Here is a 57,671-nt window from a genome sequence, read left to right on the forward strand (position 1 = left end):
CCGACGGATCTTGCCCGGCCGACCGAAGGCAAGCCGCGTATTAACCCGCTCCGCCCGGATATAATCAGGGAATCTGGTTCCAATAGGTCTCCTTGGAACATTTGAGAAACGAAACGTCCAACAAGCCGTCCGAAAGGGCGAAGATTCGTTGAATCGACGAACAAACAAAGGGCATTGATGAAAAAATTCCTCCTGACCGCATTCCTGGCCGTTTCTGCAATGGCCGCTTTTGCCGAAACCTACTCGCTGAACATCGGCATCAACGACTACCCAACCGTCAAGATGGATGACGGCACCGAAGTGGACAACGACCTCAACGGCTGCGTCAACGACGCGAAGGCGATGCAAGAAGTTTGCGTCGGCAAGTACGGGGTCAAGGCGTCCAACACGCGGCTCTTGCTGGACAAACAAGCCTCGGGCGACAACTTCCTCGGCGGAATCAAGTGGCTCTTTTCCAGCGCCAAAGCCGGTGACCAAGTCGTGATCACCTTCTCCGGACACGGGGCCCAACTCGAAGACCCCAAAGCAGCCGACGGATCCGGTTTCACAGAAGTCATCGTCTTGGCCGACGATACGCTGGTTCAAGACACCTTCTTTTCTGAAGTCGCCAACCTCCTCCGGGTCAACGGAATCAACGCCACATTCATCTTCGACAGCTGCTTCAGCGGCGGGATGAACCGGGCCCCGGGCAAATTTATGGTCAAAACCAAGGGGATCGGAAAAATCAAAGCCAAAGGGAAAATGAAGGCCAACACCGACGCTTTGGCGAAAAACCTCATGACCTTGAAGCCGCGCCAAGCCGCAGGTGGCACCAAACTCGGCGACACCGTGTTCCTGTTTGCCAGCGACAAGGACAAAACAAGCACTGACATCTCAGGGTTGGAAGGCATCCCCGCCCACGGAATCTTCACGCTCTTGTTGCTGGACGCCCTGAACATGGACAAGAACTCCAGCATCATCGACATCTTCTCCGGGATCGACGCATCCTTGAAAGAAATCAATGAAGCCCTGATGAAGCAAGGCAAAGAAGCGGACATGAAAGAATCCGACATCCCGCAGTTCAACCAGCACCCCAACTTCGTCGGGACGGCTGCCCGGGCAGGCAAACCGATTCTTCTGCCGTAACCGGTTCGATAGGGATTCAGATGGGCCGCCTCCTCGCGTTCGCCGCTATGGGGGCGGCCCTTGTTTTTTCAAGTCCAGCCCCACCCCCCGACAAAGCCCAGACCGGTCGACTCCGACTGATCCCAATCGTCAGCGACCAAAGGCTGGAAGACATTCAAGAATCGCCGGACGGCACCCGGCTCCTCACCCACGACCGCGGATTTGCCCCCCGGCTGTGGGATCCGCGGACCATGCGGCTCCTCGCCGTCCTCCCCAACCGGCTCCAAAGCGTGGGGCAAGCCGTGATGTCCGATTCCGGCACTCTCATTGCTACCAACAGCCGCGACGAAATCCGGCTTTGGGAGACGGCAACCGCCCATGTCGTCGCTACGTTCGACGCGGCCAAGGCCGGTTCGCCGTTTATCCGGGTTGCAATCTCGCCCGATGGGAAGCGGGTGGCCATCGCCGGACCCAGCGACGGGTTTTGGCTTGCCGAAGCCCCGGATTTCGAACTCAAGCCGGTCTCAACCGGGATTTCGAGCGCCGACGCCCTAGACCTAGAATTCTCAGCTGACGGCAACCTCCTAGCCCTCAGCACCAAGCAGGATTTTGTCGCCGTCTACGATTTTAAGAGCCGGGGCACGGTCCGGCTCAAAACATCAGCCGAAGGCAATCCCTGGGCCGAGATCTCCGCCGACGGGTCACAGGTTTTGGTCACCTGCGCCGACAACAACGCCTATTTGTTCGAATACCCTTCGGGCCGCAAACTTGGGAGCTTTCCCCACATCATTGGCGAAAAAGGATCCGTGCCCAACACTTTGATGGCGGCTCTCTTTGTCGGCCCGGGGCAATCCGAATTCCTGGTGTGTGGGCCGACGGGGACACTCACCGTTTACGACCGCAAAACCCTTGAAAAAAAGCGGGAGCTCACCGGGTACACGAGACCGGTCCGCGAAATCCGCAAAAGCCGCGACGGGCTTAGGGTCGCCACGTACGAAGACAACGAATTTGCCGATTACGACCCACTGAAGTTGTGGGATGTCGAATCTGGCAAAGAATTCCCGTTCAACCGTGCGGGAGGGCCGACGGCAGGAGCCTTCAGCCCGGACGGATCGGTCTTTTGGGTCGGTTACGAAAATGGAAGCATCGTCCAACACCGCCTTGCTGATGGTGAGTGGAAGGCCACTACTATATCTACCGTTCGGACATTGGACAGTTTGCGGGTCGTGCCCCAAACGGGGAGGGTCCTCGTTTCGCCAACCGACGGGCCGGGAAACAAATTCAGCTTTGATGCCCGTAAGGTCCACCTCGACCAGATTTATTCGACCGGCGCGGCCAAAGCTGACATCTCCCAAAATGGCGCGTTCGCCATCTCCCCGGCTTACGTCAAGAACGAAGACGAATCGCAGTCCGAATACCAGGCCTGCTGGAACCTGGCTACCGACAAGCCAGCCGTCGTGATCTTCAACGACAGCTACAAGGGATCCAGTTGGGGGCCGGACAACAAAATGCTGTCCTTCTCGGATAAGCGGGTTGATCTTTTCGACCCGTACGTTGAGGAGATTCCCGACAATGGAAAAGTCGATTCCTATGTCAAGAACTTCATAGAACTTAATGAGGGGTTCACAATCGCCTGGGCGCGGATGTCCGACGACTTCTCAACCGTCATCGTCGGCATCAAAAACAACGACGGAAACGACATCAACGACTATGTCCAGCTGATCGATGCGGATTCGGGCGAATATTACGACACCATTGCCACAAAGGATTTTGTCGAACCTGGGGCGATCACTTTTGTCAAAGGGCAGCCGTTGGTTTTCTATTCCAGTGCAAACGTCCATGGCATTGACGTCAAAGCCCATAAAGAGATTTGGACGCATACGTTGGACAGCGACACTGTTCAGAAATTCTGCTACTCCCCAGACGGCTCATCTCTCTACCGCCTCTCGCCGACCAAGGTCGAGCGGATCGACCCCGCGAATGGCGACGCCGAAGCAGGATTGGAGATCCCCGGTGGAGGGAACGAATACTTCCCCACCTACTATTTGGATACTGACGGGAAGCTGGCCGCCATCGCGCAGGCCCGCCAGGTCAGTTTCATCGACTTGCGCGGCCTCAAATTAGTCCGGACCGTCACCCGGCCTGACCAAGTGAGCGACCTCCAGTTCTTGACCCCTCAAAACCGGTTGATCATTACCGATGCCACCGAACAGGCCACCATTTGGGAGTTGGATAAGGTTCTGGATCCGGCCGAGCCAGAAAGCCTCGGCCCAATCGGTTCGTTTGTGCTGATGCACAGGACACCGGATCGACCCGACCTGCCCGACAACGCCTGGCTCGTCATGGACAGCGAGGGCCGCTTTGATGCTCCCGACCCCAACAAAGTCGCCGGCGCGGCCTATGTCCTCGAATGGTCTGGCGGGCTTGAACCCATCGATGTCGGCCAGCTCAAGTCGCTCTATTACGAGCCCGGGCTCTTTGGCAAACTTTTGGGTTTTGACAATGAAGCAAGGCGGCCGGTGCCCGACCGGGAAACAATCCGATTGTTCCCAGAAATCACCGTCACCCCAAATAAATCGAACCCGAGCCGGCTGACCGTGACTTTGACCGACCGGGACAACGGGGGGATTGGCCAGGCCGACATCTATCTCAACGGCAAACTCGTGGCGACAAAATCCGGATCCGGCTTCTTCACACTAGACACCACCGAATACAAGCCGTTCTTCTTGCCCAAATCGCAGTTGGGCGAAGGCAAAGGAAACCTGCTCACCATCGTCGCCGCAAACGCCCGCGGCGACCTCAAGAGCCCGCCCACCGTCATCGACCTCGGCATTCCAGAAGACCTGGCCGTCCCACCGACAAACATTTATGGGCTGTTCGTCGGCGTCGGGAATTATGTCGGCACGTCGCGCGATTTGACCGCGCCACCCTACGATGCACGGGTTTTGGGCCAGGCCGTCAAGTCGGTTGCCGAGCGGCTTCTTCCGGGGAAAGTCCACATCACGGTAATGACGACTGACGACTCCGCCAACCAGCCCGACCGAAAACCGATCCTCGATTGGTTTGCCGACGTCGCGCAAAAGGCAACGTCTTCAGACATTGTCGTCGTCTTTTTTGCCGGGCACGGGACCAGCTCGGTCGCCGGCAAGTCCGGCTATTTCTTCCTAACCGCCGGAGCCGACCCGTCTGATATTTCCGCCGCGGTTTTGGGAGTCCACACAATCAGTGGCGACGACCTGCAGCAAGCGCTTGGGCAAATCCCTGCCGGCAAGCAGGTCATTGTCCTGGATACCTGCCATAGCGGCGCCGCCGCCGGAAACTTGATCCAAGACCGGAGCTCGGGCAGCGACTACGTCCGCGCTTATGAAGCCATCCGCGACGCCACCGGCACCTGGCTCCTTGCCGGAGCCGCCGCCGACCAGATGAGCTACGAGAGCCGCTCGGTCGACCACGGGCTGCTCACCTACGCCTTGCTTGAAGCCTTAGACAGGGTTTCCCCGGCTGGGCTGAGGGCAACCAACAGCGGGGATATGTTTGTGGATGTCGGAAAATGGCTCGGATATGCCGCCGACCGGGTGGAATCTTTGCGGGCCGAAGTCGGAATCGACGGCGTTCAAAAACCCGAACTGAAGCGGTCCAAAAACGACGCCTCATTCGATATCGGCGTGACGGGTGAGAGGTTCCGGGGCGAAATCGGGCTCAAACCACCAATGCCCATCGTGCTTATGGGCACGTTCGACCAAGATGAGGAAGACCCGCTCGGGCTAGAGCCCTTGATTGCCGATGCCATCAAAGACCAGCCGAATTACAAACTGTGGCTGAATGTGGCCAAACACCCCAATGCATTCCGGGTGGCAGGTCAATACACTGTCGCCGGCGACAAAGTCGCCTTGCGCCTCTTTATTCAAAGGTTCGACGGCAAACTCACGCGGACGAACATCAAAGTCGTGGAAATCGCAGGGGTCAAACAAGACATTCCGGGTCTTGTCCAAAAAATCAAAGAAACCGTCGCCCGCGAGGTGCCGAGCCTTGCGGTTCAAGGCGGGTAACGGGCCGATTGACCCGTCTGGGACCGCCCCGGGTCCACCGTCCCAACAAAGCTGGAATTAGCAGTCTCGCTGGTACACTGCCAAAACACTTCCCGTCTTGGGAATCACAGCACGAGGAGAACCACCAGAACCCATGAACCTCAAACCGTTGCACGACAGAATCATCGTGGAACCGGCTAAAGCCGAAGAAACCACCGCCGGCGGCATCATCTTGCCCGACAGCGCCAAAGAAAAACCCCAGCGTGGCACCGTCCTCGCGGTCGGCCCCGGCAAAACGCTGGACAGCGGCGAAAAAGCCCCGGTCGACATCAAAACCGGCGAAGTCGTTCTTTACGGCAAGTACAGTGGCACCGAAGTCACTGTGGCCGGCAAAGACTTCGTCATCCTCCGCGCCGACGACGTACTGGGAGTCGTCACCGAAACCAAAGTCAAGGCAGGTAAGAAGTAATGGCAGCCAAGGAACTCAAATTCAGCAACGATGCCCGCAAACTCATCGAAAACGGCGTTGACAAGCTCGCCAACGCCGTCAAGGTGACCCTCGGCCCGCGCGGGCGCAATGTCGTCCTCGAAAAGAAATTCGGTTCGCCAACCGTCATCAACGACGGCGTCACCATTGCGAAGGAAATCGAAGTCGAAAACCGCTTCGAAAACATGGGCGCGCAACTCATCCGCGAAGTCAGCAGCAAAACCAACGACCTCGCCGGGGATGGCACCACCACCGCAACCGTGCTTGCCCAAGCCATCTTCAAAGAAGGCGTTAGGAACGTGGCCGCCGGCAGCAACCCCATGCAAATCAAAAAGGGGATCGAAGCCGCCACCGACGCCATCGTGGCGGAACTCGGCAAACTCAGCAAGCCGGTCAAGGGCCGCGCTGGGATGAACGAAGTCGCCACCATCAGCGCCAACGACCCGGAAATCGGGGCGATGGTCGCCGAAGTCATCGACACCGTCGGTAAGGATGGCGTCGTCACCGTCGAAGAATCCAAAGGCACCGACACCAACTTTGAAATCGTCGATGGCCTTCAATTCGACAAGGGCTATCTCAGCCCCTACTTCATCACCGATCCCCAACGGATGGAAACCGTTTTCGAAGACCCCATGATCCTCTTCTATGAAAAGAAGATCAGCACGGTCCAAGACCTCGTGCCCATCCTGGAAAAAGTCCTCAAATCCGGCAAAGCTCTGGTCATCGTCGCCGAAGACGTCGAAAACGAGTGCCTGGCCACTTTGGTGCTGAACCGGCTCCGCAGCAACCTGCCGGTCGCTGCCGTCAAAGCACCGGGATTCGGCGAGCGGCGCAAGGCGATGATGGAAGACATGGCCATCGTCACCGGAGGCCAATTCGTCACCGAAGACCTTGGGCTCAAGCTTGAAAATGTCGATCTCGGCATGCTCGGTTCGGCTGCAAAGGTCGTCATCACCAAAGATGAAACCACTTTCGTCGGCGGCAAGGGCAAGAAGGATGCGATCAACGGCCGCATCGCCCAAATCAAACGAACCATCGAAACCACCGAATCCAGCTACGACAAGGAAAAGCTGCAAGAGCGCCTCGCCAAGCTGAGCGGCGGTGTCGCCGTCATCAAAATCGGTGCCGCCACCGAAACCGCGATGAAGGAAAAGAAAGCCCGCATGGAAGACGCCCTCGCCGCAACCCGCGCCGCCCTTGAAGAAGGGATCGTGCCCGGAGGCGGAACCGCGCTCCTCCAAGCCGGCGACAAGGCCCTCAAGGGGCTCAAGCTCGAAGGCGATACCGCCATTGGGGCCGACATCATCCGCCGCGCCATCGAAGCGCCCCTGCGCACCATTGCCCAAAACGCCGGGGTCGAAGGCAGCGTCGTGGTCGACAAAGTCAAAACCGGGAAGGCCGGCATCGGCTTTAACGCCGCCACCCTGGAGTTCGAAGACCTGCTGAAGGCCGGCGTTGTCGACCCGGCAAAAGTGGTTCGGACAACCCTTCAAAACGCCGCTTCCATCAGCGGGCTGCTGCTCACCACTGAGTGCGCGATCGCCGAGCTTCCGGAAGAAGAAGAAGACCACCACCACGACCACTAAGGTCGCGGCTGGTTCCGTATCCAAGCCCCCACCCCGCTCAAGCCGGGATGGGGGCTTGCTTATTGGCAGTGGTTGTGCCGCGTCCCCAGCCGCATCCGAACCCAAACAGTAAACTCCCCACCCTCACCATGAGCGAAGAGCGTACGATCCGCGAAATCCGCCTCGACAAGCTGCAACAGCTGCGCGAACTCGGTTTTGACCCCTATGCAACCGAAAAATTCCAGATCGACCACTCTGCCAAACATCTGCTCGACAATTTCGACAGTCTCGCCGTGCTTGAAGAAGGCGCCGAAAAGCCGACGGTATCTTTTGCCGGCCGCATCGTGGCCCTGCGCGAAATGGGGAAGGCCGCCTTCGCTCACCTCAGCGATGGCGACGACAAGATCCAAATCTACGTCCGCAAAAACGACCTGGACGAATGGAATGGCAACGGGTGGGCTGCGTTCAAGCTGCTCGACATCGGCGACCATGTCGGCATTACGGGTTACCTCTTCAAAACCAAGACCGGTGAAAAATCAATCCACGTCCAGACGGTCACCCCGCTCAGCAAATCCTTGCACGCACTCCCCTTGGGTAAAGAAAAAGATGGAGAGCAATGGTACGGCCTGACCGACGTCGACCAGCGGTACCGGCACCGCCACCTCGACCTCGTCTGCAACCACGAAGCCCGGGAGCAACTGCTCAAGCGCTCGCACATCGTGCGGGAAGTCCGCCACTTCTTTGACAACCGGGGGTACATCGAAGTCGAAACGCCCCTCCTCCAACTCGAAGCCGGCGGTGCCGCCGCCCGGCCGTTCCTCACCCACTACAACGCCTACGACCTGCAGGTCAAGCTGCGGATTTCCCTTGAGCTGTATTTGAAGCGGATCATCTGTGGCGACGTGCCCAAGGTGTACGAAATTGGCCGGGTGTTTCGGAACGAGGGCGTCTCCAACCGCCACAACCCCGAATTCACCCTCCTCGAATGGTACGAAGCCTACGCCAACCTGGAAGACATGATGGCGTGCGTCGAAGACCTTTTCCGACACGTGGCGCTTGCCGTGTTTGGAGAATCAAAGCTCCATGGACTCGATTTCGGCCAGCCGTGGCACCGGGTCGACCTCATGACCGCGATCCACGAACGCTCTGGAATTTCGCCCGAAGAGCTCACTTCCATTGATTCCGCCAAAGCCGCCATGAAGCGCGTCGGACTGCCCACGGAAAAGGAAAACAACCTCGGCGGAATCATCGAAAAACTCCTTGAACATTTTGTGGAGCCGCACCTGCAGGAACCGACTTTCGTCGTCGGCTACCCCATCGAAACTTCCCCGCTCGCCAAAAAAGACCCCAACCGCCCCGGTTTCACCCGCCGGTTTGAAGGGTATGTGCTGGGCCGGGAGATCTGCAATGCCTTTAGCGAGATTAACGACCCGATCGACCAGCGTGAACGGTTTGAGCAGCAATTGGGCGAGCGCGACAAAGGCGATGACGAAGCCCACCCCATGGATGAACAGTTCCTTTACGCATTGGAAAGCGGCATGCCCCCCACCGGAGGCTGCGGTATCGGCATCGATCGGCTCGTCATGCTCCTCACTGGGGCTGAGCATTTGCGGGAAATCTTGCTGTTCCCCATGATGCGGCCCGAGATCCGGCACGACAACCCAGATCTTTCAGAAGAAGAGTGAAAGCCGCAACGGGCAAGTTGCGGCGAGAGCCTTAATACTTGCGGATGTCTTTCTTGATCCACTTCGCGTGCATGTCGAAGTAGATTTCGTTGCGGCCCCCGTTATGGGCAGACCACCCTTCTTGCGGCGGTTCGCTGCCGCCGACATTCCACAGGGAGTGGGAATAGTTCCACCATCCGGCCTCGTAAAAGGGCGTCATCAACCATTCTTGAGAACTCACCGTCGTACCTTTGGCATCACAGACCGCGGCCGGGTTCCGGCCCCGGGTGAACCTGGTCGAAGCCTGGTTGGTTTCCGCCAGAAGGTCACTGACATAGTGGGTTCTTCCCTTAGCATCGTCGTCTATGCCGTTCAACCGCCACGGTTTGTCGAAGTGGCTCATCCAACCCGTAAGTTTCTGGGTGCCCAAGGCAGGCGAAAAATAGAGTTGGGTGTTTTTGATATAGGGGTGCCAAAGCGGCATAAAGCTTCCGACGACCGCATATTTCCTGTGATCCGCGCGAACTTCCAGAGTCAACTGCAAGTCGCTATCGGGAATCCAGGGCATCAAGTCGTCGAAATCGCTGATGTACAGCTCGTTGCCCAACCCGATCTGACGCAGGTTGCTGAGGCAAAACGTCCGCTTGGCCGCCTGCTTGGCCTGGGCGAAGACGGGAAAAAGGACCGCCGCCAATATTGCAACGATTGCAATGACGACAAGGAGTTCAATCAAGGTGAAGGCGCGTCCCACAGCCCACTCTACCAGTCAAAGTATTAAGAAATTGTCATGTTATGTTATTGCATAACATTCACAAATGGAATGGCCGCCCTAAGGCGGCCGCTCCATCAGGATGAAAATCTTAGGCTTAGCGCTTCATGTTGATCAAATCTTGCAGCATTTCGTCGACCGTGGTCACAACCCGCGTGTTGGCTTGGAAGCCACGTTGAGTGATGATCAAGTCGGTGAACTCGTTCCCGATGTCGATGTTCGACTGCTCCAAGAACCCGGCGTTAATTTGGCCGCGGCCACCGCTGCGCGGGGCGCCGACGACCGGAACCCCGGAGTTGTCCGTGTTGCGCCAAAGGTTCGAACCTTGGCGTTCCAAACCGTTCGGGTTCGGGAAGATTGCGCTGGCGATCTGGCCGAGCGATCGGGTCAGGCCGTTGGTGTAAAGACCGACGATAATGCCATCGGTGTTCACACTGAACGAACTCAACGATCCCGGCTCAAAACCGTTTTGACTGCTGGCCTGCACCTGCATTTCGGTAGCCAGTTGGCTGATGCCGCCAAAATCCAAATCAACCGAAAAAGCAGGGACGCCGCCCGCCGCCGGCGGGGTGACCGTGATCGTTCCCGGGCTACCCGTGAGCATCGCCCCGTTGGCAGGGTCGAAAGTCAACGAACCGGATCCGGTCACCGTTGTGCCGCCCGCACCGGCAACCGTCCAATCCCACTGGTTGGGGGTTGCCGATTCAGTCAGGGTTAGGGTCAGGTCGTGGGAGCCGCCGAGCGAATCGAACACCCTCACGATACTTTGAGTGCTGGCCAAACCGGCATTGCTGAATTCGCGGCTATCCAAGTTGCCGGCGTAAGTCACGTTGGTCGTGACCTGCACAGCCGTGCGGGCGCCGATCGGAACCGTGAGGTTTGAGGCCGGGCTGATTGGAGCGTTCGTATTGATGTTGCCCGTCGCCGGATCCGCCGGCCACCCCATCAAGCGCTCGCCCGTTGCTCGGTGGACAATGTCGCCATTGGCATCAAGGTCAAAGGAGCCGTCGCGGGTGTAGGCCAGGCGCTCGCCGTTGCTCACGAGGAAGAAGCCGTTGCCCTGGATGGCAAAGTCGGTTGGCCGGTTGGTGGCGTTCAGCGAACCCTGCTCGGTGTTGATGTCGGTTCCGGCAACGAGGACGCCGAGACCGAATTGGATCGCGTTCGTCCCCCCAAGGCCGCCGGTCGGGCGGCTTGCCCCCCGAACCGTTTGAGCAAGCATGTCTTGGAACGTCACCCGGCTGCCCTTATAGGCGGTAGTGTTGACGTTGGCCAAGTTGTTCCCAATCACGTTCATGCGCGTTTGTTGCGCTTTGATGCTGGCGACCCCAGCAAGCATGGCTTGTAGCATTTTTTCTTCCTTGTTTCTTGAGTGTTTTCCAGGAAACTTGGGGAAGACTCAGCCATTCATGCTTTCGTCCAAGTTCACAACCCTTGACAGGTTGTGGCCACTCTTCATTACCCAAGTTTCTTAGTGTCATTATCGGTTGGCCTCTTGTGTTTTTGCAGAGTTGCTTACACAATTACGGCTGAATCGATGTTGGTGAATACGTTGTCTTTAAGGTGGTTTTGGTCAACGGCCGTGATGACAGTCCGGTTGCGAACGCTGACCACCAGCGCGATGTCGTCGATCATCACAAGACTTTCCTTCGCTCCCTTTTGAGCCGCCTTTTCCACGCCGTCCAGCACCCGTTGCCACTTGTCGGCATCCAATTGGATCTCCCGGCTTTCCAAGCGCGTTTTGGCGTGGTTGCTCACTTTGAGCCGGTCGGCCAAAACGGCCTGGAAATCGGCTCCAGCCGCCGGGGAGGCGTTAGCCGGCGGGCCCTGGCTGACCCCACGGTTCTGGATTAGGTCCGCGACTTTGTTGTTTTGGATCGGACTGCTCATCTTTGCGTTCCTTAGCGGGCGATTTCCCGGATGTTCCCGATTTCGACCTCGACCAAACCGCCGTTTGCTTCACGCAGTCCAACGATTTGCTTGCCGTCGCGGTTGGTGATCCGCTCAACCATTCCGGTGACGGTGCTGTTTGTGCCCGTCGTGTTCCCGGCATCGGTCATCGGCCGGACTGCCGTGACAGTTCGGCCGATCATGGCCGATCCGTTCAGCGTGTTCAGGCTGGCTTTCAGGTCATCCATGCCCTCCACCTGGCCGAGTTGGGCCATCTGGGCAAAGAAGTCGCGGTCATTCATCGGTTCCAGGGGGTTCTGGTTGGCAAGTTGAACCGTCAGGAGGCGCAAAAACGCATCCATGTTCAATTCGCTCTTGGCTTTGGGCGCCCCGCCTGCGTTTGTGTAGGTGAGGGCGCCGGTTGGATCGATTGAGTTCATGATTTTCTCTCTGTCACGCGGCCAAATCCACCCGGCCCGAGGCGACCGCCTGGTAAGATGGTTGCCGGGCAGGATGAGTCTCGGCAGTTGCGGGAATCTGCGCCAAATTGGCGGCGGTCCGGAAGTCGTCGCGGGTCAGGTTTTGACCTCCCTGACCCTGGGAGTTGTTGGGGTTTTGGCTTTGAGAGCCTACGTTCATCGAACCAACGGACGTGCCCTTGGCTTCGATGGAGCTCACAAGGTCAGCTCGGTGGTTGGCCAGGCTTTGGCGAACCGCATCGTCACTAGCCCGAAGATCAACATCCACACGGCCAGGGGCACCCTTAACGCTGATATCGATCGTCCCCAGGTCTAGCGGGGTGAGCTGGATCTTTACCGACTGGGGCCGGCGGGCGGCGGCCAGGTCGGCGACCGTTTGGGCAATCTCCGCTCTAGCGTCCCGGACAGCGTGGTCGGCGGTTCGGTTATCTGTCACTACCCGGTCCACGGCGGGGTCACCGGAAGTTTGCGGGTTGCGCCCCGTGGCATGGATTGCGGTCGGGGAGTCCGGGAGTTCGAACTTGCCTTTGTCGTCCTTCTCCGGAGCATCGGCGATTCCAATCTCCTCGTTGGTGTCGTGGAGGGAGGCCGACGGTTGCTTGGAGAGTTGAAGTGGGGCAGCCATCGTAAACGATTCCTGCTCCACTCCCATCGCGTCGGATTCAGGTGAAACCGTCGCAGATTCCCCTTGGATCGACGGCTTTGGAATGGCGGTGCCGGCTTCGGCGATCACCTGTGCCGCCGTGAGGGCCGTGGTCGGCGTGCTGACCTCGGCCATAGGCGAGGAGGTTGTGACAGCTTTGACTTCGACATCGCGGACATTGAATCCGGCCAAGCCAAGACCCGTTGCGATTGCCCCGTTCAATTTTTGGCTGGGGTCGGAGCCCAAGCCAGTTTGAATGTTTTGGAAACGCGGATGCCAGTTTGGCTTTCCGAATCCATTTTGGTCATCCGGGCGGCCCTGGCCGGTGCCGCGGTACATGGTGCCCGGCAAAGCGGTTGACCGCCCATCTGCGCCCGGGGTTCCGCCTTCTCGCCCGGCTCTGAGGCCAGATGTTTGGGCGGATGATTGGACAGGGGCCGGTGATCCGACAGTTTCTGACGCATCGCCTAGCCCCGGTTTCGGAATCGGCTTGATCCGCTCGCCTTCATCAAGGCGCAGGGGGATAGTGTGCATTCCGCCGAGCGGGCTGCTTGAATCGGTTGCCTGGGCATTGGCGGGTGGGACGGAATCGGTGGCACCTTTACCCGCCGAAACAAGATCGCCATCTGGGGCAACCGGTTGGCTTTGGATTGCATTCCCAATCGCTTTCCGGATTGATTCTTCCAGGGCGCTCTTCACTTGAGGGGTCAGAGCCACTTCACCCGTCGGTTCAAAAAGCTTTTCAAAGGCGGACTGGACTGCTTGGTCGATATCAGAAGCAGAACCTCCGTTGTCGGCACCGTCTTTCGCCCCGTTGACCTGGGGCCGGGAGCCAGTTGGGTCAACCCACACCGCCGGCCGCTGTCCAAATGGGTCGGAACCGCCTCTAGAGCCGAACGGGTTTGGCCGCGCTCCAGTTGGGTCGGGATAAAGGTCGGGCTGGCTGTTGAACCAGAGCCCCGTCGGCGCCGAAAAGAGGTCGGGCTGACTTTCGATGGAAAGTCCGGCCGGTTGGGGGAAGAGGTCAGGCTGGCTGTCCAGTCTGAGTACGGGTTCGCAGGTGACCCGGAAGACGCAATCAATTGGCCGAGACGATGTCGAATCGACCTGCAGCCCCTTGGTGGGCGATCCGGGGCCCTGGCCCGCGACGTCCGCAACCGGTTGAATCGGTATCCGGCCAAGGTTCAGGTCCAGCGCGACCATCTGGGCAATCAGCCCACTCGGGTCTACTTCCTGATCTTGGCTACCATCGAGCGCGGTTTCCAATTGGGTCGAGAATTCCTTCCCGGCCTCCATCGACACCGTTTCCGATGCCTTTCCAACCGTTGCACCCGAGGGTTCGAACCGATTCCCCGATGGGCTTCCCATCAGTTGAATCAAATCCATTTTCTTGCCTCGTTCTGTGGCTTGTGTTCAATCTTCGGCTCTCCCCCGCAATATTTTCAGGCTTCATGGCAGATAGGCTTCAAAAATGACGCAATGTGGCCCCGGTAGCCAGGGAGCCCAGCCTGTCATACTGCAAAAAGGCCGGACACGATTGAGGCTTAGTACGGTGGTTGTACTGGGAAAACCCACTATCCCGCACCTAACCCCTGCCCACATGTCCGATCAAGCGATTTTTAAAAAACGGCGCTCCAACGATGCCCAAAAAGAAAACAGAGTCCGACCAACAGGCCGATGGCCAAGCCATTGATGCCGCCGCAGCGACAAAGCGGCGACGCAGAACCGCCGACGACATCCTTTCCAAAGTCCCCGACCAGCCGGAACCAGAAAAAGCCAAACCGAAACAACCGGCTGTCCGGCAAAAAACTTTGGCCGAAGAAGTTGTCGAGGACAAGGATAAACCAAAGCCCAAACGGACGGTCAAGCCGAAAGCTGAAGCCCCGGTGGCCGCACCTGAAGCCACCGCAGAGTCGATACCCGCAACTGAAAAGCCCAAGCGGGCAACCCGCCGGACGAAAAAGCCTGCCGGCGGAGACGATCTGATCGACCCCAATGGCGTGTTCACTTTGACGTGGCGGGAGAAATCCACCGCCCCTCGGCCGACTCGGGTCGCGGAAGATAGCGACTTCGAGGATCCGGAAGACCGGATCGCGATCCTTTCTTGGCGTGAACCGGGTCTGGTGCCACGCCCCGCTGAAGTTGAACAAGAAGCTGCCGCTGAAGAAGCGTCCCCGACCCGACGTTCCCGCAAGCGGCGTGGGGATGCCGAACCGACTGCCGCCGACGCTTTTGCCGAAAAGCCGTTGGAAGTGAACTTCCGCCGGAGAGGAGCCGAACGCGCCGCGACCACGGAAACCGATCTCGAACCAGAACCGTTGCCCGTTCAAGAGCCGGAACCCGAACCGGTCGCCGCCGAGCCGGTGAGATTGCCAATCGAGAGAAAAGAAGGAGCGGCCCAGGTTGCCCTGCACCGAGGGCATCCGACAATCATCCGGCAACAGCGCGCTTTTGCCCCCATCATGTTCTATGCCGATGCCCAAAGTTCCGAACAGCGGGGCATCGTCCTCGAAGAACTCAAAGAAGCAGCCGACCAAGGCCTGGAAATTTTTTCGTTCCGCTTGGCCCTCACAGTCGGGGTCGCAAATGCCCCGGCAGCCGTCGATTTCGCCGTCCAACTCGCCCGTGACGCCACTTCGGTTGCCCCAGGGATTCAACTAGTCCCCCGTATCAGCTTTGCCACCCCCGACAACTGGCAGTCCGAATTCCCCGATGCCTTCTACCGCTACTTGAATGGCGATATCGCCGACCCGAGCGTCAGCGACGACGCTTATTGGGATGAGGCCGGAAGGACGCTTGAATCCGTCATTGCCGGCATCCGAGAATCGGATCAGGCGGCGCAGTTCATGGGGGTCCACTTTGACCAACACGAATGGTTCCTCGACGAAGAGGACGGTTACGACATCAGCCAGGCGAGCCGGGCCAAATTCCGGCGGTGGTTGCGCATGCGGTATCGGAACGACATCGTCTCCCTCCGCGCCGCGTGGTTCGATGGCGGGGCAGAATTCGATTCCATCGCCATCCCGGATTACCGGGAAGGGTTGGGCGGTGAAGAATTCGTCCGTACCGACAGACGGGCCCGCCGATGGGTGGACTACCACCTGTTTGTCAGCGACGAGATTGTAGAGCGCATCACCAAGATGTGCTACGCGGCAAAGAAGGCGTCAGACGGCGATTTCCTTGTTGGCGTCAGTTACGGTTACACCTTTGAATGGAGCCATCCGTTCAGCGGGCACCTGAGCCTCGGAAAACTCCTCCGTTGCGACGAACTCGACTATGCCGCAGGGCCAAGCAGCTACCGCGACCGTGAGCCGGGCGGCACCGCCGCCTTCCCCTTCCCCGTGGATAGCTTTGCCATCAACGGCAAACTCTATATGGCGGAAGAAGACTTCCGCACCCCGATCAGCGGACGCGAAGACCGGAACCTCATGCGCAACCCGCTCATGAAGACCCCGCAAGCCCTGGAAAGTGCCCACTGGCGAGGAGTCGGCGGCGCTTTGGCCCATGAAGGGGGGGTGATTTGGATGGATTCGAATGGATCGGGTTGGCTCAACAGCCCGGGGATTTGGGAGCGCGGCAAGGAAGTTCGCGAACTCTTGGCCCGTCGGCTCGCATCCGGAAAACCATCCCCCGATGTCGCCTTCTTCATCGATGAGCGCTCGCTCGCCTATCTCACCGACCCGAGGGCCTTCGAAATCCTCATCCAGCAAGTCCGCGAGGCTCTGCTCCGGTCCGGCTTGAGCGTCGGCTTCTTCCTGTTGAGCGACCTAGCCCACCGCGAAAACTTCCCTGAATGCAAGTTGCATATTTTTGTGAATGCATGGGATATGCGGCCCGAAGTCAGGAGTGCCATCAAACAGCGTCTCCAACGTAATGGCAAGACCTTGTTCTGGCTCTACACCGCCGGATTGTTCGAAGCCGGGCGAGACAGCTTGGAGCGGGTCCGAGAAGTCACGGGGATCGCCTTGCGGCCGCAGCCCTTCAACTGCAAATCGGGCACGACCCTCCTCAACACGCGGGAAGAACTCAGCAGCCAACTCGACCAGTCGGAACTCGCCCAGGGCGGGCAGCTTGAACCGAGCTACTTCGCGATCCCAGAAGATGCCATGGTCCTTGGCGAATACACCGAAACTGGCCTCCCGAGCTTTGTCGTCGCCCGAGTGACCGAAGGCGCACCCAGCGAACGGTGGACATCCGTTTTCCTAGGCGAACCGATGGTTTCGCCGGGGCTGTTCCGCGCCCTCGCCCACCAAAACGGCGCGCATGTTTGGGCATTTGACAACGACTTGGTCCACGCCAACCCGCCATTCGTCACCATCCACTGCCAAGGCACTGGCCCGCGGTCGCTGATGCTGCCGGACAACTGGGCCGCCTACCATGTGGACATGCAGGAATACATCCCCGTCGAAAACGCCTGCATCAAGTTCAAAGCCGTCGATGGCAGCACCCACACTTTCCTCGTCGGCACTCTCGGAGATATCCAGGCGATCCTGAACAGCGACCCTGCCGAACTCTTGCAAGTCACCGAACCGGTCGTGCGTGAAGAAAACACCCTGCATCTGGATCGCATCGCGTTCGATGTCGCGATCATGAAGCTGGACGAATGGGTCGAAGAGACCTGGAGCGAAGACCATGCCGACGACCTGCTCCTCCGCCCCTCGATGGTCGATTCCGTCGACGAATCAGCAGAAGAGGCGGGTGGCGACGAAGAATCGGCGGAAGACGACCGCACCTCGGGACGCCGGCGCAAACGCAGGCGACGGAGCCCCGAACGCCAAAAAGGTGGCGAATCGTTTGGCCAGACCGGTGTGAGCGTTCTCTTCAGAAAGCGGAATTGACATGAAAGCCGGTCTCGTCTCCGTGGTCGGCAAACCCAATGTCGGCAAAAGCACCCTGATCAATGCTCTGGTGGGGCACAAGGTCAGCATTGTCAGCGACAAGGTGCAAACCACCCGCAAACGCGTTCTGGGAATCGCCACAACGGATGATTACCAAATCGTGTTTGTCGATACGCCTGGCATCCACAAACCCAAGCATAAACTCGGAGCCGCCCTCAACGAAGCGGCCCGGCAATCCGTTTTCGATGTCGACCTTGTGCTGGCAATGACCGATTGCTCCCGCATGCCGGGCGATGAAGACAAGGCTGTCGCGCAAATGCTTAAGGAATCCGGGGCCTTGGAAAAACCTGGCAAGTTGATCTTGGGGCTGAACAAGATGGATAAGCTCAAAGCCGCCGATGTCGAACGGAACTACGAGGCGTACAAGGAGCTCTTCCCCACCGAGAACATCGTCATGACCTCCATGACCAAGGGGCAGAACTTGGACATCTTGCAGGGTTTGATCATCCAACTACTACCGGAAAACCCGACCTTCTACCCCGACGACATCTACACTGACCAGCCTATGGCCTTCATCGCCGCAGAATCTGTGCGGGAAAAGGCCTTGCACCTCACCCGCGAAGAGATCCCCCATAGCATCGCCACCTACTGCGAGACCTGGGAAAGGGACGAATCAGACGGCCGCTTGATGATCCGCGTCGTCATCCTCACCGAACGGGATGGCCAAAAGGCGATCCTTTTGGGCAAGAAAGGATCCATGATCAAAGAGATCGGCACGCAGGCGCGCAAGGACATCGAAGAGATGGTTGGCGAACAGGTTTTTCTGGAATTGTTCGTCAAGGTCCGCGAGGATTGGCGGCAATCGCCGCGTTGGCTCAAAGAACTCGACTACCTCTAAAAAAAGGTGGCGCGCCCCGGAGGACGCGCCGTTACCCATCTGCTCGGTTGGTAAATTCTCGATCAGCCTTTGCCACCCGGTTTGCCACCGGGTTTGCCGCCGCCCTGGCCATTTTTGCGGGCTTCTTCCATGATCTTCTTCATTTCTTCTTGCATGCGGGACTGGTACTTTTTGTAGTTCGCCTCGCCCATTGCCTTCTTCATGTCCGCGTCATAGGTGTCGCGGATTTTCTTGAATTTAGCTTGCATGTCTTCGCGGTTTGGTTGCTTGCCGGCCTTTTGGTCGGCTTGCATCTGATCCCGCATCTTCTTCATGGCGTCATCGCGCTTTTTGACCGCCGCATCCACCGCTTTGGTTTGGGTGGCGTTCAACTTAAGTTCTTTGATAACCTTGTCGTGTGCCGCCTTGACCTTCTTTTGGAACTCGGGGCTCATCATCATGCGGCCCCCACCCTGGCCCGGCCGCTGGCCTTGGCCTTGGCCCTGACCTTGGGCTCCTCCGCGTGGGCCTGCCGTTTGGGCCATCGAAGGGACAGCCATTGCGACGGCCACCAACACCGCCAAAATCGCGAACGTGCGTTTCATACTTCTGTCTTTCCTGGACACGCCCTGGCGTGTCTTCTGAACTCATAAACGCTCCCGCATGAAAGCAGTTCACCGTGGCCGGAAAATCCTGGGTCTTTTTTGCAATTATCTTGCGTTAAGTGAGGGATTCTGACCGGGCCTTGCCGATCAGCTCGCCAATTGGGCCAGATTGCTCGCGGCGGAACTCGGCCGGAGTGCCATTGAAGGCAACTTCGCCGGCATGCAAAAAGATGATGCGGTCGGCAACCCGGAAAATCGAGTTGACGTCGTGGCTGACCACCAGGCTGGTCAGGCCGAGCCGATCCCTTGTTTGCACAATTAATTGGTCGATCGAATAGGCGGTCACGGGATCCAGTCCGCTCGTCGGCTCGTCGTATAGCAAGACTTCCGGCTCCATGGCCAAGGCCCGGGCGAGTCCAACGCGCTTGCGCATCCCTCCGCTCAAGGCACTCGGGAGCTGGCGTTCAACCCCTTCCAATCCCACCTGGCCCAGCAGCTTGGTGAGGAGTTCTGCTTCGGCCTTCTTATCCGGACTGTGTTGCCGGCGATACCCGAACAGGATGTTTTCTTCAACATCCAGGCTATCAAACAGCGCGGCATATTGGAAAACCAACCCCATCTTTGCGCGAGCCCACTCTGGATCCCCCACCACACTCACGCCACAAACCGCAATTTCGCCCTTGGTCGGTTTGAGCAAACCGGAAATACATTTGAGGAGCGTCGTCTTGCCCCCGCCGCTACTGCCCATGACCACCGCGATTTCTCCGGCAGGGATTTCAAATGAAACGTCTGATAGAACCCACTTGACATCGAACCGGTGGGAGACGCCCTGGACTTCAATCATGCGGTCAGCCCCCCATGGCGGCCGAAGCCTGGTGCCGCGCTTGGCGAACCCGCTCAATCTGTTCTGGCTGGACGGCCCGCTCAAAACTCCGATACCCGGCTAGTTTGAATCCGAGCCGCTTTGCCATTTCTTGGCTTTCGCGCACTTGTTCAGAACTCACCGATTTACCCAGGGTGAAACACTCGGCGCGGTCTTCCAAAGCCAGCATGAACGTCTCGCTCATGCAAGCATAGGCGGTGCCGGGCGGAAAACCGAAATCGAAAGTCGACTGGAAGTTGCCCGGCACCTCAATGACCCCCCCTTCTATCGCCAAAACATCCGGGCGCTCGCGGCCCACCCTCACGCTGACGTCGCGGGGCCGAGCGACATCGCAGATGATCGCCCCCTGTTTCAGATGTTCGGGTTGGATCAGCTCGGCGTCGGAACTGGTAACGGTGACCAGGACATCGGCCATTTTGATGGCCTCCAAATCTGTTGTGGCCTCCGCACCCGGGATCTCGGCGGCCACAGCCTTGGTCCGCGGAAGATCGCGCCCCACCAAGATGACATGGCCGAACTCCGGGGCCATCACTTCGGCGCACGCCCGGCCGATCGAGCCTGTTGCCCCCACAACTGCGAGGGTCGCTTGTTTGCGGTCGATCCCCACCCGGTTGCAGGCGTCCAAGGTGCCTTCAATCGCCGTCGCCACCGTGTAGCTGTTCCCCGTTGTAATCGGGAAACCCGTCCGATCGTGGATCGTAGTCCCGCCATCACCCACGACACTTGTGAATGCACCAAACCCGACGATTCCGCACCCTTCCCGTTTGGCAAGCTCCACCGCCATTTCGAGCTTCCGGTAAACCGTTTCGAGCGGCAGTTCCATGAACATCTTGGGGGTCAGGGCGACACCGATGAAAATCCCTTCGGTGCGTTTGCCATCCGGAGATTGGATGCCCGTGATCCGGCCGGCAATCTTCGGCTTCATCATCAGCAAGATCCGTTCGATCATCCGGTCGCTAAACGGCCGGAAGAACGGATACTTCCGCCGCATGTCCGCTGGTTCGAGCGGGTGGATCAGGAACGCAAACTTCATGGAGTGGGGTTTCAGCGGGCCGAGCCCATTTTACCGGAGCCCTTAACCAAGCTCTAACACGGTGGGAGACCAGTCCAACTCTTTCAAGACGTCCAAATAGTCCGATTCCGCCATTTCAGCCGGACCTTTTCCCGACAGCGCCACGATCACGCCTTCCATCACATTGGTGGCAAATGTTTCGCCACCCATATCGGGGGTTGTGGTGATCAGGCGGCGGAGTCCTGTGGAGCGTAGCCATTCGATGTCGGCACTCCGGACGGTTTGCGTTAAGACCGTTTTCCCCGATAGGTCATCGGGGGCGTAGCGGCGGATGTAATGCCAATCCCCGCACAGGAAAGTCCGGCCGGCCCAAATCTTGACATGGCTGGGCTTCCGCTCTTCTTGTTTGCTTCCGGTGGGATAGAACCATTGCAAGGGCAGTTGGGTCACGATTGGGGCCAGCATGGAGGCCAGCACCTCGACCGTCCGGTAACTTTTGATGGGGAGGGGCAAACCCAATCCGAACAGCAGGTCGCCGTAGATCACGTCGGGGCACAGTTCGTTGAGTGCCTGGGCCATGCCGAACCGGTCGACGGCCGAAACCAACAGTGCCCTCTCTTGGCGGAAGTCGACTGTCCCGTCCCGCTGGAGCCGGTGGATGGTTTCCCTTTCCAAAGTGTGCTTGAGCCCGCTGCCGTCCACCACCGGTGTTTTCTTGACGCCGCTGACCAACCCCACGATTTCGCGGAAGGCATACTTCTTTTTGCTCGTCGCAATCCAAATGTCGGCGCCCCCCACGCCTAGGGCCGCAACTTGGCCATCCAATTCTTCCATCAAGGCTTTGAACTTGGATCGGTCGCCATCTGTGCCCCGGCGTTCGATCAAGAACCGCTGGCCCAGAATCTCCGTTTCATGGATTTTGTCCCGCTTGCTCGTGCCCAGCGAAACCGATACGATTCGCTTAGGCTCGGACACAGATCACTTCGATTTCGACGTCGACGTTTTTGGGCAAACCGGCAACCGCAACCGTGCTACGGGCGGGTGGCGAATCGGCAAAATAAGAACCGTAGACCTCGTTGACCGGGCCGAAATGGTCCATAGAGCTAAGGAAGATGGAGGTTTTGACGATGTCACCAAAGCCCAGGCCAAGCGATTCAAGCAACCCGCCAATGTTCGCCATCACTTGACGAGCCTGCGCTTGCACATCCCCCGTCACCAGATCGCCAGCCGGGGTCAGTGGGATTTGCCCGGAACAGAACACGAACCCATTGGCCTCGACTGCCTGTGAATATGGGCCGATCGCGGCGGGCGCGCGGTCTGTCGAGTGGATTGTTTTCGCCATGGCCCAAACATTACCTGGCTTGCACTGGATCGAACCGATCTCGTCACGATGCCGGGTTTTGGCCCAGCTTAAGGGGGCACTTTCCCTCAATGCCCGAAAGACCTCAACCGAGGCCCGCCGAGTCGAATTCCGTCCGCAGGGCGCATGCTAGTTCATCCCTGGTGGCCGAACTGTGCCGGCCGACGGCGGCTGGGGCGTCATAGACCAGAGACGGATCCACCAAGGGCTTGCCCACCGGGATGCTGGCTTGAACCAAAACCATTCGGTTGGTCAGTCTTAATGCGCATCCGCACACTTTTTGCCCCGTCGAAGGATCGACAACGTCATTTGGGCTGACATGGGCAAAGCAGTCCGCCACTTTGCCCGCACCGCGGACGAACGGTGTTTCTTCGGCCAAAGACGCCGGGATGCCGACGGCATTCAAAGATCGGGTGAGCAAAGGGATGACCGCGCGGTACACCGATTTCACGTCCCGCTCACCTAGGCCGAGAATCTCCAGTGGCACGGCCATGCCAACAGTCAAATCATGGCCATGAAGTACCGCTTTGCCGCCGGTTGGGCGCATAACCCAAGGTGCCGGGCAGCCTGGTTTGAGGCTCGCAGAACTGTTTTGCGAACGGCCCAAGCTAACCCAGGGGCCATCCCACCCATAAACCCGGGCAATAGGGGATCCGGAATCCAACAACCCGGCATCCCGGGCCATGTTCTGGATCCCGTCGCAAATGCCGTCGTCCCAAACCGTGCTCATCGGTACCGGCGGTAAACCGTCACGGGGTAATGCATGTGGGGCGGGATTGTTCGGCGGCAAGCTTCCTCCGACGCCCAACCGACAATGCCGACGATCTCATCGTCGAGCTCGTCGCAACGGCCGATGAACCATCCCTGCATTCCGGGCAGCGATTCGATCTCGGCAAAGTTGTATTTCATCTTTTGAACCCAGGGGTCGCCTTGGCCAGGTTCCATGGCCCGGATGCTCACGCTCACAAACGGGTTCTCTCGCATGTGCTCGACACCAGCTCCCTTCTTTTCGATCGGCACGATGCGTTTGACGTCGGGGGCGATCCCCCATTTTTCGACCGCAGTTTCCAGGAATCCGCTTTGGACCATCTCGTCGTAACTCTTGAAAAGGGACTCGAAATCTTTGAATGCGGTCAGCCTCAAAAACCGGTTCGGGTTATCCACTTCTTGCCAGACACTCGTCGCAATGAACCCGCGATCGTTCGAAACCTCGTCGCCAAACGAAAGGAGCATCTGTTCATATTCCCTCTCCTGCCCCTGCGGGATTTCAAAGCGGCTTACAGTCACGGCGCCAACCATAGGGGGAATGTTACCAACTTGGCCCGGCTCGGTGCCCTGATGGGGCGACAAACCGGCCGCCCCTGAAGCGAACCGGGTCACTTTTCGACATAGACCTGGATTTCGGAGATGCACAGGTCGCTATCGGTTTTTGCCGTCCCCTTTATAACGTCGTCAAAAAAAAGGGTCACCCCTTCAACCGGGCTAGACCCCGGGAAGTTCAAGGGTTGGAATCCCCGGTTCTCTGGGTTGACCGCGCATTCATAAAACGCACCACCCAGCGCAACGCGAACCTTCTTCGGCCGGTTGTTGAGTGTCCACCGGTCGCCGAATTCGTCGTCTTTTTCTTTGTCGTACCCAGCCACGATGAGGATCCGGGTGACTTTGTATGGCCCTCCGTTGAACGTCACGGTCAACGACTCCCCGGAACCGTCGCCTGCCACACCCTCGCACCATGACGTTTCCACGTCCCCATCGTAGGCGGATGATGGCCGGCAATCCACCCCCCGTGGTGCAGGGTCTTTGGTGGAACTGGCAATCATGGACACCTCAGTCGGCTCCAGCAGCCTGTCGTTGGGCGTTTCCGAGCGGACGCCCATGGTCTGATCTGCCCCCATTGGCGGCAAGGAGGTTCCCTCCGGGGCTTGGGACGATTTCAGATAGGCCAGGACGGCAATCAACGCAGTGAGGGCAAGCGCGCAGGCGACCAAAAGTGCGAGCACGATCCAAGCAATCGTACTTTTCCTGGCCGGGAGACTGCTCGGGGCTCCGCCTAGCTGGGAAGCTGGCTGCCGAAAATCCGGCTGGTGCGGTGCAGCCGGAGGCGGTTGGGGCGACGGTCGATGAACGGGTTGGCCCAAACCGGCACTCCCCGCCACAACCAACGGCGTACCATCATTCAGGCAGTGGGTTTGGCTATCGCTGAACAACACCCGGCATTTGGGACATTCTTTCATAACGTAACAGAGTTGCCTCCATGACCAAAGCCATATTACACCGTTAGTTTCCGCCGGGAGAAACGTTTGAGATAGAGTATGGGAAAAATGTCATCCAATCCAGAAGATATCAAACGCAGGCTCCGCGAGATTTTAGGGGCGTCGGAACAACTCCAAGCCAAGCTCAAAAACCTAACTCCCGAACAGAAGCAGAAACTTTCGGAACACTTGAAAGGCAAGGCTGCCGAACTGGAATCCGTGCATGAACGGTTGGAAACGGCGGGAGCCCTTTTCAAACCGCGCCGGTTGCCCAAACCCCAACCCGCCGATATTGCCGACTCACCCGTTTTCAAGCACATCCGGTCGCTCCCCTATGAGCAAGGCGAGCGGCTCGTCAAATTCTGGGTGTGCGGTTGGCTCTTCCCCGCTGACAGCCCACCGTTGCCCAAATCCCTAACCCCTTCGACGTCGGCCAGATCAACCCCCAAAATCGCTGCCTATGCGCTTAAGAAGTTCGGTGTGCAAGCGGCCGATCCAGATTCCCCTCCTACGACACAAGGGGAATGGGTTGCCCAGCTGGCCCAGCAATGCCAAGCCGCGGTTGCCGGATATGGGCCGGCCGCGCACCTTTCAAGCCCCGAATCCCAAGAGGCCCACTTGGTGGAGTTTGTCAGCGCCGTTGCTTTCAAATTCGGAGTTGCTCCCCGCCCAGAATCGACGGCGCTTGCTTTTGCCCCGCTCTTTGTCACGGCCCGGCCGGAGGTCCCTGATTGGGAAGAACACCGTATCGCTCGCGCCGTTCTCACGTCAATTTGGCTACAGAGCCTCGCAGCCGATTAATATTCTTTGCAAAGCCTTGCAATAACCTGTCGGTTCCGCTAGACTCAACCCTACCGTTTGGAGCAATAAATGACCTTAGCCGAAAGTGTATCGATGGCCCAGAAGGGCCTTGAAACCCTGGAAACTCACGCGCAGACAACCCACGACGAACTCAGCGCGTTCCACCACCAATTCGACGCGCTTGCCGATGTCGTCGACAAACTCAACGATCTGCAAAAACATATCCAGGATGCCAGCCACGAGCTTGAGGCGATGGAATCCAAAGCAGAAGAACGGGTTCACCAATTGACCGCGTCGCTCGACCAACTGGTTTCTTCGTTGCACGAACAAGTCGAGAACGCCACGGCGGAGGTCACCGAATACGAATCGTTCATCGAACAAACAATCCAGGCCGCCCAGGAAAACAAATCAAACCGCGAAGAGCACGACCAGAACGCTCACGACAAACTCACCGCCCTCCGAGAAGCCCTGGACGAGGCCGCTGGCCATGTGGATGAGCAGGTTGCCAACTCCTCCACCGCGTTGGAACAACTCGACAGCGAAGCCGACAACTTCACGCAGACCTTGCAAGACCTGTTGGACGAAATCACCCAATCGGTTGCCGACTTCGAAGACCACATCGCCCAACGGATCCAGGAATTTGAGGACTCCGCCGAACAATTCATCCAAACCCTGGGCGAAGGTCTCGAGGAAATGGTCAACACCGCCGGCGACCATGCCCACCAGGCCTCAACCGATATCGAACAGATGCTGAGCGGCGACTTCTTGGGACAAATGGAAGAACTCGCCGGCATGCTCAACGACGGCTTGCAAGCCGTCGAAGACTATCTCGAAAAGCCGCTGGACATTTTGGATGGCCAAGTCGGAGACATCTTGGACAAGGTTCACGAAGCCATGGAACTGTTCGACACCATCAAACCCATTTTGGAAATGTGCGAGGGCATCCCCCTTTGAGGCCGCTATGACTTTCTCAGAATTGATTGATGCCTTGGAGCAGCGGGAGAAGCTGCTGACCGAAACCCATGACCATATCGACCAGGTCAAACACGATCTAGACGCCTTCGACCACCTGATCGACACCATTCCCCAGCTCATGGAGTCGTGGGACATCCAGACCGTGCTCGACGAAGCCGAGAACTTTGGCTCACAAGTCGATGAGTTCGACCAGGAAATCCACACGCATGAAACTGAAGTTGCTTCGGAAGTCAGCGATGCCATCCACATGGTCGATGAAAACCAAAGCCATTTCGATAGTGCGTGGCAAGCCTTGGATTCCCTCCACCAAGAGCTCGATAACGACTCCTCCGAGCTCGAATCGCAGCACGACCAATTCGCCGCATTGCTCGAGCAGCTCGCCGACGCTCTGGTCGCGGAATTCAACCAGACTCAACAGTCGATTGAAGACCACACCCAAAACCTGGAACAGCATGCCGATGCGACCCACGACAAAGTCATGGAGAACGTCGACCACCGGAGCGGCGAACTCACGGACACCACCGCGAATGACTTCGACCACTTTGACGATGAGATCGAAGACATGGGGTCCAACCTGTTCCCGCAAGCCGTCGAAGGTCTGCTCGATTTGTTCGACCAAGGCTTTTCAAGCCTGAACGACGGGGCGACCGAGCTCGTGGATAGCCTTTCCGAACGGGCCGAAACCATCGTCAACGACATCATGGATCACATCCAAGATGCTGTGATCCACATGTTCGAAGACCTCTTCCACAAGCTCGTGGAAGAAGTTTTGGCTGAGCTCATCGAAACAATCTTGGAATGCCTGGCCAAAGCGGCCATCGGCGCCGGGATCACGGGTGCGATCAGCGAGTTCCTGCCTATCCTCATGGTCGTCAAGCAACTGCTTGAATGGATCAACGACGCAATCGAGTTATTTGGATGACACAACTATGACAAGCTCTCCTGAATTTGGTGGAAGCGATTCCATCGCCAAACTGTTAGAACTCTCTTCCACGGTTCCCAAAGACATCGAGGACGTTGCCCAACAGGCCAAACATGTTGCCGATGAGGGCACCCGCATCACCCAAGAAATTGAGCAGGCCGCCCACGAAGCCCACGACCGTATCCAGCACCTCCAGCAAAAATTGGCCGATTACGAAAACGACATCCGCCAATGGATGTCCGAACTGCAGGAGGCCGAACAAGAATTCAAGAACGGGGTGAATGACCTCAAAACGCGACTTCAAGAAGACAATTCGGATGTCACGCAGCACATCGAAGCCTCCGACCAAGCCGCCAACGAGCTCAAACACGGGCTGGAAGCGGCCCACCAGGCGGGCGACACCTGGCAACAGGAAACACAAGGCCTCTTCGATGAGCACGGGCAAGCCCTGGAACAGATGGGCCAGGATTTGCAGCACTCCTTCGACGAGTTGAGTGGCCGGATCCAAGATTTCCACCATGCCGTCGATGAATCGCAAGCGCACGAATCGGATGGGATCCAAGACTTTTCGCAAGCAATGGACGACCACAGTTCCCGGCTCCGACAGTCTTATGAGCACGGCGATGGGCAAATGCAGGATGCGGGATCTGATTTGCACGAGTTTTTGGGCAATCTCCACGCCCAAGACCTGACGCACGGGATCGAAGGAATCGCCGACTTGCTGCAAAAATCTATCGAAGACGAACTCAAGGCTCTGATCGACGACTTTGCCCAAGAACTGACATCAATGGGCGAGGACGTCATCGACTCGATCGTCCACGACAACGACGAAACCAACAGCATCCAACTCGACCTCGGAGAAATTCTCGAACAACTCGAGAGCGTTTTCGACACTCTGAAGGACATTGTCGGCGAGCTCCAAAGCTTTGGGCTCGGCTCCTTCCTCTAACATCAGGAATCACTATGGAACTCGAACATCTATCCGACGCAACACTCAAAATCTATCAAGACATCCTCGCGGAAACCGAGGATTTCGAACACAAAATCGCCGACTTTTTGCACAACCTGGAGACCGAAGAGCAGGAGTCGCTCCAAATGATCCACGATTTCACCGCCAAAGCCGAAGAAATCGAATCGAAGATCGATAGCCTTCACAGTGAATTGGAACAGGCCGTTAACCACGCCAAACAAGAATTCCAAGAAGCCCACAATGCGGTGAGCCAACTGGCCGATCGCGCCCACGAGGCGGCAGGCAACCTCAACGCCGAACTGGAATCCCTGACCGAAACAACCAACACCGCCCATTCCAATTTGGAGCAGCTGACCCAAGAAGGCGAACAATCCATCCACGAGTTCGAAGCCAACACTCGGCAAGAATTTGAAACGCTGATGCACGCGGTGGAGCAAACGGGCCAAAAAATGACGGACGAGACCGTCCACCACATCGAACAATCCCAAAGCGAAATGGAGGCCATGATCGAACAGTTGATCAGCCACCTAGCGCAAGAGGTATCCGACCAAATCCACAACGCAGTCGAAGATATCGAAAACACCCTGAACCAAGTTGTCGAAGATCTCAAGGAAGCTCTGGATACGCACCAGAACGACCTGCACGACTCGGTCACAGGATCGCTCAACACCGCCGAATCGGACACCGGCAACCATGTTGATACGGTTCACCAAGGAGCCCAGCAAACACAATCCCGCGTCCATGATGCCGGAGCGGTGCTCCATGAAAAAGGCCAGACAATCGGCGAAACCAAAAACGACGTTGTCGAAGCCATGCACCTCTGCATGGCCGGGGTCGATACCGTCATTGGCATTTTCAACGAGCTCTACGAACTCGTCAACAATGTCATCTGACTTGTGGCCGGAACGATTTCCGTGGAGTATCCACGGGAACCAGCGGGGAGGGCGTGGGGTTGTCCATCGCTTTGGCCACCCATTCCCTCTCCCGGTTGAAGGCATCTAACTCCTCAACTTTCAAGTTGATCTCATCCCGAATTTGGGCAAGTTCCGAATCCTTTTTGATGAGCGAATCCTCGCCACCCAACCCCCGGGCGACTGAAAGTCCATCCAACTGGCTCTTGGTGTGTCGCTTTACCGAATCGATATGGTTGTCGAACACTTGCTCGCAATCGGCGATGACCCGCTTGACAATGCCCTGGTAATGCTTTTTGATGTTATCCCGAATCTTCTCGCTTTCCTCATGGATGACATCGCGCTGCTTGATCTTGAACGCTTTGAAATTGTAATAAAGCACAAGCGGGATCGCGATGAGGGCGATGAGGACCAAGGCATAGTCTCCCATCCCCGGGGCGCCCTTGTCGACGCTTTGCTTGATCGTCTCCCGGGTCGCTGCCAGCAGTTTGCTCCTTGAGGCGCCAAAGATCAGGGCGCCAATCGAGAACATAGAGAAGAAGAAGGTCATCGAATACCGTGTCTTTGTCAACAGGTATGTGAACATGTTCTCCATCCGCTCTTCGGTAGAAACCGATGCGGTCACGTAGCGGTCGGTGAGCGCGGCGTTGATCTCTCCACGGACGCCAAGGATCTTGTCTTCGTAGTTCGCCAGCTTGATTTGGCTTGATTCGAACTTGGGCAGACCGGAAAGCAGACCTTGGAATTTTTGGTAGAGCCATCGGAACCCGACCTGGGTTTCGTGGGCCATCGGCGATCCGGCGGTGTCGCCAAACACGCGGTTGTAAAGTTCTGCTCCAAACTTTTGCTGGGCTTGGGGCAAGATCACCAAATCCATGATCGCCCGGTGGGTCTCCAACGCGGTGGCATGGGGGTTGCCCGGCGGCACCAGCTTGATGGTAACGGGAGATTTTCCGAAAGTCACCAGTTCCAGTTGGTCGATGTATTGGTCCGTGTTGGAGGCCAGGCTTGCGACAATCGAGAGGTCGCCAAATTGGTTCACGGCCCGGTCCAGGTCGCGCTCGATGTTTGTGGAAACCGATTCAAAAATGCTCTTGGCTTCGGTCACGCTGGCCACGGTTCCCAAAAGCCGGTGCTCGGTTTCGTCGAGTTTGCGGCGAAGCAGGTTGACTTCCGTTTCCACGCCCGGCCTCAGACTATCGCAAACCTTGCCGATCCGGTTGAGCAGCGACTTGCGGGCGTCCCGGATCCGGTCATCCAAAACTGCCTCACGCATATTGGTGCGGAACTGTTCCAAAAACCCTTGCAATTCACCTTCGATGGCATGGACGCCGTCAATCCGGCACTCAACCAAGGTTCGGATCTGCTTGGTGCCGCGGACAATCCGCGCATCGTGGCGCAAATCGTCTAAAACGATGGCTTGTTGTTCGGCATCGAGCCGCCCCGATGTCACAGCAACGATTACCACGCCCTTCGTTTTTTCCTCGCTCACCCACTGCAAGGCATTGTGGTCGTTCTTGGTCGGGTAGTCGCCGTTCACAACCAGGAACAGCAAATCGCAATCCCGCTTGAGCCGGCCGATGAATTCCGGAGAAATGATCTTCGTGTCTTTGCGGAGGGTTAAAACCGGGTGGACGGCCGCCCGCCCTTGGGCGTCGGCGACATGCCGGTATCCCAAAACAACCGGCACCTCATAACCCCAATCGGCTGCCCCAGAAAGCGGTGAGCCGCCAAGCTTCACCCCGTGTTGGCTGCTGGTGTCTTCCAAACGCCACTCGGGAGGCATTCCGGGCTCGGCCAAATTGGTCAGTTGGGCGTGTTGCCGCGAGATGAACGGCTCCTTCACCGGGATATCCGGGGAAGCAGCGCCAGCAGAAGGGCGGCCGATGGTGAACACGCGCTTGTCGTCATCAAGAACAACCGTCCGGTTCTCCGCCGCCGTCTGCACGATCAGGCAGGTCTGCATGCCGCTGTGTCGCCAATAAAGTTGGGGGGCAACCGAGGCGAGCTGGCACAGCCCCCGGAAAACCGCATCGACCAACTCGGCGTCTGCGCCGATCACCGCCGACGAAAGCCGGGCTTTGCCATGGTCAGAAAGCTCGTTGACGAGTTCCAGGATCGGCTCGTACTCGTCGTAATGCTCAGCCCGGACTTTGAGGTGATCTTCGATATCTTTGAAGGGGCTCGGTGGCTGATCAGCTGGTTGCTCTTCTCTGACTCTTGGCCCGCGGTCAATTCTCGGGCGCTTTGTCCCCCCCGCGCCGGTCAGCGCATCGGCTTGGGACTGAACTTCTCCAATCCTCTCGTTCAAGTCGTCCACATTGTTTTGGGACTTGATTGCCTCAATATCCTCTTGGGAAATATCGGGGCCCTTCGGAGTCGGAACTTCAATGTCTGTTTCAATATTGATCAGCCTCCGGGGCTGTTGCGGTTCAGCAGTTTCCGGGCTTCCGTGGGAACCAAGGCGCGCTTCCCTTTCCAGGCGCCTCTTTTCGTTCTCAGCGGCCCGATTAACCCGCCTTTGTTCATTGGCCAACCGCCGTTCTTCATTCTTTTTTTCAAGTTCGGCCCTCTTGGCTTCCCTGGCGGCCCGCTTGGCCTCGGCCGCATCTGGCCCGGTCGCAGGCGTCCCAAGTTGTTCCAGGGCTTCCCCTGCGGGTTGCCCCTCACCTGCCCCGGGTTGTGCCGGCGTTCCCTCGTCTTCAGCCATGTGTCAGTCCCCGACTTCCAAGGTTCCGGCTTTCAGCTTTTCTGCTTCCACCGCAACATCCTTCCTCAGCTCTGCGATTTCTTCGATCTTTTTTCGGGACTGCTGTTGCAATTTTGCAACCCGCTCTTTGAACGATTTTTCATTTTTCAACTTGAATTCAGCTTGGACGACCTTTCGGATCGGCGCGGATTCCTCCGGCTTCTCGGCAGCTCTTTGGGCCACGGTCTCAGCCCGTTTTTCAGAGCGCTTTGCCATGCGGGAGAAGTTGGCTGCGCGGGCTTTCTCGCGGTCCAGTTGGCGCTCGAGGTTGCGGATCCGGGTATTCGCCGCATCGAGTTCGGAACCCAGGCGACGCGCCAAGGCCAGGACTTGCTCCAGAGCAGCAGACTGCGTCCGAACACCTTCGCGCGAGACGATTACCAAATCGGCGATCTGGGTGACAAGCGACCGATCAGCTTTCGGCTTGGCCTTTGGTGATGGGTTGGCCGCAATGGACTTTTTGGGCTGCGCTTTAGACGAAGAAGATTTTCGTGGAGTTGAGGGCATAGTGGTCAATTGAGCCGCAGGACAGCTGCGGAGCAGTGGTCATGGCTGCGGTTGGCTACCGCAAGCCGGACGATTTCTTGGGCCGCAACATCGGGCTCCATGGTTTGGACAACCCGGTTGATTTCTAGTTCGCCCACATATTCTGTGATGCCATCTGAAGCCAAAACGATGCGGTCACCCGGGAGAAGCCGTTCGACCCGGATATCCGGTTCTACGGGTTCTCCCCCCAAAAACCGGGAGAGGACATTGGCCCGGCTGCCAAAAACGGGATCACTTTTGACGCCAGCGTCGTCGGCGCCTTCGCGCTCAACGACCGACAGGTGGTCTTTGGTCAAACGCATCATGTAATCGCCGCGATATAACCCTGCGCGCGAGTCTCCAACATGGCCGACGACCAGGTCTTCCCCGCAGGCAACGGCGATGACGACGGTGGTCCCCATCCGATCAAACTCCGGGTTGGCTTGCTGACGATCCCGGATGCGGTAATTGATTTGTTCGATGACCGAGCGGATCCCAAGAGGCGCTTGTTCGAATCCAGCATCCAAATAGTGATTCAAAACCGTGTCGACCGCAATGCGGCTTGCTACTTCGCCCCCGGCGTATCCGCCCATGCCATCGGCAACTACCGCAACGGCCCCCTGGGCATTGACATATCCCCCACAGGCATCCATCAACACCTTGGCCGAGTTGCCTTGTGAAACCGCTGAACCGAAAGCGTAGCTTCGGCCGAAGGGAGAATTCCCAGACATCTGGATCACCGCCGCACCCGGCCTCCGACCCGGCCCAAGGTTTCGCAGACCTCCGCCATTTCTGGGCGGACGGTGGGGGATTTGCTCAGCATGCGGCTCACGAGGTCATCCAACTCGGGATCAACCTGCTCCCCGACCTTGCTCAAAACGCGGGCCACCGGCTCTGGCGAAACATTCAAGTGGCCCGCATGGATTTCGGCCACCGAGGCGGCATTCGGAAACATCCGCTGACCCGTGAGCCATTCATAAAAAACGCAGCCGAGCGAATAAACATCGGATTTGAACGTCAGTTGGCGGTGGCTGATGTGCTCGGGGGATTGGTAGTTCGCCGACCCGAACGGGTTCTTGATCGATGTCAATTGCTCCATCGTGATTCCAAAGTCAATCAGGGTCAAGGTTTCAGCGGCCTCGGCGTAAGTCATCGGTGCCTTCACCCCCCGGGTGAACCGGTTCCGGTACATCAAGTTGTCGGGCTTGACATCGCAATGCACCCGGCCGATCCGGTGGAGCTCTTCCAACGCCTGGGCCGCCGAGAGACACAGGGCGCAAGCGTCGCGGAGCTTTGGCCGATCCCCGACTTCTTGCCACAGCCCTTTGACCGTGCCACCGTCGATGTATTCCATCACCAATACGCCGCGGTCATCTCCCGTCCGGGATATCGCCACCGCCCTCGGGGCCCGATCGCTGCGCAATGAACGCAAAACCTCAAACTCGTTTTCGATGCGCTTGTTGGCCTGCTCCCGGCCTTCCCCATAATCGATCGGGATCTTCAGGGCCACGGTCTGCCCGCCGCGGCGGCCTTCGTAAACCGCCGCCATGCCGCCCTTGGCGATCAACTTGACCACTTCGCAATCCATGACCATCGGCAAATCCTCGCGCGAGTTGGTGTCCAGGAACGACACCTCATGCTTCAACGTGAACGAGATCCGGTCTTGGTGCCGCAGCAGCAAGGGGACGTTGGGATCCAACCGGCGCTCATTGACGAACGTTCCGTTTTTTGAATCGAGGTCTTTGATGTACCACTTGCCGTTGTCGAACCAGATCAACGCATGCGTGCGCGACCCGATATCCCCGACAAGCGGCGTCAAATCGTAATCCACCGCCCGCTTGAGACCCGGGAAAGGCTTCCCAACCAGGTTTTCTGTGAAGGTCAACCGGGTCGCCCCGTGGGGGTGTTGCAAGTTGGGGCATTGATCCGAGCTGAGGGGGATGATGCCCTGTGACCGGGGATCCATCTTTCCCGAAAGGTCGCTGATCGAGGTTGGTATTGGCGCGACACTTATGGCCGCCGCTTTGGAACCCAAGTTCTTGTTCCCAAAAAATGACCAGACAATCGCCCCGAGCGCTAGCAAAACAACCGCGCCGATCAGGCCGAATAAAAGGGTAGTCGAATTGATATCCATCGCTTAATCCCCCCAGTCGATGCCCGAATGCTGCGACCCGCCACCCGTTCGTGGCTTGGGCTTCGGCCGGCTACCGGACGAAGAGCCCGATGGCTTGGTTCCGCCCGATTTGCCCGAGCCAGTCGATCCCGATGGCTTTGGCCGGTTCCCGCCCGCCGTCTGACCGGATGCCGACCAAGTGACCGGGCTGAAATCGGGCTTGATATCGTTTTTGGGGCCAGCCGCAAACGAGAATCCATCGAACTCCAACTTGCCCGCCCCTTTAGTTTCAACAACAACTTCCACCAACCCTTTGTTCAGCCGGCAGGACTTGATCTCCCCGCCGTCAATCCGCCAACGGATCGGGTCAGTTTCGGCCAATTTGAACTTATCGCTGCCCAAACTGACACGGAAGGTGAGGTTCCGGGTCTTGCCTTCGGCTGAGTTGCCGACCATGGCGATCGTCGGTTTCGAGATGACGATCGGCACTGCGCTGGTCTCATCGGGGGCCGGAATCCGGGGCTTGTTCGGATTCCCGGTGTTGGGGATCAAAACGGAGCATCCGCACAGGAACACCAAGGAAAGGGCCAATCCGGCCAAGGTCGAGATTCGGTTAATGATGCTGATTTCCACTACGATCTCCTTTGTTGGGATTGCTGGGAGATGATCCGCTGGGTGGCTTTTTGCCGTCCGGCAGTCTGGGCGGCCGAGTGCTACCCGATTGCCCGGCAGCGCCGGTCGGCCCCGTACCCCCCACAGTCCCGGTCTTACCAGTACTCCCCGTGGCAGAAACTCGCCGCGAACCAGAACCTGCGCCGGTACCATTTGTTCCCGAAGGTTTTTGTTCAACCGGCTTTGGCTTCGAGTAGGTGAATGTCTGCTGCTGGCTCTCTGCGTCGAGCAGCGTGCCGTCCGCAAGTTGGATCTTCGATATCTCGACGTAGCCGTCCCCGGCCAACCGCACCCGGACTTGGATCTTATCGTCGGCGGTCAGGTCGACGCTGAGCGGTTCACAGCCGCTGTAATTGATTTTTGCCGGCTTGGAGCGGTTGATCGAGCGCGATTCCGATCCTAGGCTGAAGCTGAACAAAACCGTCAAGATGTCCCCTTCGGTCTTTTTCCCGTAAACCGTCGCTCGGGGTTTGCCTTTGATCGTCGCCGGAACATCTTCGGGCTGGCCGCCAGAAACCTGGACAGGGGCGGGCTTTGACTTGCCCCCCACCAGCTTGGCCACGGCAAACACCAAGCCGAGCGCCACAACGGCGATCACCGCATAAAGGACGTAAGGGGGTTTGGAAACGCCCGGTTGAGAGGGTGCAGCATATGGTTGCTCGCGCCGGGGGCTTTGCGGAAGGATCCCACTGACCGGCACATGCACCCATTCCCCGACCCGGGGGCGTTGGCGGGGGTCATACGGGCGGGATTGGGGAGGGGTGAATGCCATCAGAACGTCGCATCTCCGTGGTCAATGCCGATCACTTCCAAAACAGTGTCCCCCATGCGGATTTTGTCCCCCACTTGCAAAACCTCCCGGTCGTCAATGGTCTGCCCGTTCACATAGGTCCGGTTGGTGTTGCTCCGGTGTTCAATTTCGACCCGACCACCGTTGATGAGCCGGATTCGGGCGTGGAGCCGGGAGATCTTGCCGTCGCCCGGCAAGCCCAAAAACCCGTCCTGGAACAAAAAGCCGTCGCTGCGGCCGATTTCAGTGTCGTTGCGCAGGGCTACTTCCCGGCCCGCGGCCCCGCCGCTGACAACCCGCAAGACCGCCGACCGGTGGGTTGGGACGAACAGGTTTCCCATCGTGTCTTCCCCGGTTGTGACGTCGCCCGCGTTGGATCCGCCATACAGGTTGTTGACCCCCATGGTCGGCCCGCCGATCGTCGAATCGTTATCCCGGAATGATCCCGCAACATATCCGGAGTGCCCCCCGCCCATCTGGAAACCGGTTTCGCCCATCGTCGCATCCCCGGCCCTTGCCGCCACTGCCCCAGGGTGGATCGGGGGGGCCGTGATGGGGCCAGATCCCCGTTGCATGCCGCCGACCGTGGTATCGCCGACCGTCGCATCGTTGAATTGCATGGAATTCAAAGCTGGACTGGCCATCGGAACCGCTGGCGCTGGCGCCCGCGAACCGACGCCGCGGCGGCGGATCACCAACACGGAAATCGCCAGGGCAACCAAGGCCACCGCCAAAATCGTGGCCAACTGGTACGTGAACTTCTCGGGGGCGATCTCGGCCACATCAGTTCCGCCGTCGTGGGTGACACTCAGTTTGAAAGGGGGAACCACATCGGCACCCGAAATTGGGAACCGGACGGCATAACGGTCGCCTACCGAACGTCGGACGGCTTCGTTCACTTTGTCAAAGTCGGCGCTCACCGAACCGGACGCCTGGATGTATTCGCCACCACTGTCGGAGGCGATCTGCTTTAAGGCCGGATCCTCCGTCCCGTAATTCAAAACAATCACCGGCTGGGTGGAAGGCCACTTGATCGGCTCTCCGGTCTTTTCGTTGATGATCTTCTCACCCGTGTCTTTCCCGCCGGTCCGCACGACGGCAACCGTCGCATAAACCGCTTTGCCATTGGCAGGCGATTCTTTGGACACATTGTTCGCAATCAGGATCCCGGCCAATGTGCGAGTCGCCTGGGTGACGCCGAATGCAGGGTCTTTGAATTGGAATTCGGCTGCAGGTACGAACGCGTTGAGCTTCACGGGATCTACAGACTTGCCGTTGGCCGCCGTCAGCGCAATGAAATGGATTGATTCCGACCGCTTGAGTTGCCGGACGGTTTCGATCATTGATTTGCCTTGTTGGTCTTCTTTCCCCGAAAGGTCGAGGAGCACAGAAACCCCAACTTTCGCGCCTTCTTCCCTCGATGGATAGACAGAGGGTTTAACCTTTTTGCCCAATACCTCGACAGAAAAGGCGTCGGCCTTCAACCCTTTTACCGGTTGCGTGTGGGCGTCGTCTTTGAAGACCCTTACATATTGCCGGACCGATCCTTGCCCGCCCTCCTTGATCACAGCCGGTTGCGAGACAAATTCGATGCGGCTCGAATTCTCAGAACAGGCAGTGAGGGCCAACAACGACAAAACTGAAATGTACGTAGCCAGCTTATTCATCGCAGTCCCCCATGATATCAGTTCCCGGCAAAATTTGCCCTCTCACTTCGACACCCTTAGCACCATCGCGCCGGTCTCACGCTCTTTCGGCGCGCCCCGGTCTGACTCCTCAGTCAGCGGCACGACATTCGAGGAAAAGTTTGCGGACTCTCCGCCCTTCCAAGCCTTGTTCGGCTTGAGCTCCGAAAGCCAGAACAGTTTGGCGGCGACGCGGTACGTTGCGGATCCCTTCCATGGGTCGTCGGAAAGGCGGAATGTCTTTTGCCCCCACCGGACGGCCAGACGGCTGCGGTTCTCGGATTGCGGCGACACATCGCAGAAAAGCGCCGCGTATCCAAACTCCCTCGGGTGGGCAACCAACGCATCGTAGCGGTCCTTTCCCGCCCCCGCCGACCAAGCACCCAAAGATCCGGGCTTACTATTCCCAGCAAATGAGTAAGATTCCAGCCCCTTTGTTGGGCCCAACCGCCGGATATAGGTGGCCCATTCAAAATCTGACCGGGGCAGAATCGCCAGATCCTTGTAAAACGCGTTCTGCCACTGGGGCGATGTCGGAACTTGGCTGACTCCGTCAATCCGGATCGACGAGGCAAACCAACGCAATGTCGGGCCATCTTTCGCCGAGATATCCACCGCCTGGTTCGGGCTGCCACCGCGGGTGAATAACCCCTCTGGCGGTGGACGAACCCAAAGCCGGGCAGCGCTGGAACCGCCTTCGTAGGTTTTTCGGTCCACGACACCCATATAAATCAGCCGGTTGTTTTCTTTTAATGCTGGGTCGAACAACGACCCCCCAAACCCGTAACCGGCAAACCGGCTGCGCCCATCGGGGCCGGCAGCAACGGACCGGTAGGAGTCTGCATCCCCCAAGGTGCTGATGCCTTGGCCATCGCTTGATCCCACCCCATCGCCAAGGATCACGATGTCACCGGCAAAGACTTCCATCTGATCGGCCCGCCCGGAGACATCGACGAATTGCTTGGCCGAGACGGGGGAATTCTCTGGCCCAGATGTGCCGTTGTGCCGGTTGCCGGTCGATTTCAAGATGCTGCCGATATCGGCCGGATTCTGCTTCGCACCGGCAGCTGCGGGGTTGGAGGCCACCAAATCCTCGAGTCCGCCCGGAAGCATGGAAGCGGCTGTTTTGGCCCGGCCATCCGGATAATCGAAACCGACGGCGTCAGCCACATCCGCAAGCGGGAGCGAGGGCCCGTCGAACGAGATATAGGCGGCATAATCCTTTCCCTTGCGTTTGCCAACCACGACGGCCTCGCTCTGCTTGGGGATGTAGAGCAGATCCCCGGATTTCAATTGGTAGCCATCCCCTATTAGGCTGTTCAACCACTTAAGGCTCTCGTCGCCTCCGATTTGGTCGCCAAAACCTTCATCGCCGGTATCGATCAATCGGGTCTTGGTTCCGGGGTCGTCGCCTTCCCATTTCCGGAAAATGGGCACCGCCCATTTCCCTCGGTCGTAACGGTACGCCACTTGCCCATCGGCCCGGACCAAAACCCAGCGCTTTGATGCCGTGGCATAGGTTGCCAAAGTAGAGAGCGCAGGTGCTGACTTGGGCAGGAAGAGGCCCTCCGACTGCAGGTCGCCAAACACGCCGCATTTGCCTTGTGACGCACTTTGGCCGTGGCCCACTACAGCAACGAATAGAAAAGTCGATATCCCCATATTCCTGGATCCGTGGCTTCAATTGAGATTACCAGTTGGCGCCAGGCGGCGCAACTTTCTATTCCGACGTCTTTGCCATTGGCGAGTTTCGCCCCCATCACTCCTTTTCGGGACTACCGGTAGGCAAAGGGAAACGCCCCCCACCTCCGGCCGTTTATGCTCATGAGAGTGCCGGCTTTCCGCGACTGGCCAGGCTTTGTGACTAGATTTGACCTTGTGTGCGGACGAGAACGGTGCGTATCTGAACCATATTGACCAAAACCAACCGGTTTCGGGCAAAATGGACTTTGTCTACACCATTGAACACTACTAACCAAAGGACACCATGATTGGCACCGCCATATTCCCGCTATTGATCGCCACCGCTACCGCCACCCCGGCAATCCCCGTCCGGCCGATCCCACCCCTCAACCAGTCCGTCAAACTCAAGCCGGTCGGAACTTACGGAACGCCTTACGACCTCAAAGGATACAAGTACCGCGTCAAACTCGATGACGAGTGGTACGAGCTCAATCCGGGAAACACGATCCTCGATTCCGAACGGGATGGCAAACCGGTTAAGGAGCGGTTCGTGGTCAGGATCTGGTTCCAGGAATTCAAATACCAAGACTACAAGATCCTTACCCAAACATTTTTGACCTACCGCGACTACCAAAAGCGGGGCTCAAGCAGTTGGATCTTGGAGGGCAACACCGTTTCCATGGTGACCTACACGATGTCCGGGGACTTTGACCCCGACAGCGTTGATTGGGACGACACCAATTACCTGTTCCTCCCAGTGATCGGGTCGCGGTCGCCAACGATCGACCAAATCAAGCCCTATTTGCAGGCGGCCAACGGCAACACCGATAAGGGGCTGGAACGGTACGTGTCAAACTCGACCGTCGCCGCCTACCCCACCTATATCGATAACATGGACGAAAGGGATTGGGTGCTTCCCGTCTTCCCCGATTCCACTGATGGCGAAGTCTGGTTCCACTTGCCAACCTTGGACTCTGAAGAGAACGACAGTATCTGGGACGAGAGCTACTTCTTCACCAACAAGAAAACCATGCAGTCGATCTTGGCCTATATGGGAAGGCGACTAAACTAAAAAAATCTTTGGCGCGCTCGAGAGGATTCGAACCTCCGACCCCCAGCTCCGCAAGCTGGTGCTCTATCCACTGAGCTACGAGCGCGCAAGGACACCGAATATACCAGAGGCCCCCGGCGGGCCTACTTCACCCGCTTCCAAGTCATGGTTTGATTGTTTGCTGACACTTCGACGGTATCGGCATCCACAAACTTGAACTTGGAAGTTTCCTTTTTGCCCTTCTGCTTTTGAACTTCCGCCTCAACCATCTGTTGGAGCTGGGGCGGCAGGTTCCCCCCGGTGATTTTCACATCCTCCATCGTCGTCGAAAGCGTATCGCCCGAAATGGTATAGCCTTGCGTCCCTGAAATCGTGATTCCTTGAGACTGGAACGTCGTCAACATCTTGCCGCCCGAGGTGAATTCGATGTCGGCCGTCATGGTTTGTCCTTGGGCAGAAATATCGCCCTTCCACTTACCCACAAGGCTTGGGCCCGCATTGCATCCGGCAAGGCAGATCGCGGCGGACACTGCGGCAAAAAGAGCGATGGGTTTGACCATAAACGCATTATCCACAAAACACCGGCCCCGCAGTCCCATTCTGCGAGTCACCGGGCCCCGGGATTCCGTTTGTTATCATGGGTTAAGCCCCAATCGCCATGCCCTATATCCCCCACACAGAAAAAGACGTCGAGGAAATGCTCGCCACCATCGGGGTTGAGTCGATCGACGACCTGTTCCAAGACATCCCTGAAAACCTCAAACTCAAAGGGGAGCTGAACCTGCCGTCCAAACTCGACGAGCATGCCCTGCTCGGCCGGCTGCAAGCCCTCAGCGAACAGAACACCGACCTCAGCCGGGTGGTCTGCTTCCTTGGTGCCGGGATATACGACCGGTTCATCCCCGCCACCGTCGGAGCCGTTATCAGCCGGGGTGAATTCTTGACGGCCTACACCCCTTATCAACCAGAAGCCAGCCAGGGTTACCTGCAAACCATCTACGAATTCCAAAGCATGGTCGCCGAACTCTATGGCATGGATTTGGCCAATGCCAGCATGTACGATGGGGCGACGAGCATGGCAGAGGCCGCCATCATGGCCACCGGGGTCAAAAACCGGGGTCGGGTCGCCTGCGCCCGGGCTGTCCACCCCAATTACCGCAAAGTCCTCGGAACCTACACCTGGTCGATGGATGTCGCGGTGGATGAACTCCCCGACGACAACGGCGCCACGTCCGACTACAGCAAACTAACGGAGGATCATGCGGCCCTCATCGTCCAGTACCCCAACTTCTATGGGGTGATCGAAGACCTCGCCGCTGCCCGGGCCGCCGCCGACCGCGTCGGGGCCCTGCTCATCGTTGTCGCCGACCCAACCGCCTGCGCCATCTTGCCGCCCCCGGGGGATTTTGGGGCCGACATCGTGGTGGGCGAAGGCCAGCCCCTTGGGATCCCAATGGGGTACGGCGGCCCACTGCTCGGCTTGTTCGCCTGCAAAGAGGAATTTGTCCGATTGATCCCCGGCAGGATCGTGGGACGAACCTCCGATGCCCAGGGCCGAGAAGGGTTCACCATGACCCTGCGGACCCGAGAACAGGACATCCGCCGGGAAAAGGCCACATCCAACATCTGCACCAACGAGGCCCTGATGGCCTTGGCAAGCACCGTTTACATGGCCGCCCTCGGCAAAAACGGAATGCGGCAAGTCGCCGAAACCACGATCCGCAATACGCAATATGCGATCCAGCAACTCACCCAAACCGGGGCAAAGATGCGGTTTGGGGGCAAGGTCTTTGGCGAATTCGTCCTGGAACTTCCCAAATCGGCCGAATCCGTCCGCGACGGCCTTTTGCAACGGGGCATCCTCGCCGGATTGCCGCTTGGTCCCTACGACCCAACCCTAGAAAACTGCCTCCTCGTCGCCGTTACCGAGATCCGGACGAAAGACCAGATCGACGACTACGCCAACAAACTCCGTGCGGAGTTGAGCCACTGAAATGCCAAACCTGCGAACCAAAGCCGTCCGCATCCCCAAATTGATCTTTGAAAAGTCCGTTGCCGGACGTGTCGGCGCCAACCTGCCAAAGGCCACGACCCCGAAAACCGATCTGACATCGGCCGTCGGCAAGACCAGGGAGTCACTCAACCTCCCCGAAGTCGGGGAATTGGAAGTGATGCGCCATTTCGTCAACTTGAGCCAACTCAACTACGGGATCGAGACCGGCTTTTACCCCCTCGGCAGCTGCACCATGAAATACAATCCGCGGATCAACGAGGCCACCGCCTCGCTGCCCGGGTTCCGCAGCCTGCACCCGCTCCAACCCGACTACTCGGTGCCGGGAGCCCTGGAAGTCCTGGCTTCGGTCTATGACATCTTGCGGGAATTGACCGGATTCGACGACATCACCATGCAGCCGGTCGCCGGTGCCCACGGAGAGATGACATGCCTGATGTTGATCAAGGCCTACCATGATTCTCGCGGGGAAGGCGCCAAACGCAAAGTCGTGCTCGTCCCGGACAGCGCCCATGGCACCAACCCGGCCAGCGCGGCACGGTGCGGCTACACCGTGAAAACAATTCCTACCGGCGAAGACGGCGATTGCGACCTGGAAGCCCTGGCCAAAGCATGCGACGACACCGTCGCCGCGTTCATGGTCACCAATCCCAGCACCTTGGCCTTGTTTGAGCGGAACATTGAAAAGATCTGCGAACTCGTGCACACCGCTGGCGGCCAAGTCTTTTGCGACGGGGCCAACATGAACGCCATGGTGGGTACGACCCGTCCGGGAGACCACGGGTTCGATTGCATGCACCTCAACCTGCACAAGACATTTAGCACACCCCACGGGGGCGGAGGGCCTGGGTGTGGGGCGATTGGGCTCAAAAGCCATTTGGAACCGTTCTTGCCGGGCCCAGTGCTCAAGCGCGTCAACGGCAAACCGGTCTTGGATGGCGACCGACCCCAATCCATCGGCCGCGTCAGCACGTTTTATGGCCAATTCCTAATGGCCGTCCGGGCCCTCACCTACCTCCTCGCCTATGGAAAAGAGGAGATCGCCGGAATCAGCCGGTACAGCGTGCTCAACGCCAACTACGTCCGCGCCCGGCTCAAAGACGTGTTGCCCCCCGCCCACGACCGGTTCTGCATGCATGAATGTGTCCTAACCGCGAAAAAGTACAAGCAAAACGGGGTGCGGGCGCTCGACATCAGCAAGCGGTTGATCGACTATGGGTTCCACCCGCCAACAAACTACTTCCCGCTCATTGTGCCGGAATGCCTGATGATCGAACCGACGGAAACCGAGTCAAAACAGACCTTGGACGACTTCTGCGACACCATGATCAAGATCTGCCAAGAAGCGGAGAGCAACCCAGAACTCCTGCACGATGCCCCCAGCAACCAGGTGGTCGGGAGGCTGGACGAGGCAAAGGCGGTCAAGTTGTTGGATGTTCGGTGGCGTCCAGGCCGGACGGCGGAATCGGTTCCATAAACGGCCGACTCCCCAATCCTGTCAAGGAATCTCAATGGGAACCGGAGTCAGACGACTTCTTCGGTTTTGGCCATTTCGGCAATTGTGACCACGGCCCGGGCCCTTTGCTTGTTGCGGTACATCTTCTCGTCAGCAACCTGCATTAGCATGTCGAGCGATTTGGCGTCGTATCCCGAATAGGCGATACCGGCGGAAACCGTGAGTTCGAACGGCAGGATCGCCGAGTCGCGCTTGAGCCGGCCATGCAGGCGGTTCAGGAACAGGTTGGCGCCGATCGAATCTGTTTCGGCAAGCAGAACAACGAATTCATCTCCCCCAAGGCGGCCGATCACGTCATCGCCTTGGGAGCTGTCGCGCAAAGCCCGCGCCAACACCTTTAGCGCTTGGTCGCCTGCCGCATGTCCGTGCACATCGTTGATCTCCTTGAATCGGTTGCAATCGAACATGACCAAGGCGCATGTGGTGCGCAGCCGTTCCGCATGATCTAATGCTTCCTTTGCCTTGGCCGTGAAGGCTCCCCGGTTCAACAGCCCGGTCAGACCATCGGTTTCTGCCTGGCGGTTCACTTGCCGGATTCGACGCTCAAACCCTTCAAAAACCATCACCACCGCGGTCAACACCGCCATGTTCATCAACCAGGCCACAAACGGGTAGTTCGATGGGTTGGAGGCATTCCAATACGTCGCCATGGCAAGCGAAACAAGGATCCCGGCGAGCCGACCGCCTTGCCGCGCCGCAAACCAAATGGGCAGAAAATAGAGATAGGCCAAACCGATGCCCTGAACCAAGATGGACCGCCACCAGTGTTCAACAAAAGCGATGCCAGCCAAAAGGCCGCCAGCGATCCCTAGGGTTTTGGCCAACTGCAAGTCATAAAGGCTTCCCCGGATCGAATCCATCCAGAATCGCCGGAGTAATTTGAAGACTTTGCGGGAATATTCGGTCCACATCGGCCTACTTGGATTCTCGGACCGTTATCGCGAATCCGTAGGTTTGTCGGCCCCAAAAAATGCCTGCACCCCAATATCGGCAGCCGAATGGGACGTTTGCCATGACCGGGATACATCAATGGCCTTTGCGCGTTAGAAACAGTGGACGCGAATCCTCCTCAACACAAAAAGGCAGGCGTTCCCAGACCTGTCTTGTTCCAGTCCAAAACCGGCCCCGTTCTCCCAGGCGGGGCCACTTTTTTTCCGATTGTTAACGTCCCAGGTAAAGGTGCCTGCGACGCATGCCGGTCAGGCCGGTCAATGGCTCCTCGAATCGAACCCGGATTTCCCGTGCAACCCGACTTCCCCCATCGGCTGGCAAGCACTCCAGGGCCCAGCCGTGGACAGTCCCCAGTTCGGCGGGGAGATCCAAATAGATGTTGTCGCCCGGCTGGATGGGAGCATTGGTCACAATTCGGGCCCCTCCGCCGCTCAAATCGACGAGGCTCGCCGGTTCGTCGTTGATGCGGACGATGTTCCCGGCTGTCTGGGGATGGCGGGGCTCAGACCTTCGGTCGACTTCCCGAATGCGCTCCGGCATGGCCAAAGTGAACTCGTGGGTTTCCGCATCCCGGGAAAGAACTTGGCTCCGGAACGTGATCAAGCCATCGGCCAAGGGCGCTTGAACCATCAACGATTCCCCGACCTTTACCGGTACATAGCGATCCCGCTGGAGAGGGGCGCTGAACACCAAGCCGCTTTTGTCGCGGCGGATGAAGTAACAGCGATATGTGCCGCCAGGGCCAACCATCCGGACCCGGCAGTTCTCCGCAATTGGGACGAGCGTCAGGGGACGGTGTTTGCGTCCGACGAACCACCACCCGGCAACCCAGCTCAGGGCAAAAACCACCGCGAGCAAACCCACCATTTGCAAAATTTCAACCATTGTGTTTCTCCTTTCACAGGAGATCCGCTACGGTAATGGGCGGGACTGGTCTTCAGCAAAGAGGGCCCGAATCTGGGGGAGGAGGGCTAACGCCTCCCTCAAACTCATGGTCCCCTCCGTGGCCAAGTCTTCGTTCCGCTTCGTTGCGTAGTCAAAGATCTCCGATGCAGATTGCTGCATCAACTTGTGTGCCAATTTGCGCTTGGCATGAGATATTGCATACCGTGGCGGTACGGGGGTCAAATCCAAGTAGGTGGCCAATGATTTGGCCAGGGCAAGATCCTTTCCGGCCAGGGCGACGAGCTCCTGGTCTCCCGGGCGAACCCTGAGCAAGGGGATCCGGTCTCCTTGCCGGACCCCGATCCCCTGCAAGATCTCCTCGCAAACCTGCACCGCCATGGCGTAGCTCTCCTCAATGGTTCTGGCGTCCAAATCGACAAGACTGGCCAAATCGTCGCGGCAAGCTTCATCCTGGCCGGCCAAAGCGTAAGCCACAGCCCGTTCGTAAACGACGTCGGGGGTGGGGCCGCTACGGATGGCCATGGAATACCACTCGATTGCCTGGCTGTAGTTGCCGGTCCGAAGGTTGAGCTGGGCAACCATCGCCTTGGTTTCCCGGGTCTCGCCCCCCCGCGCCAAAATGTTGTTGAGGGCGTCTTTTGCCGAATCCAAATGCCCGGCCCGGAGCCAGTTGCGGGCGGCAACCGTATAGAAAGGCAACGGCTTCTTGGAAATTACAGCGCCACGAACCGCTTCTTGGGCCGTTTCCACATAAAGCCTTTGGCTGTCCAAAATCTGCACCAAACGCCACCGGTAGCTTTCGTCGAACGGGTGCTGATCGATGAGGTCGCGCAGGTGGACGATGGCAAGGTCAATTCGGCCCGACGCGACCAAGCCTTCCACTTCTTCCATGCCCCCATCCGGCAAGTCCACCCCAGTCGGCAAAGGAACGATCGTCCCCGGGTCGGCTTCCGGGAGTCTGGACTTGGGATGTTCCGGCCAGCCTTTGAACGGCTCCTGGCGTAACAGTGCCGCCCAGGTTTGCGCAATCGTCCGGGATGTTGAATCCCAATCGACACGGTCGCCGACCTGCACACCGGCGAACTCGCGGATTTCTTGCCCATAGGCCCCTTTGAACGCGGCCGTTTCGGCGACGGAAAGCGGCTTGGTCTCTCCAGAAAAGAATGGCGCCAACCGCCTCTCCCAGTCCCCGTACCCCCACAACTTGCGGAATGTCGAGGCTTTGTAAAGGGTTGCGACCGGACGAACAACCGCCTCGTTGCGCATCGACCACACAACGAGGACGTATTCAGCATCGACAGCCCGGGCCACGTTGACGACCAGCGGTTGGGTCGGAGATTCCCATTCTAGCGGGAATCCCTTGTCCCCGGCAATCTGCCGGAACCTTGGGTCGCCCATCGACCACACGATTGGGTCAACCTGGCCGATTTCGTCCAGGGACTCCGCAAGATAAGTATCCAATACCAGGCTCCGGTATCCCTCGAACTTAGCCGGATCCTCGGTGAGCTGGACAATAAACAGCCTCGGGATACCAGCAGATGCCAAAGCCGAGGCCAAAACCGTCAAAAGGGCGGCGGCCAGCCGCAAGGTGCGGTTTGCGACCAGGTTCAGCCTCCCAGGGCTGAAATCGCCCTTTCGCAACTTTCCCGAGCAGCCTTGATGGAATCGGAGGCGTTGCCCCTTGCGATTTGGCGGTCAAAAGCGCCCATGGCGTTCCGGTAATTGCGGACGGCGTCTGACTTCCGCCCCAGTTTCTCGTAGCACTGGGCCAAACGCTGGTAGGTTGCCCCTGTCGTCGCCCCAGCTTTGATGGCTTCTTCGTAGGCCGCCGCCGCTCCGGAATAATCTTCTTGGATCGAAAGGTTGCGCGCCTTTCTGATCAAGTCTTCGGCCGTCATAGCACCGGCGGATGTCCCGGGGTTGTCGACGCCCGATCCCTTTTTGACCGTGATATCAACCACGCCGGGATTCTCTTTCGGTTGGGATTCACCGGTGTTTGCGGGTTGCTCCGGCTTCGCGCCCGTGTTTTCAGTGGCATTGGCAGGAGGGTTCGGGTTTTGTGGAACAGTCCGGCCCGCCGTCGGATCCCATGGTTGGAGTTCGGTCGGGAATCGGAGGCCGTTTTCTGGATCTTGCCGGGTCGTGTAGCCCGCGCTGGGATTGGAAGGGTACCGGGTCACCGTCCCCGTGGTTGGCGGAGGATCGGCAGATGCCCCGGTCGCTCCGGGCCCCTGGCTTTGAATATTCGTTTGGCTTGGGACGACTGGCACCATCGTGGGATCCAAAGTGTTAAATCCGCTGGCGTTTTCGGTTCGATTTGCCACCCAACCTTGGGTGTCAACTTTCCCGGCCGGCTTCCCGGCAACCCAAAGGGCCGCCCCAACCGAGAGCAGAAGGATCCCGGCGGCCGCGACCAAGAGCACACCCCGTCGGGCGGAATGCGGTTCTTCAACGGCGATCTCCCCAGCGGCCACAAGCTTTTCCAAGTGGGCGGTACGGATTCGATCCATGGCGTTATCGGGCCGGAGGGCTTGAACCCTCTGATAGGTTTCCAACGCCTCAGCGAACATTCCGTCCTTTTCGAAGATGTCTCCCCGCAATGCCAACGCATTGGCATTCGACGGGTCGATCTCCAGCACGGCATCTGCCACCAGGCCCGCTTCATCGATCCGGCCGTCGTTCAACAACTGGCGGCCATCGATCAACATCTTCTCTGCTTCGGCTTTCATTTCGTCACGCACTTCCACCGGCAACGGGAAGCCGCACTGCCGGCAATACGCCCCGTCGATCGTGTTTTTGGCCGAACATTCGGCGCAGACAACCAATTCGAGCGTTCCCATAAAGATCCAACCCCACCCTGGGCTCAATGTGCCTTTTGTGTGGACCGGCAGCCGCACTCAAGTGTACCAGCCGCTTGATTCACGGACGTCTCCGGACGCCCGGTTAGTTCACATTCCCCGCCGGTTGGGACCCCAGAACCCCGCCAAACCTGGCAACGATACTATACTCCGGCTGTGGCAACGCCGCTCACAACCCCCCTCCATGCCGAACATGTCGCCCTTGGCGGCCGAATGGTCGAATTCGCCGGCTACGACCTCCCGGTGCAGTACAAATCCATCATCGCCGAAAGCCTCGCCGTTCGCAACGGGGCGGGAATGTTCGATGTCTCGCATATGGCCCGGCTGACATTCCGGGGCGGCGGAGTCCTCGGCTTCCTTGAGCACATCACCGTCAACGACGTCGCCGCCCTTGCCGATGACCACGGGCAATACTCCATGCTCCCCAACGCGCATGGCGGGGTAGTGGATGACATCATCGTCTACCGTATCTCGCAAGATGTCTACAGAATGGTGGTCAACGCCGCCAACCACCAAAAGGATTTGGCGCACATCGCCTCCCTCCTCCCTTCCGATGTCGAGATGAGCGACCAGACGGCCGAAACCGCCATGATTGCCGTCCAAGGTCCAGGGGCGGCCGATGCCGTCTATTCCCTAACCGACCAGCGCGCGGCCCTTGAGGGTCTGCCCTTCTTTGGCACGGCGACTGTGGAAGTGGCGGGGGTCACCGCCTTTGCCGCTAGGTCCGGATACACCGGCGAAGACGGATTTGAAATCATATGTGGGGCAAGCGAGGCCCCCGCACTCTGGAAGGCACTCCACCAAGCGGGGGTCGAACCCTGTGGGCTCGGGTCGCGCGATGTGTTGCGCGTGGAAGCCGGGCTCCCCCTCTATGGCCACGAACTCGATGACGACACCTCGCCCATCGCCGCCGGGCTTGGATGGGTGGTCAGCAAGTCAAAACCGTTCCTCGGATCGGAGAAAATCAACTCGGACCGGGATCACGGAACGCCCCGCAAGCTCCAGGGCGTGCGCTTGGATGGACGGCGATTCCCCACTCCCGGAATGGCCGTTTCCGTTGAAGGCCGGGTGGTCGGCGAAGTCACCTCAGGCGTCTACAGCCCGCTGCTGGGGTGTGGCATCGCGTTTGCGTTCATTGATGCGGAAATCCCTTTGAAAACCCCCTGCACCGTCGATATCCGTGGGTCGCAAGAACCAGGCGCAATCGTCTCAAAACGGTTCTTCAAACGGGCCTGAAAACAAGCGGGGTCTGTCCTTGGGCGGTAGTACACTGACACCAAGGAAAAACCTATGGGCGGACAAAAAGCCTTGCTTGCTAGCGGCCGGCGCCCCCTTGCCGACCGGTTGGAGTCCTTCCAACCGGAAGAACTCTACGCCGTTTGGTTGGAATTGAACGGTTTCCCCAAGAGCCCGTCTGCCTCGCACCGGGAGCAATTTTGGAATTCAAGGGGCCACCGAATCGCCGTGGCCCTCGACCTTTCGGTCTACTTCTGGGCGACGCCCGTGCTCGTCTGCGCCCTTTCCAGCCTTCAAGGGGCCGCACTGATGCTCCTAGCCGTTCCGCTCACAATGCTCGCAGTTGAACCCCGGTTGCCCCGGGTCCACCCGTACGGCGTCGCGGGGCCGACCTCCTTCTGGTCGGATAGGCGCCGCAACCGCGACAACCGCATGAATCTCCCGATCCCGCCGCCAATGGCCGAAGTGGATCTCTATGCCCTACCCGTGATGGAAAGGGCTGCCGAACACCTGGTCGCACCGACCATGGCCGAACTGGACCAGGCAATCCAAGGCCTCGTCTTGCAAGGAATCGAAACGAGCCGGCAACTGGGCGAAGCCAAAGAGCTGGTTCGAGGGATCGAATACGAAATCCGCAGATCGGACACCGATTGGCAAACCATCCTGAAAGGTAAGGCGGTTGAGGCGGAGCGGCTTCTGCAAGCCGCCCAAGACCGGCTGGGACACGTCGATTCGCTCCGCAAGAGGTTAGAAACTCGCCGCGCCCAACTTGCCGAAAGCGTGGAGCGGTTGCACAACCGGCGCGTGATTTTGGACAAACTGGCCCAATTGCAAACCAGCAACCCGGAAGACCAATCCGAATCCGAGGCGTTTGAAACCCTAGTCGCAAAACTCCTCGACGATGTTGGCGAAGCCCAAAAGAACGTCCAAGAAGCCCAAAACATCGCTACTGCCGGACTCATGGCCCGGGAAGAACTGAACAGCTTTGTCGGCAACTAAATTTGCCCGTGGCCCTCTAACCACGCGCCGCGCTGACCGATAAGAAGAGCAGAGCCATGAATCAGGTCCTTGACTGCCCAATCCTCGGATTAGACAACGAGTTCCCGAACACCGTATTCATCGTCCGGCACAACCCGACCAGCAAATACGGCTGCTATTGCTACGATGGGACGCACGGGCTCGCCTGCTTCAGCACCCAATCCGGAGCCGAAAGCTTTGCCGGATGGATCGATATGCCCGGAATGTCCAGCGAAGAAGTCTCCTTCGACGAAGCCCGCGAAGTCGCCAAGGACAGGCCGATGCCGATCGTCAGCCTGATGCTTCTGGACGACATGGAATCGCCCCGCATCCACTTTGTCCGCTGAATCCCCAATTGTCGGATTTGTGCGCGCTGACACGCGCGCCCAACAAATATTTGGTATCGTACAGGGTGCAACGGTGGAACGCATTCGGCATTCCGGCGTTCTACAAATAGCAATGAAACGGTTCCTCACCCCACTCATCGCCTTGGTTGCCGCGGCATCGTTCGCGCAAGAAGCAAAACCGCTGACCATCGGCGACCCGGCCCCGGCATTCAAAGTCGACGGCTTCATCAAAGGCGAAAAAATCAACGAGCTCAAAAAGGGCCATGTCTATGTCGTCGAATTCTGGGCGACCTGGTGCGGGCCATGCATTGCCGTCTTCCCCCACCTGAGTGAGCTCACCAAAAAGTACGAAGGCCAAATCACCACCGTCAGTGTCAACACCTGGGATTACCCGCGCGGTGAAAACGAATCCAAAGAAGCCCACGAGAAGAGGGTGGCCGAATTTGTCGCGCAACAGGGCGACAAGATGGCTTACAACATCGTTCTCGACGACAACAAAGACACGATTTCCACCACGTGGATGCGGGCTGCGGGCCAAAACGGGATTCCCTGCGCCTTCATCATCAACGAAGACGGAGTAATCGCTTGGATTGGCCACCCGGCCACCATGGATAAGCCGCTCGAGCAAATCGTCGCCAAAACCTGGGATCTGAACGCATTCAAGACCAAGTTCGACGAAGCCGCCCGCGCCCAGCGCGAAGCCGCCAACCGGCAACGGCAAATCGTTGAAATGAGCAAAAAAGGCGACATGGAGTCTTTCGATGCCATGGTCAAGGAAATGGGCGTCGAAGCCATCTACGCCGCCATGAACGGCGACGCCAACTTTGCCGTGAAAGTCATCGAAAAGTATGCTGGCAAGCTGGAAGGGTTGGATCACACGACCGTTTGCAGCATGGCCGCCTACCTCACCGCCAAACCTGATGTGACCGCTGAGAACAAGGAGACCGCCCTGAAAGTGTCGGCCGCCTGCTACGGCAAGACCGATCCGAAAGAAGCGGCGCTCTCGGCTGCCTACCACGCCCGCGCGCTTTTTGGGGCCGGCAAAAAGGATGAGGCCATGAAAGTGATCGACAAAGCCGCCGAGCTCGTCGCCCAATTTGAACCCGCTGAACAGCGCGAAGGCATCAAAAAGTTCATCGCCGACACTAAAGCCAGCTTCCAAAAGGCTGGTTGAAAGTTGACCGACAGGCCGCCGGGAGTGATCCCGGCGGCCTTTTTTTTGTCCAAGTACCCTTGGCAGACAATGTCTTTCCCATCACCTGGCACCAAGCAAGAGCTTGAATCCGGACCGGTTTTCACTCCAAAGTTCGACCAAGACGGCCTTATCCCAGCCATCGCCCAAGACCACGCCACTGGTCAAGTGCTTATGCTCGCGTACATGAATGCGGAGTCGCTTGCACAAACTCTCAAACTGGGACAGGCCGTTTACTATTCCCGCTCACGGCAGGAGATCTGGCACAAAGGAGCCACATCGGGCCAATACCAGATCGTCCACCAGATCCTGGTTGATTGCGATCAAGACGCCCTTGTCTTGAAAGTCGAACAGCTTGGCGGCGGAGCTTGCCACACAGGAGCCGGAAGTTGCTTTTACCGGGCTGTCCTGGCAGAAGGGGATCTTGCTCCGCTCTAACATGCCCCTAAGCCAGGCAACCGCGCCTAACCTTGTTCCCAGGCGACCAAGCTAAGCTCGCTGGGAACGTTGACGTCCTCGTTTGCCGGCACCACCCGAACCAGATATCCTTTGGCACCCGGATGCAGGCAACCGGCGTGGCCTTTGAACACCTGAACCAGCCCTTGCGAACCCGCCGGTTCCAGATCGACCACCGTGATTTCGGTAAGTTCGCGGTTCGATTTGACCCGGCCGACCAGGGCCTGGACGCGGACATCTGACGGTTGTAGATCCCCCAACTCGATTTCTGCATGGATCTCGAACTCGGAGCCCAGGGCAATGCTGGGGCCGGCTTCATCAGAAACATGGGCAACCCGGACCTTGTCCCAGGCCCCCGCAACGCGGTCACGCCACACCAGGGCATGCTTTGCCCGCTCCAATCCGTTTTCGGTCAGACGGCTAAAAGACCGCGAAGCCGGGACATAAAACCGGCTGCAATATTCCCGCACCATGCGGAGAGTCGAAAAAGTGGGGGCCATTTCGGCCATTGACCGCTTCATCATTTCCAGCCACCGGGTCGGCAAACCGTTCTCCGTCCGGTAATAGAATGTCGGGGCGATTTCGTGCTCGATCAAATCGTATAAGGCCAGCGAATCGAGCCAGTCCTGGTGGCCTTCATTGTCGTCCTGGGTGCCATCGCCGATCGCCCATCCGGCGCCGGGCTGGAACCCTTCGGCCCACCACCCGTCGAGGATCGAGCAGTTGAGCCCGCCGTTCGGCACGACTTTCATGCCGCTGGTGCCACTGGCCTCCATAGGCCGGCGGGGGTTGTTCAACCACAGATCCACGCCTTGAACCATATGTTTGGCGATGTGCATGTCGTAGTCTTCTAAAAAGACCATCCGACCCCGGCTTTCCGGCGTTCGGCAGAAATTGACAATGTCCTGGATGAGCTTTTTGCCCCCGTCGTCCCGCGGGTGGGCCTTGCCGGCAAACACAAATTGAACCGGCCGTTCCGTGTGGTGCATCAACCGCATCAGCCTATCCACGTCCTTGAACAGCAATGTCGCGCGCTTATAGGTTGCAAAACGCCGCGCAAAACCGATCGTCAAGGTGCGCGGATCCAAGACGTTGTTGACACTTTTTACATCCATGGGGCTGGCCGTGTTCAATTGCATCCGCTTGCGCAAGTGCCGGCGGACAAACCGCACAAAATCGCCCCGCTGATTGTCGCGCAGTTCCCACAGGTCAAGGTCCGGCACTTCATCAATCCGCTCCCAAATGTTGCGGTCGCTGACATCTTCTCGCCATTGCGATCCAAAATGCCGGTCGAATAAATCGACCATCCGCTTGGACATGAACGTCGACGTGTGGATCCCGTTGGTCACCGAGCCGATCGGCACTTCCACAAGCGGATAATGCGGCCACCGTTCGGAGAACATCTCGCGGGTCACCTCGGCGTGGAGTTTGCTGACGCCATTGACGTAGTTGCTGTTCTCCATCGCTAAAATGGCCATGTTGAACGGCTCGGTTTTGTTCTCCTTGTTGATGCGGCCAAACCGCAGGAACTGGTCGAACGGGAGCCCGAGGTCACTCACCGCTTTGCTCATGTACCGTTCCAGCAACGGCCGTTGGAAAATATCGAACCCAGCTGGGACAGGCGTGTGGGTGGTGAAGACGTTGCCGCTCACCACGCATTGCCGAGCCGTGCGCAGGTCGCAATTGTTCTCGGCCATGAATTGGCGCAAACGCTCCAAAGAGAGGAACGCGGCGTGTCCCTCGTTCATGTGGCAGACCGTGGGCTTATAACCAACCTCCCCAAGGGCCCGGAACCCGCCTATCCCCAAAATCGTCTCTTGCCGGATCCTCATCTCCTCATCGCCGCCATAAAGGGTGTCCGTGATCCCCTGGTCGCCGGGTTCGTTTTCCAAGATGTTGCTGTCGAGCAGGAATAGGGGAACACGGCCAACCTGGGCCCGCCAGATCTGGCACGTGACCGGACGGTCTGGGAACTCCACCTTGACGCGCCGGGGATTGCCCTGGCCATCCCGTTCCAAAACCAATGGCAACCGGTGAAAATCGTACTGGGGGTACTTCTCGGTCTGCCAGTTGTCGCTGTTCAAGAACTGCCGGAAGTAACCGCGCGAATAGAGCAGTCCGACCCCGACAAGCGGCAATCCCAAGTCGCTGGCGGCTTTCAAGTGGTCACCGGCCAAGATCCCCAGGCCGCCACTATAGATGGGCAGGCATTCGTGGATGCCGAATTCCGCGCAGAAATAGGCAAACTGAGAGTGGGATTTGTCCTCGCCGAACTTGCGGTCAAACCAAGTCTCAGCGGCCATGTAGCCATCCAAGTCTTGTTTGGCAAGCCCCAACTTGGCCAAATAGACGCCATCTTGGGTTAGCTGGGTCAACCGCTCGGCCGAGATCTGGTTGATCAACTCGATCGGATTGTGCTCTAGAGCCGTCCAGAGTTCCCGGTCGGCCTCTTCAAAAAGTTCTTGGGTTTCGTGGTGCCAGGTCCAGCGCAGGTTAAGGGCAAGGGCGCGCAGGTCTTGAAGTGCCGGGGGCAATTCGCGGAAGACCTCGAAGGAGTGGGCATATTTCAGAGTGCGCATGGGCCAACCCTATTATTGACTCATATCCAGGTTTATTTACGGGGCCTGCGAGAATAGTTGTCGGCGATCACTTTTCCACCATAGCGGATGGTCGAAACCGTAGCCCCATCTTCCCCGCACCGTGCACTGATTTCCAGGGATTTACCCAACACGGTGAACCGGGCCGAAACCGGCAAAGCCCCCTTTGGCAACGTCGGATCAATCCCCATCCAGCCCGGGCCGATCAGAGGGATTGCCGGAGTTCCGGGTGGCGCAACCCCGTCGTGGATTTCGATCCCACAGAAGCCGTAGACCACGGCATTGACACAAGCTGCCGCACCCGTGAGGAAATATCCTTCGTCGGATTTGGGGGTTTCTCGGAACTCATCCGCCAAAGAATCGGAATAAGGCTCCCAACTGGCAAGCCAATCTTCCCAAGCCATCTCCGGTTGCCCGATTCGGCATGCGACGACTGAGTCGATGGCGTTCGCCATCGCCGGCCCGGTTTTTGAATACCTGCCCCGGTACAACCGGTACATCTCGCGGGAATCCGGCACGATATCAGGGTGTTGGAGCGGGAAAACCGCCAACAGGGCCGCAGCCTGCTTATATGTGGTGTAGGTGTCGCCGTCGAACGTCGCAAACGTGCCCCCTCGTTTGGGGAACCGCATCCGGCCGCGGGGCCAAACCTTTTCGCCATAGGCCCGACGGATCGTCCAATCCGCAAGAGCGTTGGTGTAAAGGTCGTTATCCACGGTGTGCCATTCATCGGGGCTTACAACGCCCCGCAAGCCAAAGGTGCCATCCGGGTTCCGGTCCAAGCGCCACAGATAGAACGCCGCACACCCCTTGATAACCTCTTCCCCCCGGGCTTTGTCAAACAACCCCAGTTGAACGGCCCGGTGCATCATCCAGGCGACGCCTCCGGTCACGTGGTGCTGGTATTTGGTGTCCGGATTTGGCGTGAGCTCTGTTCCGTCCACCGTCTCCCAGGGGTACATCATGGGCTCGATGCCTCCGGCAAGGGCGACGAGTTCGGGCAGGGGCATATGGTGCCCCTTATTGGCCACCGGATAGCCTGCGGCCTGCCACTTTTTGAAATTCTCTTTGGCCGCTCCCCGGTGGTCGAATCGGAAGAGAGGTTGCTCTCTGGCAATGTCCGGGCGGGTCAGCGCCAAAGCCGGGAACCCCCACACATCGCTATCCCAAAACGTATGGTCGTTGTAACGGCGGCTCGTCCCGCCAAACGGCAACGCGGCTGGCGAACCCGCATCGGCCAGTTTCGAAACCAATGTTTCCAGGACCTTTCCGGCATCAACCCTTGCCTCGGCAACGGGCGGCACCGGATTCTTGGGGACGGTGCATCCGGTGAACGACAAAAAAAGCCCAACCAGGGCGGCAAACCGCAGATTCATGATAATGCGATCCGCCTGACCGCCGTATATTCTGGGCCCGCGGGCCCCGGCGCGCTGGAAAACACCACCAATTCGGCTACCCGCCAGCCAACCGGTCGCAGCTCCCCCAAGCCGGCCAACGCCCGTTTAACGACCTTTGCCCGGGCGGGGACATCTTTGCCGAGCCGGGCCAACGTGATGTGGGGTGCGAACGGCCGGACTTCTTTGTGGGTAGCAATCGGGAAGCAGACATCATGCACGCGCTGTTGGAAGGCGGCAAGCTCCCGACCCGCAGATGACACCCCTGCCGCTACAACCCGTGGGACATCGGCTTGAGGCAACAGCTTGATCCCATTCAAGGCCAGATCGAATCCAGCCGATCCCATCATGGCAAGCGCATCGCCGATGCGATCCATTTCGGATGGGTCGGTGTCGCCACAAAAATAGAGCGTCACGTGCAGGGTCTCCCGGGCCGTGGGCCGAAAAACGCCTTGGGAAGCCCCTTCCAAAGAAGTTTGAACACGCTGGATTTCGGCCACCGCCTCCGGACTCGGCTCAATCGCCAGGAAATACCGGTTCGCCATCGCTCCGCCTGACGGTATACCCCCACCCACAGTAAACTCGGTCAAGCCATGGGAACCATGATCACGCTCAGCCACGGAGACACCCCCATCCAGGGGTACCTCGCCTCACCGGACAAGTCTGGCCCCGGCGTCATCGTCATCCAAGAGTGGTGGGGCTTGGTGGGGCACATCACGGCAGTGGCGGACCGGTTTGCCGCCGCCGGGTTCAATGCATTGGCCCCCGATTTCTATGGTGGCCAGACCACGGCAGAGCCAGACGAAGCGGGGTCACTCATGATGGCCCTCAAGGTGCCTGAAGCCGCCGAAGTGATCCGGGCTGCCGCCGAACGGCTTGCCGCCGAT

Annotated in this window: 51 protein-coding genes and 1 tRNA gene (2 of these 52 running past the window's edge); 22 read left to right on the forward strand and 30 right to left on the reverse strand. The window is 58.4% G+C overall.

Annotation, left to right across the window (positions count from 1 at the left end; all coding sequences use genetic code 11):
• The 6 genes from JNM28_02540 to lysS form a co-directional block, all read left to right on the forward strand.
• Positions 1 to 44, forward strand: the end of a protein-coding gene (locus JNM28_02540; protein ID MBL8067302.1) for a prepilin-type N-terminal cleavage/methylation domain-containing protein. It extends 811 nt beyond the left edge of the window; the window shows 44 of its 855 coding nt (coding positions 812-855); the start codon falls outside the window, past its left edge; it ends in the stop codon at positions 42 to 44.
• Positions 45 to 177: 133 nt separating this feature from the next.
• The gene (locus tag JNM28_02545) at positions 178 to 1,125 is read left to right on the forward strand and encodes a caspase family protein (protein MBL8067303.1); all 948 of its coding nucleotides are present in this window, start codon (positions 178 to 180) and stop codon (positions 1,123 to 1,125) included.
• 20 nt (positions 1,126 to 1,145) lie between these two features.
• The gene (locus tag JNM28_02550; protein MBL8067304.1) at positions 1,146 to 5,153 is read left to right on the forward strand and encodes a caspase family protein; all 4,008 of its coding nucleotides are present in this window, start codon (positions 1,146 to 1,148) and stop codon (positions 5,151 to 5,153) included.
• A gap of 133 nt (positions 5,154 to 5,286) precedes the next feature.
• The gene (locus JNM28_02555) at positions 5,287 to 5,601 is read left to right on the forward strand and encodes a co-chaperone GroES (protein MBL8067305.1); all 315 of its coding nucleotides are present in this window, start codon (positions 5,287 to 5,289) and stop codon (positions 5,599 to 5,601) included.
• Positions 5,601 to 7,205: a chaperonin GroEL gene (gene groL, locus JNM28_02560; GenBank protein MBL8067306.1), complete on the forward strand. Its 1,605-nt coding sequence runs from the start codon at positions 5,601 to 5,603 to the stop codon at positions 7,203 to 7,205. Before JNM28_02555 ends, groL begins: the two co-directional genes overlap by 1 nt.
• Before the next feature lie 128 nt (positions 7,206 to 7,333).
• Entirely contained in the window at positions 7,334 to 8,869 is a 1,536-nt protein-coding gene (gene lysS, locus JNM28_02565) for a lysine--tRNA ligase (GenBank protein MBL8067307.1), read from the forward strand.
• Between the two features lie 31 nt (positions 8,870 to 8,900).
• Here the strand turns inward: lysS and JNM28_02570 are convergent, their stop codons facing one another.
• The 5 genes from JNM28_02570 to JNM28_02590 all read right to left on the reverse strand — a co-directional run bounded on the left by JNM28_02570 (position 8,901) and on the right by JNM28_02590 (position 14,015).
• Positions 8,901 to 9,599 (reverse strand): type II secretion system protein, encoded by a 699-nt coding sequence (locus JNM28_02570; protein MBL8067308.1) that lies wholly within the window; start codon positions 9,597 to 9,599, stop codon positions 8,901 to 8,903.
• 115 nt (positions 9,600 to 9,714) lie between these two features.
• Positions 9,715 to 10,968 (reverse strand): flagellar hook protein FlgE, encoded by a 1,254-nt coding sequence (locus JNM28_02575; GenBank protein MBL8067309.1) that lies wholly within the window; start codon positions 10,966 to 10,968, stop codon positions 9,715 to 9,717.
• Positions 10,969 to 11,132: 164 nt separating this feature from the next.
• A complete protein-coding gene (locus JNM28_02580; protein MBL8067310.1) occupies positions 11,133 to 11,507 on the reverse strand; it encodes a hypothetical protein in 375 nt (124 codons plus the stop codon).
• Between the two features lie 11 nt (positions 11,508 to 11,518).
• Positions 11,519 to 11,947: a hypothetical protein gene (locus JNM28_02585; protein MBL8067311.1), complete on the reverse strand. Its 429-nt coding sequence runs from the start codon at positions 11,945 to 11,947 to the stop codon at positions 11,519 to 11,521.
• 13 nt (positions 11,948 to 11,960) lie between these two features.
• Positions 11,961 to 14,015, reverse strand: coding sequence for a flagellar hook-length control protein FliK (locus JNM28_02590; protein ID MBL8067312.1), 2,055 nt, complete (start codon positions 14,013 to 14,015; stop codon positions 11,961 to 11,963).
• 254 nt (positions 14,016 to 14,269) lie between these two features.
• Between JNM28_02590 and JNM28_02595 the strand changes: the two genes are divergently transcribed.
• Together JNM28_02595 and era are read left to right on the forward strand one after the other, a co-directional pair.
• Positions 14,270 to 17,467: a beta-galactosidase gene (locus JNM28_02595; protein MBL8067313.1), complete on the forward strand. Its 3,198-nt coding sequence runs from the start codon at positions 14,270 to 14,272 to the stop codon at positions 17,465 to 17,467.
• Between the two features lies 1 nt (position 17,468).
• Positions 17,469 to 18,365, forward strand: a complete 897-nt coding sequence (era, locus tag JNM28_02600) for a GTPase Era (GenBank protein ID MBL8067314.1) — start codon at positions 17,469 to 17,471, stop codon at positions 18,363 to 18,365.
• Between the two features lie 62 nt (positions 18,366 to 18,427).
• On the opposite strand, the gene JNM28_02605 is transcribed toward era, so the two are convergent.
• From JNM28_02605 to JNM28_02640, 8 genes are all read right to left on the reverse strand, one after another.
• Positions 18,428 to 18,949: a hypothetical protein gene (locus tag JNM28_02605; protein ID MBL8067315.1), complete on the reverse strand. Its 522-nt coding sequence runs from the start codon at positions 18,947 to 18,949 to the stop codon at positions 18,428 to 18,430.
• A 115-nt stretch (positions 18,950 to 19,064) separates the two neighbouring features.
• Positions 19,065 to 19,793: an ATP-binding cassette domain-containing protein gene (locus tag JNM28_02610; GenBank protein MBL8067316.1), complete on the reverse strand. Its 729-nt coding sequence runs from the start codon at positions 19,791 to 19,793 to the stop codon at positions 19,065 to 19,067.
• A 4-nt stretch (positions 19,794 to 19,797) separates the two neighbouring features.
• A complete protein-coding gene (locus JNM28_02615) occupies positions 19,798 to 20,865 on the reverse strand; it encodes a shikimate dehydrogenase (protein MBL8067317.1) in 1,068 nt (355 codons plus the stop codon).
• Between the two features lie 42 nt (positions 20,866 to 20,907).
• On the reverse strand, positions 20,908 to 21,819 hold the full coding sequence (locus tag JNM28_02620; protein ID MBL8067318.1) for a quinate 5-dehydrogenase: 912 nt from the start codon (positions 21,817 to 21,819) through the stop codon (positions 20,908 to 20,910).
• Positions 21,806 to 22,186 (reverse strand): deaminase, encoded by a 381-nt coding sequence (locus tag JNM28_02625; protein ID MBL8067319.1) that lies wholly within the window; start codon positions 22,184 to 22,186, stop codon positions 21,806 to 21,808. Before JNM28_02625 ends, JNM28_02620 begins: the two co-directional genes overlap by 14 nt.
• A gap of 103 nt (positions 22,187 to 22,289) precedes the next feature.
• On the reverse strand, positions 22,290 to 22,934 hold the full coding sequence (locus tag JNM28_02630) for a hypothetical protein (GenBank protein MBL8067320.1): 645 nt from the start codon (positions 22,932 to 22,934) through the stop codon (positions 22,290 to 22,292).
• Entirely contained in the window at positions 22,931 to 23,503 is a 573-nt protein-coding gene (locus tag JNM28_02635) for an antibiotic biosynthesis monooxygenase (protein ID MBL8067321.1), read from the reverse strand. The genes JNM28_02630 and JNM28_02635 overlap by 4 nt, the downstream gene beginning before the upstream one ends.
• 77 nt (positions 23,504 to 23,580) lie before the next feature.
• Positions 23,581 to 24,204, reverse strand: a complete 624-nt coding sequence (locus JNM28_02640) for a hypothetical protein (GenBank protein MBL8067322.1) — start codon at positions 24,202 to 24,204, stop codon at positions 23,581 to 23,583.
• Between the two features lie 321 nt (positions 24,205 to 24,525).
• Here JNM28_02640 and JNM28_02645 point away from each other — a divergent pair, with 321 nt between their 5' ends.
• The 5 genes from JNM28_02645 (at position 24,526) to JNM28_02665 (ending at position 29,017) form a co-directional block, all read left to right on the forward strand.
• Positions 24,526 to 25,257 carry a hypothetical protein gene (locus JNM28_02645; GenBank protein ID MBL8067323.1) on the forward strand — a complete coding sequence of 244 codons (732 nt, stop codon included), beginning with the start codon at positions 24,526 to 24,528 and terminating at the stop codon, positions 25,255 to 25,257.
• A 69-nt stretch (positions 25,258 to 25,326) separates the two neighbouring features.
• Complete coding sequence (locus tag JNM28_02650; protein ID MBL8067324.1) at positions 25,327 to 26,211, forward strand: hypothetical protein; 885 nt, start codon at positions 25,327 to 25,329, stop codon at positions 26,209 to 26,211.
• Between the two features lie 7 nt (positions 26,212 to 26,218).
• Positions 26,219 to 27,154 carry a hypothetical protein gene (locus JNM28_02655; protein ID MBL8067325.1) on the forward strand — a complete coding sequence of 312 codons (936 nt, stop codon included), beginning with the start codon at positions 26,219 to 26,221 and terminating at the stop codon, positions 27,152 to 27,154.
• A 7-nt stretch (positions 27,155 to 27,161) separates the two neighbouring features.
• Entirely contained in the window at positions 27,162 to 28,103 is a 942-nt protein-coding gene (locus JNM28_02660; protein MBL8067326.1) for a hypothetical protein, read from the forward strand.
• 14 nt (positions 28,104 to 28,117) lie between these two features.
• Complete coding sequence (locus JNM28_02665) at positions 28,118 to 29,017, forward strand: hypothetical protein (protein ID MBL8067327.1); 900 nt, start codon at positions 28,118 to 28,120, stop codon at positions 29,015 to 29,017.
• Here the strand turns inward: JNM28_02665 and JNM28_02670 are convergent.
• The 8 genes from JNM28_02670 to JNM28_02705 are packed head-to-tail and all read right to left on the reverse strand — an operon-like array spanning position 29,010 to position 39,159.
• Positions 29,010 to 31,745 (reverse strand): FHA domain-containing protein, encoded by a 2,736-nt coding sequence (locus JNM28_02670; GenBank protein MBL8067328.1) that lies wholly within the window; start codon positions 31,743 to 31,745, stop codon positions 29,010 to 29,012. The two genes, JNM28_02665 and JNM28_02670, sit on opposite strands and share 8 nt — an antisense overlap.
• 3 nt (positions 31,746 to 31,748) lie before the next feature.
• Entirely contained in the window at positions 31,749 to 32,291 is a 543-nt protein-coding gene (locus JNM28_02675) for a hypothetical protein (protein ID MBL8067329.1), read from the reverse strand.
• A 5-nt stretch (positions 32,292 to 32,296) separates the two neighbouring features.
• The gene (locus JNM28_02680; protein MBL8067330.1) at positions 32,297 to 33,040 is read right to left on the reverse strand and encodes a serine/threonine-protein phosphatase; all 744 of its coding nucleotides are present in this window, start codon (positions 33,038 to 33,040) and stop codon (positions 32,297 to 32,299) included.
• A 5-nt stretch (positions 33,041 to 33,045) separates the two neighbouring features.
• The gene (locus tag JNM28_02685; GenBank protein MBL8067331.1) at positions 33,046 to 34,443 is read right to left on the reverse strand and encodes a protein kinase; all 1,398 of its coding nucleotides are present in this window, start codon (positions 34,441 to 34,443) and stop codon (positions 33,046 to 33,048) included.
• Positions 34,444 to 34,446: 3 nt separating this feature from the next.
• Positions 34,447 to 35,055: a hypothetical protein gene (locus tag JNM28_02690; GenBank protein ID MBL8067332.1), complete on the reverse strand. Its 609-nt coding sequence runs from the start codon at positions 35,053 to 35,055 to the stop codon at positions 34,447 to 34,449.
• Positions 35,036 to 35,866, reverse strand: a complete 831-nt coding sequence (locus JNM28_02695) for a hypothetical protein (protein ID MBL8067333.1) — start codon at positions 35,864 to 35,866, stop codon at positions 35,036 to 35,038. Before JNM28_02695 ends, JNM28_02690 begins: the two co-directional genes overlap by 20 nt.
• The gene (locus JNM28_02700; protein ID MBL8067334.1) at positions 35,866 to 37,551 is read right to left on the reverse strand and encodes an FHA domain-containing protein; all 1,686 of its coding nucleotides are present in this window, start codon (positions 37,549 to 37,551) and stop codon (positions 35,866 to 35,868) included. Before JNM28_02700 ends, JNM28_02695 begins: the two co-directional genes overlap by 1 nt.
• A 42-nt stretch (positions 37,552 to 37,593) precedes the next feature.
• Positions 37,594 to 39,159 (reverse strand): hypothetical protein, encoded by a 1,566-nt coding sequence (locus JNM28_02705; GenBank protein MBL8067335.1) that lies wholly within the window; start codon positions 39,157 to 39,159, stop codon positions 37,594 to 37,596.
• 397 nt (positions 39,160 to 39,556) lie between these two features.
• On the opposite strand from JNM28_02705, the gene JNM28_02710 reads away from it, so the two are divergent.
• Positions 39,557 to 40,324, forward strand: a complete 768-nt coding sequence (locus JNM28_02710) for a hypothetical protein (protein MBL8067336.1) — start codon at positions 39,557 to 39,559, stop codon at positions 40,322 to 40,324.
• A 9-nt stretch (positions 40,325 to 40,333) separates the two neighbouring features.
• On the opposite strand, the gene JNM28_02715 is transcribed toward JNM28_02710, so the two are convergent.
• A tRNA-Arg gene (locus tag JNM28_02715) sits at positions 40,334 to 40,409 on the reverse strand.
• Positions 40,410 to 40,446: 37 nt separating this feature from the next.
• Positions 40,447 to 40,863 carry a hypothetical protein gene (locus tag JNM28_02720; GenBank protein ID MBL8067337.1) on the reverse strand — a complete coding sequence of 139 codons (417 nt, stop codon included), beginning with the start codon at positions 40,861 to 40,863 and terminating at the stop codon, positions 40,447 to 40,449.
• 98 nt (positions 40,864 to 40,961) lie between these two features.
• Between JNM28_02720 and gcvPA the strand changes: the two genes are divergently transcribed.
• A complete protein-coding gene (gene gcvPA, locus JNM28_02725) occupies positions 40,962 to 42,296 on the forward strand; it encodes an aminomethyl-transferring glycine dehydrogenase subunit GcvPA (protein ID MBL8067338.1) in 1,335 nt (444 codons plus the stop codon).
• Position 42,297: 1 nt separating this feature from the next.
• A complete protein-coding gene (gcvPB, locus tag JNM28_02730; GenBank protein MBL8067339.1) occupies positions 42,298 to 43,791 on the forward strand; it encodes an aminomethyl-transferring glycine dehydrogenase subunit GcvPB in 1,494 nt (497 codons plus the stop codon).
• 47 nt (positions 43,792 to 43,838) lie between these two features.
• Here gcvPB and JNM28_02735 read toward each other — a convergent pair whose 3' ends face one another.
• From JNM28_02735 to JNM28_02750, 4 genes are all read right to left on the reverse strand, one after another.
• Positions 43,839 to 44,741, reverse strand: a complete 903-nt coding sequence (locus JNM28_02735; GenBank protein ID MBL8067340.1) for a GGDEF domain-containing protein — start codon at positions 44,739 to 44,741, stop codon at positions 43,839 to 43,841.
• Positions 44,742 to 44,991: 250 nt separating this feature from the next.
• Positions 44,992 to 45,666 (reverse strand): PilZ domain-containing protein, encoded by a 675-nt coding sequence (locus JNM28_02740; GenBank protein ID MBL8067341.1) that lies wholly within the window; start codon positions 45,664 to 45,666, stop codon positions 44,992 to 44,994.
• Positions 45,667 to 45,693: 27 nt separating this feature from the next.
• Positions 45,694 to 47,328 (reverse strand): tetratricopeptide repeat protein, encoded by a 1,635-nt coding sequence (locus tag JNM28_02745; protein ID MBL8067342.1) that lies wholly within the window; start codon positions 47,326 to 47,328, stop codon positions 45,694 to 45,696.
• Complete coding sequence (locus JNM28_02750) at positions 47,295 to 48,527, reverse strand: hypothetical protein (GenBank protein ID MBL8067343.1); 1,233 nt, start codon at positions 48,525 to 48,527, stop codon at positions 47,295 to 47,297. Before JNM28_02750 ends, JNM28_02745 begins: the two co-directional genes overlap by 34 nt.
• A gap of 231 nt (positions 48,528 to 48,758) precedes the next feature.
• On the opposite strand from JNM28_02750, the gene gcvT reads away from it, so the two are divergent.
• From gcvT to hisI, 5 genes are all read left to right on the forward strand, one after another.
• On the forward strand, positions 48,759 to 49,781 hold the full coding sequence (gene gcvT / locus JNM28_02755; protein ID MBL8067344.1) for a glycine cleavage system aminomethyltransferase GcvT: 1,023 nt from the start codon (positions 48,759 to 48,761) through the stop codon (positions 49,779 to 49,781).
• Between the two features lie 54 nt (positions 49,782 to 49,835).
• Complete coding sequence (locus tag JNM28_02760; GenBank protein MBL8067345.1) at positions 49,836 to 50,780, forward strand: hypothetical protein; 945 nt, start codon at positions 49,836 to 49,838, stop codon at positions 50,778 to 50,780.
• A 56-nt stretch (positions 50,781 to 50,836) separates the two neighbouring features.
• Complete coding sequence (locus tag JNM28_02765; protein ID MBL8067346.1) at positions 50,837 to 51,145, forward strand: hypothetical protein; 309 nt, start codon at positions 50,837 to 50,839, stop codon at positions 51,143 to 51,145.
• A gap of 112 nt (positions 51,146 to 51,257) precedes the next feature.
• Positions 51,258 to 52,319 carry a TlpA family protein disulfide reductase gene (locus JNM28_02770; protein ID MBL8067347.1) on the forward strand — a complete coding sequence of 354 codons (1,062 nt, stop codon included), beginning with the start codon at positions 51,258 to 51,260 and terminating at the stop codon, positions 52,317 to 52,319.
• Positions 52,320 to 52,388: 69 nt separating this feature from the next.
• A complete protein-coding gene (gene hisI, locus JNM28_02775) occupies positions 52,389 to 52,775 on the forward strand; it encodes a phosphoribosyl-AMP cyclohydrolase (protein ID MBL8067348.1) in 387 nt (128 codons plus the stop codon).
• Positions 52,776 to 52,801: 26 nt separating this feature from the next.
• On the opposite strand, the gene glgP is transcribed toward hisI, so the two are convergent.
• The 3 genes from glgP to thpR are packed head-to-tail and all read right to left on the reverse strand — an operon-like array spanning position 52,802 to position 57,329.
• Positions 52,802 to 55,372, reverse strand: a complete 2,571-nt coding sequence (gene glgP / locus JNM28_02780; protein ID MBL8067349.1) for an alpha-glucan family phosphorylase — start codon at positions 55,370 to 55,372, stop codon at positions 52,802 to 52,804.
• A 32-nt stretch (positions 55,373 to 55,404) separates the two neighbouring features.
• Positions 55,405 to 56,766 (reverse strand): hypothetical protein, encoded by a 1,362-nt coding sequence (locus JNM28_02785; protein MBL8067350.1) that lies wholly within the window; start codon positions 56,764 to 56,766, stop codon positions 55,405 to 55,407.
• Complete coding sequence (gene thpR / locus JNM28_02790) at positions 56,763 to 57,329, reverse strand: RNA 2',3'-cyclic phosphodiesterase (GenBank protein MBL8067351.1); 567 nt, start codon at positions 57,327 to 57,329, stop codon at positions 56,763 to 56,765. The genes JNM28_02785 and thpR overlap by 4 nt, the downstream gene beginning before the upstream one ends.
• 48 nt (positions 57,330 to 57,377) lie before the next feature.
• Between thpR and JNM28_02795 the strand changes: the two genes are divergently transcribed.
• Positions 57,378 to 57,671, forward strand: partial view of a dienelactone hydrolase family protein gene (locus JNM28_02795; GenBank protein MBL8067352.1) — the 5' end (the start) only. 387 nt of this gene lie beyond the right edge of the window; 294 of the gene's 681 nt are visible here — the first part of the coding sequence; its start codon is at positions 57,378 to 57,380; the stop codon falls past the right edge of the window.

This window comes from Armatimonadota bacterium, assembly GCA_016789105.1.
Taxonomy (GTDB): domain Bacteria; phylum Armatimonadota; class Fimbriimonadia; order Fimbriimonadales; family Fimbriimonadaceae; genus UphvI-Ar2.

What these genes read in the sequence shown, in the direction of transcription:
- JNM28_02545 (MBL8067303.1), top strand. Translation starts at nt 178, where the DNA reads ATGAAAAAATTCCTCCTGACCGCATTCCTGGCCGTTTCTGCAATGGCC.
- JNM28_02550 (MBL8067304.1), top strand. Translation starts at nt 1,146, where the DNA reads ATGGGCCGCCTCCTCGCGTTCGCCGCTATGGGGGCGGCCCTTGTTTTT.
- JNM28_02555 (MBL8067305.1), top strand. Translation starts at nt 5,287, where the DNA reads ATGAACCTCAAACCGTTGCACGACAGAATCATCGTGGAACCGGCTAAA.
- groL (MBL8067306.1), top strand. Translation starts at nt 5,601, where the DNA reads ATGGCAGCCAAGGAACTCAAATTCAGCAACGATGCCCGCAAACTCATC.
- lysS (MBL8067307.1), top strand. Translation starts at nt 7,334, where the DNA reads ATGAGCGAAGAGCGTACGATCCGCGAAATCCGCCTCGACAAGCTGCAA.
- JNM28_02575 (MBL8067309.1), bottom strand. Translation starts at nt 10,968, where the DNA reads ATGCTACAAGCCATGCTTGCTGGGGTCGCCAGCATCAAAGCGCAACAA.
- JNM28_02580 (MBL8067310.1), bottom strand. Translation starts at nt 11,507, where the DNA reads ATGAGCAGTCCGATCCAAAACAACAAAGTCGCGGACCTAATCCAGAAC.
- JNM28_02585 (MBL8067311.1), bottom strand. Translation starts at nt 11,947, where the DNA reads ATGAACTCAATCGATCCAACCGGCGCCCTCACCTACACAAACGCAGGC.
- JNM28_02590 (MBL8067312.1), bottom strand. Translation starts at nt 14,015, where the DNA reads ATGGATTTGATTCAACTGATGGGAAGCCCATCGGGGAATCGGTTCGAA.
- JNM28_02595 (MBL8067313.1), top strand. Translation starts at nt 14,270, where the DNA reads ATGCCCAAAAAGAAAACAGAGTCCGACCAACAGGCCGATGGCCAAGCC.
- era (MBL8067314.1), top strand. Translation starts at nt 17,469, where the DNA reads ATGAAAGCCGGTCTCGTCTCCGTGGTCGGCAAACCCAATGTCGGCAAA.
- JNM28_02605 (MBL8067315.1), bottom strand. Translation starts at nt 18,949, where the DNA reads ATGAAACGCACGTTCGCGATTTTGGCGGTGTTGGTGGCCGTCGCAATG.
- JNM28_02610 (MBL8067316.1), bottom strand. Translation starts at nt 19,793, where the DNA reads ATGATTGAAGTCCAGGGCGTCTCCCACCGGTTCGATGTCAAGTGGGTT.
- JNM28_02615 (MBL8067317.1), bottom strand. Translation starts at nt 20,865, where the DNA reads ATGAAGTTTGCGTTCCTGATCCACCCGCTCGAACCAGCGGACATGCGG.
- JNM28_02625 (MBL8067319.1), bottom strand. Translation starts at nt 22,186, where the DNA reads ATGGCGAAAACAATCCACTCGACAGACCGCGCGCCCGCCGCGATCGGC.
- JNM28_02630 (MBL8067320.1), bottom strand. Translation starts at nt 22,934, where the DNA reads ATGAGCACGGTTTGGGACGACGGCATTTGCGACGGGATCCAGAACATG.
- JNM28_02635 (MBL8067321.1), bottom strand. Translation starts at nt 23,503, where the DNA reads ATGGTTGGCGCCGTGACTGTAAGCCGCTTTGAAATCCCGCAGGGGCAG.
- JNM28_02645 (MBL8067323.1), top strand. Translation starts at nt 24,526, where the DNA reads ATGTCATCCAATCCAGAAGATATCAAACGCAGGCTCCGCGAGATTTTA.
- JNM28_02650 (MBL8067324.1), top strand. Translation starts at nt 25,327, where the DNA reads ATGACCTTAGCCGAAAGTGTATCGATGGCCCAGAAGGGCCTTGAAACC.
- JNM28_02655 (MBL8067325.1), top strand. Translation starts at nt 26,219, where the DNA reads ATGACTTTCTCAGAATTGATTGATGCCTTGGAGCAGCGGGAGAAGCTG.
- JNM28_02660 (MBL8067326.1), top strand. Translation starts at nt 27,162, where the DNA reads ATGACAAGCTCTCCTGAATTTGGTGGAAGCGATTCCATCGCCAAACTG.
- JNM28_02665 (MBL8067327.1), top strand. Translation starts at nt 28,118, where the DNA reads ATGGAACTCGAACATCTATCCGACGCAACACTCAAAATCTATCAAGAC.
- JNM28_02670 (MBL8067328.1), bottom strand. Translation starts at nt 31,745, where the DNA reads ATGGCTGAAGACGAGGGAACGCCGGCACAACCCGGGGCAGGTGAGGGG.
- JNM28_02675 (MBL8067329.1), bottom strand. Translation starts at nt 32,291, where the DNA reads ATGCCCTCAACTCCACGAAAATCTTCTTCGTCTAAAGCGCAGCCCAAA.
- JNM28_02680 (MBL8067330.1), bottom strand. Translation starts at nt 33,040, where the DNA reads ATGTCTGGGAATTCTCCCTTCGGCCGAAGCTACGCTTTCGGTTCAGCG.
- JNM28_02685 (MBL8067331.1), bottom strand. Translation starts at nt 34,443, where the DNA reads ATGGATATCAATTCGACTACCCTTTTATTCGGCCTGATCGGCGCGGTT.
- JNM28_02695 (MBL8067333.1), bottom strand. Translation starts at nt 35,866, where the DNA reads ATGGCATTCACCCCTCCCCAATCCCGCCCGTATGACCCCCGCCAACGC.
- JNM28_02700 (MBL8067334.1), bottom strand. Translation starts at nt 37,551, where the DNA reads ATGAATAAGCTGGCTACGTACATTTCAGTTTTGTCGTTGTTGGCCCTC.
- JNM28_02710 (MBL8067336.1), top strand. Translation starts at nt 39,557, where the DNA reads ATGATTGGCACCGCCATATTCCCGCTATTGATCGCCACCGCTACCGCC.
- JNM28_02720 (MBL8067337.1), bottom strand. Translation starts at nt 40,863, where the DNA reads ATGGTCAAACCCATCGCTCTTTTTGCCGCAGTGTCCGCCGCGATCTGC.
- gcvPA (MBL8067338.1), top strand. Translation starts at nt 40,962, where the DNA reads ATGCCCTATATCCCCCACACAGAAAAAGACGTCGAGGAAATGCTCGCC.
- gcvPB (MBL8067339.1), top strand. Translation starts at nt 42,298, where the DNA reads ATGCCAAACCTGCGAACCAAAGCCGTCCGCATCCCCAAATTGATCTTT.
- JNM28_02735 (MBL8067340.1), bottom strand. Translation starts at nt 44,741, where the DNA reads ATGTGGACCGAATATTCCCGCAAAGTCTTCAAATTACTCCGGCGATTC.
- JNM28_02740 (MBL8067341.1), bottom strand. Translation starts at nt 45,666, where the DNA reads ATGGTTGAAATTTTGCAAATGGTGGGTTTGCTCGCGGTGGTTTTTGCC.
- JNM28_02750 (MBL8067343.1), bottom strand. Translation starts at nt 48,527, where the DNA reads ATGGGAACGCTCGAATTGGTTGTCTGCGCCGAATGTTCGGCCAAAAAC.
- gcvT (MBL8067344.1), top strand. Translation starts at nt 48,759, where the DNA reads ATGGTCGAATTCGCCGGCTACGACCTCCCGGTGCAGTACAAATCCATC.
- JNM28_02760 (MBL8067345.1), top strand. Translation starts at nt 49,836, where the DNA reads ATGGGCGGACAAAAAGCCTTGCTTGCTAGCGGCCGGCGCCCCCTTGCC.
- JNM28_02765 (MBL8067346.1), top strand. Translation starts at nt 50,837, where the DNA reads ATGAATCAGGTCCTTGACTGCCCAATCCTCGGATTAGACAACGAGTTC.
- JNM28_02770 (MBL8067347.1), top strand. Translation starts at nt 51,258, where the DNA reads ATGAAACGGTTCCTCACCCCACTCATCGCCTTGGTTGCCGCGGCATCG.
- hisI (MBL8067348.1), top strand. Translation starts at nt 52,389, where the DNA reads ATGTCTTTCCCATCACCTGGCACCAAGCAAGAGCTTGAATCCGGACCG.
- glgP (MBL8067349.1), bottom strand. Translation starts at nt 55,372, where the DNA reads ATGCGCACTCTGAAATATGCCCACTCCTTCGAGGTCTTCCGCGAATTG.
- JNM28_02785 (MBL8067350.1), bottom strand. Translation starts at nt 56,766, where the DNA reads ATGAATCTGCGGTTTGCCGCCCTGGTTGGGCTTTTTTTGTCGTTCACC.
- thpR (MBL8067351.1), bottom strand. Translation starts at nt 57,329, where the DNA reads ATGGCGAACCGGTATTTCCTGGCGATTGAGCCGAGTCCGGAGGCGGTG.